Source organism: Akkermansia sp. KLE1798 (genome assembly GCF_001580195.1).
In the GTDB taxonomy this organism is placed as follows: Bacteria; Verrucomicrobiota; Verrucomicrobiia; order Verrucomicrobiales; family Akkermansiaceae; genus Akkermansia; species Akkermansia biwaensis.
In genome coordinates this window covers 32296-78274 of record NZ_KQ971095.1, presented here as the reverse complement: position 1 = coordinate 78274, position 45979 = coordinate 32296, and the positions used below count along the sequence as shown (strand labels likewise).

Sequence of the window (45979 nt, the reverse complement as noted above, 5' to 3'; positions counted from 1 at the left end):
CTGGGTGGACTGGGTGGACTGGGTGGACTGGGTGAGGTGCCCCTCCTATGATGGGTTACTTGTCCCGGCGCTTGCGCTGTTCCAGGCGGGCGCGGGTCATGCGTTCGCGAATGCCGCCGTTTTGCAGGAAATCCCGTTCCTGAGCCTGGATGAGTCTCGTGAGAAGGCCAAGAGCCACATTGATGAGGATAATCGCCGCATTGGCTCCAAAGTGGTCGGGCCGGAAATCCTTGTGTATTCCTACCCAGCGGATGACTTCCTGTGCTGAAGAAAATCTGGCTTTAATCAGTTCCTGTGCATAAGGACTGTTGTTTTTCCATTGTTCCAGGCCCCGCTGGCGCATGTAGGAACTATAGTCTTCTCTTAATTCCTGAAGGCTTCCTTTAGCGATTCCGGTGAGTTTCAATTCAGATGCTTTGCTGACGCCCGAATCCACGCTTCCTTCCGCGATGTTCTGCATGCCGGAACGTGCCGCCTGAACCATCTGGTCATACGTTCGTCCCTGATTTTTTACGTACTTGTTACAGAACCGGAAGGTGAAATCATAAATGACCTCTGCAATCCGGTAAACAACCAGATTTTTGTAACCTCCGTGTTTGGGAATAAATCCGTTGTCCATCCTTGTCCCTTCCGTCCATTAAGTCCATTAAGTCCATTAAGTCCATTAAGTCCATTAAAGCCGCCGCTCCCTCTCACCCCTCCAGCGCCCGTTTCAGCATTTCCCGGTATTCCCGGGCCGGCACCTCATACGTCCCGAATTTCAGCAAATGCGGCGTTGTCCACTGGGTGTCCAGGAAAAGGAACTGGTGCGCCCGCAGGTACTGTACCAGCGCCACCAGCGCTACCTTGCTGGCGTCCGTTTTCCGGTGGAACATGCTTTCCCCGAAAAACGCCTTTCCCAGGGAAATCCCGTACAGGCCGCCTTGCAGCCCTTCTCCGTCCCAGCATTCCACGCTGTGCGCAAATCCCATTTCATGGAGTTTGCCGTACACTTCCTCAATCTGGCCGTCTATCCACTGTTCTTCGGGCCGGTCCGTCCGGGCGCACGCGTGGACGACTTCCTTAAAAGCCGTGTCCATCCGTATTTCAAAAGGTTTTTTGCGCAGGGTGCGGCGCAGGCCGTGGGGAATGTGGAAGCGCTCGTCCAGGGGAATCAGGGCTCGCGGGTCCGGTTCATAAAAGGAAATTTCCCCGGTGGACGGGTCCGCCATCGGGAAGCATCCCTGGCAGTAGGCGGAGAGAGTGAGTTCAGGTGTCAGCCCGGAAGTCATTTGATCTTGTCCAGCAGTTTTCCAAGTGCGGCAGAATTCAGGGCCTTGCGGTCCGGGGAGGCCATGGGCAGGTCGTGAACTTTTTCCAGCGGGATTAGTTCCTCCTCCGGCCTCAATGCGGGGGCATCCGTCACATGGTGGATATAACGGGTGACCCGGTAGCGGGTCACGCTGTAGGTCTGTTTCAGCAGATGAGGCAGGGAGAGCGTGTGGTCGTCGTCCCGCTGGGGGAAGCGGTACATGCCCGCGTGGCGTTCCCCTTCCTGACATTTGGACAGCAGGATGGATTTATTGCGGATGTAGAGGATGTCGTGGTGCTCCACCCGCGTGATTTCCGGCTTGGGATTTTTGACGGGCAGCGTTTCCGGCCGTTCCGCCGTACAGAAGGAGCGCACGGGGCAGAGCAGGCAGTCCGGCGCGCTGATCCGGCAATAGGTCTGCCCCAGTTCCATGATGGCGGAGTTGAATTCCCGCGCATGATCCGGGTCCACCAGTTCTTCCGCCCGCGCCCACAGGTATTTCAGTCCCTCCGTGGAGTCCACAGCCGTGGAATAGTTGTCTATGCGGGACAGCACGCGCGCCACGTTGGCGTCCACGATGGGGGCCGGCTTGTTGAAGGCGAAGGAGAGCAGGGCCCCGGACGTGTACGGGCCGATGCCGGGAAGCTTTTTCAGCCCTTCCTTGTCCGAGGGGAATGTTCCGCCGAACGAAGTGACGATTTCCCGCGCGATGGCCTGGAGGGAGCGCACGCGGCGGTAATACCCCAGCCCCTCCCAGGAACGCAGGGCCGTCTGTTCGTCCACGGCGGCCAGGTGGTGCGGAGTGGGGAAGCGGCGCATCCAGAGTTCATACCTGCCCAGCACCGTGGGGATGGTGGTCTGCTGGAGCATCAGCTCGGAGACGAGGATGTGCCACGGATCTTCCGTGCGCCGCCACGGGTAGTCTTTTCCCTCCCGCCTGAACCATTCTACCAGGGCGTTCCGGAAGGCCTGAATGTCGAAGGTAGGGGCGGTCTCAGGCATCTTTCCTTTCAAGGGCTTGGCGCATGGCGGCTACGTCCGGCTTGACGCCGAACCAGCGTTCAAAGGAGAGAGCGCCCTGGTGAATCAGCATGGAAAGGCCGTTGGCCGTTCTGGCCCCCTGGAAGCGGGCTTCCATCTGGAAGGCGTCGTTATGCGTCTGGAGGTCATATACCAGATGGTGCGCGGAAAACAGGGAGGACGACACGGGGGACGGGTCCGTAGGTTTCAGGCCAAGGGCCGTGGCGTTGACGATCAGGTCGGCATCCTCTAGGGCCGCATTGAAGCGCGGCGTGTTGTTCAGGTGGGCCGCCAGGCGGTCGGACGCCCCTTCCAGCCTGTTTTCGTCAATGAAGAAGGAGCTCAGCCTGTTCTTGAGGTCCCGGAGTTTGTCCTCCGACCTGCCGGCCAGCGTCAGCCGTTCGCAGCGCTGCATGGCGCAGGTGTAGGCCAGGGCCAGCCCGGCGCCTCCGCAGGCGCCCAGAAGAACGATTTTCAAATCCCTGAGGTCCACGGAGAATTCCTCCCGGATGGCGCGGGAAAAACCGGGCCCGTCCGTGTTGAATCCGGTGATGGAGCCGTCTTTCTGGAAGACGAGCGTGTTGACCGATCCCGTGGCGCGGGACAGGGCATCCGTATCGTCGCACAGCGCGCAGGCGGCCTGCTTGTGGGGAACGGTCACGTTGGCGCCGATGAATCCCTTATCCCTGATCAGGCGCACCACGTCCGCGAATTCTTCCGGAGACGCCTGAATGCGTATGTAGCGCGTCTTGATGCCCGCGGCATCCAGCGCGGCCTGCTGCATGGCCGGGGATTTGGAATGGGCGATGGGGAAGCCGATGACGGCCAGTCCGGCGGGAACGGATTCGCCGGCGTTAATCGGGTTTTCTTCATCCAGAAGATCGGCCAGGGTGTAATAGGGTTTCATGGAAAGATAGAGGAACGGAGGCTGGCGTTCAGGTTATATTATGGCGGAAACCCCGCCGGATTTCAAGGCAAACGCATATCATTGATTTTTTCCATTATGGAATTGACGCAGGGGACATGATTATGAGAATCTGATGGAGATTCCTACCAACTATTTTATGATAAATACTGAAGAACAAGAACCCGTTTCCTCGGACTGGGAGCGTATCCGCGCCGTTGTGGCATCCGTCCGGGAAGAAGCCGCCAAGGTGATCGTGGGGCAGGAGGATGTGGTGGATCAAATGCTCGTCTCTCTTTTGTGCCGCGGGCATTGCCTGATCGTGGGCGTTCCCGGTCTGGCGAAGACCCTGCTCGTCGGCACGCTGGGCCGGATTCTGGGGCTGGATTTCAAGCGCATCCAGTTTACGCCGGACCTGATGCCGCCGGATATTCTGGGCAGCGAGATTTTGCAGACTGCCGCAAACGGCAGCCGGGCGTTCGAGTATGTGCCGGGCCCGGTGTTTACGAACCTGCTGCTGGCGGACGAAATCAACCGCACTCCCCCCAAAACCCAGGCGGCCCTGCTGGAGGCCATGCAGGAAAAGCAGGTCACCGTGGCCGGAAAGACGCGGACGCTTGCGGAACCTTTTGTCGTGTATGCCACGCAGAACCCGCTGGAGCATGAAGGCACCTATCCCCTGCCGGAAGCCCAGCTGGACCGCTTTTTCTTCCAGATTCTGATCAAGTATCCCGATGCCGCGCAGGAAGTGGAAATCCTGCGACGCACCGGCGGCCTGGCCATGCCGGAGCCGGAAGTCCTGCTGGATGCGGAGCAGGTGATCGGCCTGCAGAATGCCGTCACGGAGATTCCGGTGCCCGACCACGTGTATGAGGCGATCGTGCGCCTGGTTCAGAGCACCAGGCCGGAATCCGCTTCCGCGCCGGATTACATCCGCTCCTATCTGGCGTGGGGCGCGGGTCCGCGCGCCTCCCAGTGCCTGCTGAGGGCGGCCAGGGCGCTGGCTCTGCTGCGCGGCCAGACCTCCGTCTCCGTGGAGGAAGTCAGGGAAGTGATGCGGCCCGTTCTGCGTCACCGTCTGATTCCCAATTACAACGCCACCGGGGAAGGAGTTTCCGTGGAGGACATTCTGGGCAGATTGCAGGAATCCCTGTAGTCTGCCGCAGCATCCCGCTTCCGCTCCTTTTTTCAATCCGGAAGACCGCTCATGAGCGAAACGAGCCACAAATATCTGCGTCCCGAAGACGTGCGGCGCCTGGCAAACTACCGTTTTGCCGCCAAAATGATGGTGGAAGGGTGGATGTCCGGCCGCCACCGCGCCAGGGGCAGGGGGGCTTCCAGCAACTTTCTGGAGTACCGCCAGTATGCCCAGGGGGACGACGTCCGCATGGTGGACTGGCGCGTTTATGCCCGTACGGACAGGCATTATCTGAAGACATTTGAACATGAGACTCATCTGGAATGCCATCTGCTGGTGGACAGCAGCGCGTCCATGGGCTTCCGGGACATCGGCCCCATGAGCAAGCTGGAGTACGCCTCCTTTTTTGCCGCCTGTTTCGCGTGGCTGGTAGTGCGGGGGCATGACATGGTTTCCCTCCAGTTGTTTGATGAGAAAATACGCAGTTTCATTCCTCCCGGTTCCTCCATGAAGCATCTGGACCAGATACTGAACCGTCTGGAACACAACGCGCCGGGCGGTCTCACCTCCGTCAGCGCCGCGCTGGAGCGTTCCCGCGGGCTTCTCCGCAGGAAGGGAACGCTGGTCGTCGTCTCCGATTTTCTGGACGAACCCGCCTCCATCTTCCACGCACTGAATCCCTACCTGCACCGGGGATTCAAGATCATCCTTATCCAGGTTCTCGACCCCGGCGAACTTTCCCTGAGGGACCAGGGCGCCGTCCGCTACCGGGACATGGAGACGGGGGACCGCCTGGTGCTGAACGCGGCCAGCGTGCGTGCGGACTACCAGCGCGATTTCATGCGCCACCGCCAGGCCCTGCGTTCCATGGCCGCTTCCAGGGGCGTGGCCTTCATGTCCGCAACCACCAGGGAGCCGTACTACGGCCTTTTCGACCAACTGGCAGGCTGATCTTTTCCTCTCCCGACTTCCTTTCCCCATGAACCTGTTTTTCTCCAACCCCCTGTTCTGGCTGATGGCCGCGGCGGCCGTTCCGCTGCTGGTGCATCTTTTTGCCCGTAGCAGGCCCAGGGACCGGGAATTCAGCTCCCTGATTTTCCTGCGCAGGGCGGTGAAGCGCCATGTGCGCCTGAGAAGGCCCAAGGACTGGCTTCTTCTGGCCGTCCGGACCCTGGCGGCGGCCTGCCTGGCGGCGGCGTTCCTGCTGCCCTACATGGCCGGGCGGAGCATGGAGGAGCAGGGCAGCCGCTCCGTCATTCTGGTGGTGGACCGTTCCGCTTCCATGTCCGCGGCGGACGGCCAGGAATCCCGCATTTCCAAGGCGGGTGTCTTTGCCGGACAAATCATGTCGGATCTGAAAAGGGGGGACCTGGTGAACCTCATCTGGGTGGATGCGGCCCCCGCCGCCCTGTTCCGGGAGCCCATGCCCTCCCATGACCTGGTGAACAGGGAGCTTCAGCGCATCCACAGCAGGCCGGAGGCGGCCAATACCGCCGCCGCGCTGGCCCTGGCCGTGGAGCAGGCGGCACGGACGGCTTCCACGCGCCCCACCTCCGTTTACATTCTTTCCGATTTCCAGTCGTCCAACTGGAGCGGAGTGGACTGGGAGAAGGCCTTTCCTCCGGACCTGGACGTGCGGTGCATTCAGGTGGCGGACCATGAACGCCTTCCCAATACGGCCGTGACTTCCCTGAAGGTGATGCGCGCCACGGTGCTTCCCGGGCAGTCCGTAACGGTGCAGGCCGTTCTTTCCAACTTCGGTTCCCAGCCCGTGCGCGTCACGGCCCATCTGGAGGCCGGTTCCCTGCGGGCCTCCCGTACGGCTGAAATTCCCGCGGGAGCCAAAGAAACGGTTTCCTTCCAGGCGCAAGTCCCCGCCTCCGTGGAGGAATGGCCCGTTTTCGTCACGCTGGACCACGATGCGTTCCCCGCGGACGATACCGCCGGAACGGTGGTCAGGGTGGGAGCTTCCCTGCAATGCGACGCCGTAACGCAGGACGAGGCGCAGCTCGGTTTCATGATGAAGGCCCTCCGGTTCATCCCGTTTCTGGATGTCCAGTCCGCCGGGGGACTGGGGAGGGAACAGCCGGATTTCGTCGTTTGGAACAAGCCGGAAAAAGAGGATTTGAAGAAGATGGAGGCGCTGGCGGAGGCCGGTTCCGTCATTGTGGCCGTGCCTGATTTTTCCGGGGATGCCGTGGCAAACGCCCTCATGGGCCTTCCGGACGACCCCAGGACCTTTTCCGAATACGAGAAGACGGGAAAAGGCTGGACTTTGAATGCCGCTCTGCCGGACGACCCCGTGTTCGATCTGTTCCGCGGAGGGGATGCGGCCTCCCCCCTGGATGCCCGCGTGTTCCGGCGCCTGAACGAAGGGCTGGCTCCGGATTCCTGGAATGATTTGGTCAGCGTTCTGGTCCGCTATGAAGACGGGGTTCCGGCCATTGCCAGAAGGGTGAAGGGGCGGGGTGCCCTTGTTTTGTGGAATGTTCCGGTCCAGTCCATGGATGCGGACTGGGGGAAATCCCCCCTCTTCCTCCCGTTCCTGGCGGAAGCCATGCTGAAATCCCGCCAGGAGGGGGTGGGGGAAGCCGCTCCGGAGCCGGGCAGGGACTTTCCTTCCTGGATTTTGCCGGATACGCTGGATGCAGCGGACGTGGTTCTGACCGGGCCGGACGGTGCGGAACTTCTGTGCAAGGAATCCCGCCTTTCTTCCGGCAAGCGCCTTCTTTCCTCCGTGGCTCCCGCCGTTCCCGGAACCTACGTGTGGAGCGGCCGCCATGCCGCCGGAATGCCCCTGCATACCCAGGTAGTCAACTTCCCGGTGGGGGAATCCAACCTGCAAACGCTGGCGGCGGGGAACCTGCCCGCGTCCGCGGCTGTCGTCACGGCTTCCGGAAAACTGGTGGAAGTAACGGGCAGAATACCTCTGTGGCCGTGGCTGCTGGGGGCGGCCGTTCTTCTTTTCGCCCTGGAACTCTGGCTTTCCTCCCTGCCTGTCCGGACGGTCCGTGATGGAAAGGAGGCGCAATCATGATCTTTGAACCCGTCATTCCCTGGGGCTGGCTGGGCGTCGTCGCCGCGGCCTGCCTGGTCCTGTTCTGTTTTCTTCTGGCGCGCGGCACGCGGAGTTTCCGCCCGCGCACCCGCATGCTCGTGTCCGCGGCCTACCTGGCCGGAATTGCCGGAATCCTGTTCCTGCTTGCCAATCCGGGCAGGAAGGAAACGCTGACGGTGCATTCCCATCCCGTCTGGATCGTCGCTCTGGACGCCTCTTCCTCCATGACTGCCCCCATGCAGTCCTCCGGTGCGGGAGGTTCCCGGCTGGATGCCGCGCGCAGGGACCTGAAATCCATCGCCGGCCTGGTGCCGGACGGCGTGGACGTGCGCTGGGTTTCTGTGAAAGATTCGTCTTCCATCCTGCCGGATGCGGGAGCGCTCGCCCGTGTGGAGGCGGACGGCAGTTCCTCCCCCCTGTCCCGCTCCCTGGCCGCCCTGCTGGAGGACGAACGCTCCGGAGGGCGCGCGCCTTCCGGCCTTATCCTTCTTTCCGACGGTAGGGACACGGAGCCCGCGCATCTGGGAAGGCTGGCACGGGAGGCCGGGAATCTGGGAGTTCCGGTTCATACCCTGTGCTACGGAGAGAAGTGGGAGGCCCCCCGCCTGACGCTGGAAGCGACCAAGACCATCATTCACTCCTTCCCCGGAAATACGGTTCAGGCGTCCGCGCGGGTGAGGAACAGGAAGCTGGGTGCCATCCAGACCGCCGTGTCCCTGCTGGATGTCGGGGGCAGGGTGTTGGACAGGAAGGTGGTCAATGTGGCCGACGATGCGGACGCCGTAGTGAATTTCACTCTGGAATGCCCGCCCAAATCGGCCCATTTTTCCTTGAAATGCGATGCCGTGCCCGGCGACGAATCCGGACCGGAAGGCCATGAAGCCCTTTTTTCCATACAAGCCATGAGATCGCGCATCCGCGTGTTCATGGCGGAGGGAGCTCCGTACTGGGACAGCAAATTCCTGGCCCAGTTCCTACGCCGCCAGCCTTCGTTCGACGTCCGCTCCATCCACATGCTGACCCAGGAGCGTTTTTACAGCATCAACACCGGGGAGGAAACCGGCGCGAAGGCGGACGGTGAGTCCATCCCCTCTTCCCTGGAGGATTTCCTGCGCTTTGACATGGTCATTCTGGGCAAGGGGGCGGAACGGATCATCACCCCGGCGCGCGCCGCTGCCCTGCATTCCTTTGTACGCGATTACGGCGGCCTGCTCGTTTTTGCGCGCGGCAAGTCGTACGCGGGCCGCTTTCCGGAGATGGAAGCCCTGGAACCCTTCGCCTGGAAGGCGCCGTTCCCGGGTGACCACCAGCTCACCCCGTCCCCGGAAGGGGTGAAGGACGGCCTGTTCGGCGTCGTGCTGCCGGGTTCCGGGGCCGACGTGTGGCGCTCCCTGCCGCCGCTTGAGGATTCCTGGGATGTGGAAAGAATTTTCCCCGGCACGCGGGTAGTGGCCCGGTCCCCGGACGGCCGCATTCCCCTGCTGGCCGTCAAAAGAGTGGGCATGGGCGCCGCGGGCATGATCAACGGCGACGGATTGTGGAAGTGGGACTTTTTCCCGGAGGCCCTCAGGCTGGGAAACTGGTATGAGGATTTCTGGGGGCAGTTCCTGCCGTGGATGCAGACGGCGGCCGAATTCCTCCCCGGCTATGACCTTTCCCTGCATGTGGAGCGCACTTCCGTGGAACCTGGCGTTCCCGTCTCCTTCTCCATGAGCTGGAGGGGCAGAGGGCGTCCGTCCGGATTGTCCGTTGAAGTGGCGGACATCAGGAATCCGGAAAAAACCATCTTTTCAGCCGCCGCGCGGCAGGATGCCTCCCGCGGGGGGCTGCCCCGCTGGAACGGCGTGTTTACTTCCCCCGGACCGGGCCGCTACATTCTCCGCGCGCGCATGGCGGGGAGCGGCGCTTCCCCCATGCCGGACGTCTGTCTGGATGTTCCCGAACCGCCGGGGGAACGGGACAATCTGGATGCGGACCCGGCTTTTCTGGCTTCCATGAGCGAATTGACCGGGGGCCGCCGCCTATCCCGTGAAGAACTGGACGGGACCCTGCCTGCCATGATGGAACCGCCGCCCGACTACACGAGCAGGGAGGAAGCTTTCTTCCCCCTCTGGAACCGCTGGTACGTCCTGCTAGTGCTGGCCCTGCTTCCGGCCCTGTACTGGTGGGTGCGCCGCCGCAACGGATTACTGTAAACGACCCCATGAAGGAAAAGGACTCCAACACTCCGGCTTCATCCGCCTCCCGGTCCGCTCCGGGATTCCGCGGACTGTTTTCCGCCGTTCTGCGCCGGGAGAGACGCCGGGCTCTGGCCGCCGCCTGCTCCCTGTGGGGGATGGCGGTCATTCTGGCATGCGGCCTGTATGTCCTGGCCGACGTTTATTCCCCCCTGGAGAATAAGACGCGGGAATGGGCCTCCCCCGTTCTGGCGCTCCTGCTGCTGGTTCTGCTGGCCGCACTGCTGGCGCATGCGTGGCGCAGGAATCCGGCGGACCTGGCGCGCAAGGCGGATTCCGCCAACCATGACGCCCGTCAAACCGTGCTTTCTTTCTGGGAAATGAGCCGGAGCCCTCTTGCGGCGGAGTCTTCCGGCCATTCCCTGGGAGCTTGGCTGATGGGGGAAACGGAGCGCGCCGCCCGTTCCCGGCTGGAGCAATACGCGCAGAACGACCGTCTGTGGCGCCTGTTGAAAAGAAAATCCGTATGGGGCCTGCTTTTGCTGCTGGCCCTGTGCGCGGCGCTGGCCTCATGGAACCGGGACGCGGCCGGAGTGCTGTACGGCAGGCTGTGCACTCCGTGGGAGGACATACCGCCCCTTTCCCCCTACCGTTTTGAACTGGTGGACTCCCCTTCTTCCGTCGTGTACGGTGAGGACGCCCTGATGCAGGTGCGCGTCACAGGGGCTCCGCTGACTTCTCCCGTGGAAATATGGGTCAGGCCGGACGGCCATCCTGTCCAGAAGCTGGCTGCGTTCCGCGACCAGTCCGGCATTTGGGCCAGAAGGCTGGAAAAACTGACGGCTCCGTGCCGGATCGCCTTCGCCACTGCCGGCGGAAAGGCCAGGAGCGAATGGTTTCCGCTGGAAATCAACTACCAGCCCAAGGTGGCGGGCGGCACCGTGATCGTGTCCCCGCCGGAATATACCGGTCTGCCGCCCGTGGAATATCCCCTGAACGGCCAGGATGTGACAGTGATTGACGGCGGCACGGCGGATTTCATTCTGGAAAGCAATCGTCCTCTGATGTCCGGGAAAGCCGTCTTTACGCCGGACAGGAAGGACCTGGAGCCGCAAACCGTGCAGGGAGTCCTTCTGCCGGACGGCCGCATTTCCTTCCCCCTCCGCGTGCGCCAGTCAGGGACGGCGTCCATCCAGATGACGGATTACCGGGGGACCGGGATGGCGCGGCCTCTGGAAAACCGCGTCAGGGTGAATGCGGACGCCCGTCCGTCCGTGGTTATTCATGCCCCCGCTCCGGTTTCCGTGGCCCTGGAAGACGTGGTGATTCCCTTCCATGCGGAGGTGCAGGACGACTACGGCGTCACCCGTGTGGCGTGGGTCAGGAGCGTGAGCGGCTCCCGCGCGCGTTCGCTTGAGATGCCTGTGCCGGAAGCGTCCAAAAAGTCCCTGTTCCTGGCGGAACAGCTTTCCCTGCCGGCGCTGGGGGCCAGGGCCGGGGATGTGCTCCAGTTGTCCGTGGAGGCCCGCGACGCCAATCCCTACCTGCTGAACATGACGGTTTCAGAACCTGTCACGGTGCATGTCATCAGTGAGGAACAGTACCGGGAAATGCTGCGCATCAGGACGGGCGTGGATGAGTTCGTCAACAAATACCGCCTTTTGGCCCAGTCCATTGACGATCTGGTCCGGGAATTGGACAGGGCGAAGAAAGCCAATCCGTCCGGACTGAGCCGGGAAGAAGCCGTCCAATTGAAGGAAAAGCATGCGGAAGTCAGAAAACTGGCGGAAAAGATGGCGAAGGATTTTCCTATTTTCGACACGGACGGTAAACTGTCGGAAACGGCTTCCTCCTTGGCCGGAATCATTGCGAAGAATGAGGAAGATCTTTCCGGGGAACTTCCCGGAACTCAGGAATCCACCCAGGAGTTTTTCCGGACCATGCGCGACAGGCTGCGCGCTCCGCAGGAGGAAACGGCCCGGCAGAGCGGAGAAGCGGAAATGGCCGCGAAAGTCATGCAGGGATACGGTCTGATCATGGAATTCCGCCGTCTGGCGGATTCCCAGAAGGAAACGGCGACCATGCTGGGGCGCTTTTTGTCCGAACGGAAGGAGGGCCGTCCCGTGACGCGGGAGCAGTTGAAGGCTCTGGGCGAGTCCCAGAAGGAAATACTGGCCCTGTACTGGCTCTGGCACAGCAGGGCTCCCGCCGTGATTTCCGCCATTCCGGAGGAAGCAGGGGAATTCAAGCGGGAGATGGCCGCCTTTATCCAGGCATGCCTTCAGGCGGGTATTGCGGAACTCATGGAAGAGAGCGCCTCCGCCTGTTACGCGGGCAAGCCCGCGGCAGCGGCGGACAGGGCGCAGAGAGCCTGGGAAATCATGATGAAGCTGCTGGGGGAAAACCCCGCCGCATCAGCAGGAGCATGCTCCGTAAGCGGCATGAGCCGGGAATGCGCCGGAGCCATGCAGCAGCTTTTGAATTCCATGCTGAGCAGAAGGCAGGGAAGAGGCGGATTTGGGGGCGGACGGGGGGATGGCGGGGACGGCCTGATGAATGGAGCCCCCATGTTCGGCCCCCAGAGGGAGAAGTTCCAGCAGTCCCGCCCGTCCCGGGAAGGAGCGGGCGAGGGTCCGCAGAAGGGGGAAGGCGGGGACGGGACCGCAACGAATGCCCGGCATTCCTCTTCCGGCCATAAGGATGAAGAAGCCGGGCGCAAGCAGGAAAAAACGCCGGGGGACGGCCTGGGCAGTCCGGCCATGCAGCAGGTGCCCGGCCTTTACCGGGATGCCGTCAGGCAATACTTTGAACAACACAGGCAAAACGAGCCAAAATAATGAAAACGACCCTTAAACGAATGATGACGGCGGTTCTTGCCGCGCTGTTCCTGTATCCGGCGGAAAGCCGGGGAAAGGAAGGCGTGGTTCAGTGCGGCAACCTGATTTATGCGGGTACGCAGACTTCCCGTTGCTTCAGTGACGAATTCCTGTCCACCGTCCAGCAGAAAACCAGCATTTCCACCAGCAGGCGGTTCCGGGCCGTACGGCTGGACAATGAGGAACTGTTCCGCTTTCCCTTTGTGGTGATGACCGGGGAAGGGGACTTCGTCCTTACGGCACGGGAACGGGAAAACCTGAAGAAATACGTCCAGTCGGGCGGCTTCCTGCTGGCTTCCGCCGGGTGCTCCAATGCCGCCTGGGACGCTTCCTTCCGCAGGGAGATGCGCACCATCTTCGGAGAAGCCGTTCTCAAGCCCGTGTCCATGCGCCATCCTGTTTTTTCAACCGTTTTCAATATCAAGCAGCTGGAAGCCGGGAAACAGGCCGCGAAAGGCCATTTGGAAGGCGTCACGCTGAATGACAAGCTGGTCATCATTTATTCCGCGGACGGCCTCAACGACAGCCGCCACTCCAAGGGATGCTGCTGCTGCGGGGGCAGCGAACTGGGAAACGCCCTTGAAATCAACGCCAATATTCTGGCTTACGCCCTTCTGCGCTGATGAAGCCCTTCCTGTTCCATTTCCTGTGCCTTTCCATGTTCCTTGGCCTGAACGCCGGGGGAACCGTTCTTACGGAAGAGCAGCTGATAGCGGCGGAACAGCCGTCCGCGCTGGTCAAGTTTCTGGAAAAGGAGGGGAAGGACCCGCGCCCGGACCTGGTGGCCATGCTGAAAAGCCAGCGTCTGGCCGTTCGGAGCAAGGCGCTGGACGCATTGGAGGACATGGCCGGGAACGATTTCGGCTTTGACCCCTGGACGGACCCGGACAAGGCCGACCCCGGCCCCCTTCTGTCCTGGGAAGCGTGGCTGAAACAGCCTTCCCGGGCCGATAACGGCGCGCAGGATGATACCCGCCTGTATTCCATGATTCTGACGGGAACGGAAAAGACAAGGGAAAGCGCGTGCCGGGCTCTTCTCTCCCGCAAGCGGAAGGCGCTGGAATTTCTGACGGGATATCTGGCAAAGCATCCGGAACTGGATGCGGATACGGAACGGGCCATCCGGCAGGCGCGTTTCCGGATACAACTGGATGAAGTAACGCCGGACGCCTCCCTGCTGGCGCGCAAACTGGCCGGCAGCCACCGGAACGACATCATCGACGCTCTGGAAGCTCTTCGAAAGAAACCCGTTTCCACCTTGCCCGTCATTCATGAATTCCTGGATCACCGCGATCCCCTCGTCCGGGAAGTGGCAGTGGACGTGTTCCTGCAAAACGGCAAAAAGAACGCCGTGGACCATATCGCTCCCCTCCTGGAACGGGAAACGGATGAAAATGTGCTGCAAATCGCGTTCCGGAGGGCCAGCGACAATGACGATGAGGAATCCCGGGCGGGACTGGAAAAGCTGCTGGTCAGGCATGCCTCTTCGGAGTCGGAAGACCTGTGCCTGGCCGCCTTGAAGTCCCTGTCGGAAATCGAAAAGCTCCAAACGGCCATTGATCCCGAACAGCTTTTGAAATTGTTCCGGCACCCTGAATGGAGAATCCGCCATCAGGCCCTGCTGTATGCCGGAAAACACAGGATCGTCCAGCCTCCCCTGGACGGGAAGCTGGGAGAAATACGCGCGGCGGCGGTCAGGAGTGGCGTTGTCCGGCCCTCTTCTGCGGAACTCCTGTATCCGCGCGTGGTGGAGATGTTCCGGGATGAAGACGAATCCGTGCGCGCAGCGGCGTTTCTGGTGGCGGCGCGGATGAAAAGTGCCGCACTGGCTCCGGCTCTGGAACAGCTTGCATTCGACATGCCGGACATGGCCCCCGTCATCCTGTATGCCATGATGGCCGGAAACGCGGAGCTGAGTCCCGCCATGCAGGCCATGCTCAAGAGAATGCCCGCGGAAAAGGTGAACGTGCTGGTCCGTCAGGAAGACCAGTGGGAAAACATGCTGACGGCTTCCGATCCCAATGATACGGCCAAACTCGTCATCCGGTGTCTGCTGGAACATCCGGACCCGGAGGTGAAAAGCATTCTGGCTGTCATGGAGGCGGGCCGCCTGGATGAAGATTCTTCCCCTGAGGCCTGGAGATTTGTGCTGGACCGGCTGAAAGATTCCTCCGTTCCCCTTGAAACAAAGGAGAAAATGGTTTCTGCCATGTCCCTCACCTACGGGGAAATCAGCAAATTGTGCAAACTGGCCATTCTCGGTGATATCAAGGTTGATCCCAATGACTCCTGGGAGACTCAAAAAATCAAAAAACTTAAAAAAATACAGTCTTTCGGAGTGGAACTGGTGAATATACTGAGAAAATTTTCCACGCTGGAGGATGAGGAATATTCCGGATTGAAGAACAAATGTATCCGGAGCCTGCTGCAATACGGGGATGAGGAAGCGTTCCGCAGTGTTTTGTCTTCCTACCGCACTCTGTCCCAGGAGATGCGGTTTGAAATTGCCTACAGGATAAATAATGAAAAGGATTTCCTGTTCAGGAACCTGCCTCTCGTGAAGCTGGTGGCGCAGGATGAGGACCCGGAAGTCCGCGAACGCATGAAGTCATTTTTTGAAAAGGTCTGTGAATATTATTCTTCCAGCAAAAGGGAAGAATCCAGAGGAAGGAAGCTCACCATCCTGAATAATTCCCGGAGGAACGCGGAGATGCAGGCATTTCTGGACGAAGTGTTCACGCAAAAGTACGGCGACCAGTACTGGACGTATTTCCTCAGGAATTTCCTGGGCAGTTACGAGATTTCCAGGCTGTTTGAAAGGATTCCGCCGGACAGGTATTCCATCTTTTTCCCGCGGAAGTACATACGCGGCGTGGCGGATGATCCCGCCCGTTCTCCATGGCAGCGGGCTTCCGCGGAATTCGCCCTGTTCCTGCAGGAGTATCCCCATGCCGTTTTCCCTCCCGCCGGAGTTGATGAAAACCCGGTTCTCGCGTCCCTCAGGACTTTTCCGCAGGGTATCCGGGAGATTCCGGAATGGATCGTTCAGACCCTTTCCTCTCCCGACCCCATGGTCAGATGCAACGCCATCACCCTGCTGATGCCGTTAAGCGGGATCAAAATGGCGCTCAGGTCGCCTGAGGGGGAACTTCTGGAAGGGGATTTCCCCGCGCTGAGGCGGCTTTACGAGAAATCCTACCTGGGCGGCAGGAAGGCGGAAAAGTCATCCCTCCTTCCGGATGTGCTGGCCTCCCTTTCCCGGCTGGCCGTCAAGGACCCGGATCTTCGCGTGCGGGTTTACGCCTCCTTGGCACAACTGGTGGCTTCGCGCAAGTGCGATGTGGACGCCTTTTGTGCGATACTGGGGGAGGTTTCCCGGAAGAATGAGGAATTGGAGGAACAGGGCCGGTATAACAATGAATGGGACAAGCTTCTCGATTATTTCCAGAATGTGTTTACGGACCGTTTACAGAGTCGCGAATATGAAATGTACGAGAACTTTAGCGGCGGAGGCACCATGTTTGCCTTTGAACCGCCGGATCCTCTCCCTGGCAAGGGCAAGCTGACGGAAGAGGAACGCCGGTTGTTCGTCCGCGTCTCCACCGAGGTGCTGAAGGACATGTACTGGTCTTCCTCCCTGACGCGCAAGTACGGAGCCGCGGCTGTTCCGGCGGTCATGAGCTTTGCGTCCATGATGCAGGGCTGGGAAAAAGCCGCACCGGCGGCGGAGACGGATTCCGTTGTGGTCCGGGAGGCGGCCGGGACACATCCCCCCGATCCGAATGCGCCGTTCCTGGTCGTTTTCTTTGAGAAAAGCGGCTGCGACGAATGCGCCAGAGTCATGCGGGACCTGGAAAGCCTGCGCCGGGAATATCCCGCCATGCAGTTGGAGACTTATTCCATCACGGATGACCGGGGAACGGAATTCAACGCGCTGCTGTCTTCACGGTTCAAGATTCCCCAGCGGGACAGGCTGATTGCCCCGTCCGTATTCGGCGCGGCGGGCGGCCTGATGCGCGACCGTCTGACCTCCGGCAACTTGAAGGCCCTGCTGGAAGATTCGAGAAGGCAGCCGGAAAGCGGCATCCGCCCGGACGGAACCCGGCCCGCGTGGGCCATGATGGACCGGGAAGCCATGAAACAGGCAGGGAAAGAGGTGCGGGACACGTATGAAAGCCTTTCCCTGGGCGTGGTGCTGCTGGGCGGCCTGATAGACGGCGTCAACCCGTGCGCGTTCGCCACTCTGATTTTCTTCCTGTCCTATCTGCAGATTGCGCGGCGCTCCCCGCGGGAGCTGCTGCTGACGGGGGGCAGCTTCGTCCTTTCCGTTTATCTGACGTACTTCGCCATCGGCCTGGCGTTTCATGAACTCATCGGGCAGTTGCAGGCGTGGTCTTCCCTGAAAATGGTCATGGACGTCCTGTTCTCCCTGCTGGCCCTGCTTGCGGCCGTCCTTTCCTTCCGGGATGCGTGGCTGGCCCGCAGGGGACGGCTGGCGGACATGTCGCTGACTTTGCCGGATTTTCTGAAGAAGCGCATCCGCCGGACGGCCAGGGAGCAGAGCAAGTCCACCCGCTTCATCGTGGCGGCGTTCGCTGCCGGGATCGTCATTTCCGCGCTGGAACTGGCCTGCACCGGGCAGGTGTACGCTCCCATCATTTACCAGATCAGGCAGGGGAGTTCGTCCGCCGTGGGTATGCTGGCCCTGTACAACCTGGCATTCATCCTGCCCCTGCTGCTCATTTTCTTCCTGGCCTACCGGGGGATGAAGGCGGAGGCCCTGATCCGCTACCAGCAGAAGCACGCCTTTCTGGTGAAAATGCTGCTGGGCGTCCTTTTCCTGTGCCTGGCTGCCATCATCGTCTGGGGTGCGGTACGCTGACGCGGTTCTTCTTTAACCGCGTGGAGCGCCGCCTGCCATGCGGCCATCTGGGCCGGCGCCGCAGGACGCTCTTTCCTGGCCTGTTGCTGGCTCCCGTTCCCGTCCGCGCTGGGGAGGGATTTAAAGACCGATTTGCGGGTGTTCCATGATTTTCAGCGCCTCAAGGGCATGCGGCATTTCCCGAACATGGATAGTCGGCTCGTGCCATACGGTATAAGGGCATGAGGAAGGCGGACCCGGAAAGTCCGGATTCCGCCTGATGAACGGATGGAACGGGAGCGTTCCTGGGCTTTATTCCCCGCAGCCGCCGTCCTTGTAGCCGCAGGAGCGGCAGGATTTGCACTTGCCGTCCTGGACGTAGGCCAGGGAATGGCACTGCGGGCAGAGGGAGGCTCCGTTGAGCATGGTGCCTTCCGGCGCTTTTCCGGCGGGAATTTCCGGCAGAACCGGATTCTGCTTGTGGGCCGGCGTACTAATGATGCGGGGAGGCAGGACGCTTACCGTGGTGTCCGGACTTTGTCCGGGCAGGCTGACGCTGGGGATGGAGAATACGTCCCGCAGGCGGTAGCCGTTGCTTTCCGGGAAGAGCCACGCCAGAATTTTGGCGATGAGGTCCACGACGGACGCGCAGGAGCGGATTTCCGTGCAGGTGTCCGCGTCCGTGTCGTCCCCCACGCGGCAGAAGCCGGAGGGCTCGAAGGAGTAGTTGCGGAAGCCCTTCACCACTTCCTTGAGGGGTACGCCGAACTGGAGCGCCGTGGAAAGGAGCTTGCAGTACGCTTCAAACATGCCGGAGGCGAAGGAGCCTACCTGGCCCAGACGCCCGAAGACTTCCCCGCAGGTGCCGTCCGCATAGACGCCCACCGTCAGGTAGCCCGTGAGCTGGCCGCCCACGGAGAATTTTACGGTCTGGCCCAGGCGGCGGCCGGGCAGTTTGCGCTGGCGCGGCTTGGACGCTTCCGCGATGATTTCGTCAATCGCTTCCGATCCGGCCCCTACGAGCTGTTCCCAGACGTGGTTGGCCTTGAACATGCGCGTTTCCGGCGTGTCCACTACGTACACGGCGTTTGCCTTGGATCCGGCCCGGAAGATGGCGATGCACTTGACGCCGAGTTCGTGGGACATGATCAGGGAGTCGTAAATATCCTGCACGGTGGCGGAGACGGGCATGTTCACCGTCTTGGAGCACGCGCCGGAGATGAAGGGCTGAAGGGCGCCCAGCATCAGTACGTGCCCGGCGGGGGTAATGGAGCGCACGCCGTTGCCGTTGGTGGCGGCGCAGTCGAAGACGGCCAAATCCTTCTTGTCCAGCCACGGGATGGATTCGATGTGGGCCGCGCCGTTCACGACGGTGAGTTCGTCCGCGGTCAGCACGGACATGTTGGCCGGGTTGCTGATGTAGGCCACCTTTTCCTGAATTTCGCTGCGGGATTCCGTGCCGGAGAGGAGGCGGCGCCACGCCAGGCGCACGGGGCCCGCCTGGTCGTTGCAGGGGTCGATGATGAGCTGGTTGACGACGGAGTCCATGTTCCCCTGAAAGGCGGAAATCAGGCCGTCCAGGCCGGCCACTTCCAGAGCGGCCTCATTGACGAAGTCTTCCGGATAGCCCAGGGAGCGCAGGCCCTCCAAGGCCAGGCGGTTGAACATTTTCAGGGAGCCGCCGCCCGCAAGCTGCTTCCATTTCACCAGCGTGTAGTCCGGCTCGATGGAGGTGGTGCCTTCGTCATAACAGCCCAGCGGGGCGGAAATAGTGCCCGTGGGGGCCATGACGGAAACGAAGGCGTTGCGGTGCGCGGTGGCCTTGGCCGCCCTGGCCCACATGGCGGAGGCGGCTTCCGCCAGTTTGGCGGCGGGGGCGATGCGCTCCTTGTTCATCTGGGTGGGCGCCTTGAAGCTCTTGAGGTAGGCATGCAGGGCGTAGGAGGCGGTCAGCCCCTGCGCCTCCGGCAGGACGCCTCCGGCATTGGCGATGATGTTGTCGATCATGTCGTCCAGGGCCTTGGCGTCCTTCTGGGCGGGCAGGGCGACGGCCAGCTTCTGGGCCGCATGGTGCAGGCGCAGCACGGCCAGCAGGTCCTTCTTGCTGGCGGGGTACTCCACATAGGAGCCCAGTTCCGCGCCCATTTCCGCGGAAGCCGTCCAGCAGGCCGCCGTCAGCGCGCTGCAAAGCTGGGAGGCGATCCAGCGGCCTTCGTCGGAGTCGTACGGTACGCCCAGGGCCATCAGGGAGCCGCCCACGTTGGCGAAGCCGATGCCGGTAGTGCGGTACTTGTACGTGCCTTCCGCGATTTCTTCAATCGGGAAGCCGCCCCGTTCCACGTTCAGGTCCGCGCAGACCATCGCCAGGCGCGCGGCGTGGGTCAGGGCGTCCGCATCGAAGACGGGCTTCCCGTCCTCACCCTTCGTCAGGAAGCGGTAGGCGTTGAAGGAGGAAAGGTTGCAGCTCGTGTTGTTCAGGAAGACGTATTCGGAGCAGGGGTTGGACGTGGTGATGGAGCCGATGGATTTGACCGGGTTCCAGAGGTTGATTACGTCGTTGTTGTGCACGCCGGGTTCCCCGTTTTCCCAGATGGATTTGGCCATGGCTTCCAGCAGTTCCTGAGCCCGGAAGGTCTGTTCGATGTGGGCGGGGTTCGTGACCCAGCGCGTGTAGGTGTTGCCGTTGTTGGCCAGCGCCTGCCAGAAGTCCCCCTTTACGGAAACGGAGTGGTTCGCGTTCTGGTGGGAAAGCGTTTCCCCGTACAGCAGGGCGTCCATGTGGGGGTCAAAGCTGTTTTTGGTAGCCAGGGGCAGGGAAAGGATGACGCGGGCCGCGGCCTTTTCCGCAGGGGTGCCGGCCACCAGCTTGGTTTCCGCAATTTGCTTGAGTTCCACATGCACGTTGTGTTCCCGCAGGATCACCTTGGCGATGTCTTCCTGGCGGTTTTTCGTGTTGATGAATTCGAAAATGTCCGGGTGGTCGCTGAACATCAGCACCATGCGGGCGGCGCGGCGCGTCTTGCCCCCGGATTTGATGGCGCCTGCCATGCGGTCCCAGCCGCGGTCAAAGGAGATGGGGCCGGAGGAACGGCCCTTGCCGCTGATGGGTTCCTTGGAGGAGCGGAGAGTGGAAAGGTTGATGCCCACGCCGGAACCGGACGCAAAGATGCGGCCTTCCGTGGTCAGGTGGTCCAGAATGTCCTCCATGCTGTCCCCCACTTCCGTCAGGAAGCAGGCGGAGCACTGCGGATATTCATAGGTGGACTGCACCGTGTAGGTTTTCAGATTATTCTTGGAGCCCTTGGCGTGGTAGGCCTTGTTGCCGTGGCCGGTATAGTTTTCCCGCAGGTCCGGGCGCCCCCAGCGCCACTGCTCCCAGTGGCCGATGTTGAACCAGACGGGGGAGTTGGGGGCCCAGATTTGCTGGACGAGCATGGCCTTGATTTCCTCATTGAAGATTTCCGCGTCCTCCAGCGTGGCGAAGTAGCCTTCCTCCCAGCCCCAGACGGTGTAGGTGTTGGAAATGCGGTCATAGATGTTGCGGAAGCTGTCTTCGTATTCCAGGGAGCCCGGCTCGCTGCCGAAGAGGTATTTGTCCGCCGTGATCTTTACGGCGTTGTCGTCCCAGTGGGCCGGGGCTTCCAGGCCCAGGCGCTCGTAAATGGTTTTTCCGGTTTTCCAGTCCATGATGCGGACGTCGCGCCGCGCCCAGTCCACTTCATCATAGGGATGAACCTCGTTATGGGAAAATCTTCTGGTGAATTTCAGGCCGCCCAGCAGGTCCTTCCTGGGGGGGAGGATGATTTCCTGTCCGGTGCGTAATTTGAGCGTAATTTGCGAGTTGTCAGTAGTCATGGTTTGCGAAGTGAAAGGTACTGAGGGCGTTGCTTCGTCGCGGTGTTGGGGGCGGCGCGTAACGTTTGCATTATCTACTGAAAAAAAATCGCGATGAAAAGGAAATATTGTACGGATATTTTTAATGCATACCACATATGGTAGTATTGGCGTTGTTTCCAAGGGATTTCCGTCCGGTCTTGCGGACATTTTTTTTGTCTTCCGAATTCAACTTTTTTTGCTTGACGGGAATGCTCTTCCGGGGACGTTTTTTCTTCTTTTCCCCTGCTTCCTTTCATCATGAAAGAGCTATGAAACGGCAGCGGTTCCGGACGGCGGAATTTCCGGCGGACGGCTGGCGGGAATGCTTGTTTACGTGGAAGGCGGATGAGGGGGCGCCGGTCCGCCTCCGGAGAAGGAAGATTATTCCTTGAATGTTATTAATGAGATGGATATAGTGTTATCTAACATGAACTACCCTGTAATTTTTCTCCTGTTCTGCTGGGGAGCCGCCGATTCCGGCGTTGCTCTGCCGGAACCCTTTCCCGAAGTCCGCGGTCCTGTTTACGGGTGTGGCGTCACTCCTCAGGGAAGGAGCCGCGGGACGCGGCTTTCGCGGGAATGGAAAAATCCTGGCCGGCTCGGAACCGGAACGGCGGAAGGAAAAGAGGGCGGCCAATGGCTTCAGGACCCTTTTTCCCGGGATTCCGACATGGGGCGCGTCCGGTATCAATGGAGCTACAGGAACGGCCGCCTGATGAAGGTTCCCCATGCACTTGCAGTTCCGGATTTTTGTTTTTCCGGCAGATTGCCCTGTGCGGTGGATCGTGAAGAGTTGGAAGACGCCCTGGAAGATACGCTCATCGTTGCGGAAAATCCTCTTCCGGAGGAAGGACGTCCCCCTATTTTTCTTTACCGGGGGAAGGTTTGCCATTCCCTGGATGAGGTCGGGAAAAATGCCGGAGTCTTGTCCATCCTGTATGTTGTTTTCTCTCCGGATGTGGCCGAAGAGGAACAGGCTTCCGTTCGGGCGGCATTTTTTGGGGCAACGGATTTTTATGTGATGAAAGACATGTTCAGCGCCGGCCGGCGGCGGGCTCAGGGGGAAGACATTTTCCTTTCCGGTGCCCGCCAGGAAGAGACCGTTGTGTTCATGGAAGGATTGGGGGCTGTTCCCGTCTCCTTGTTCATGACGCCGGATTGGGCGGTCGGCGAAGTCCGGAACAGGGAGAAGTTTTTCCAGCCTCCGGCCCGGGGAATTGCTCATGATTCCCTGTCGAAGGTTCGTTCCCGTTCCGTTATTCCGGATTGAAAGAGGGGCGGAGGCAAGCGGACGGACTCCGGCGGTCCGGAAAATGAACCTTGATGAACGGATGGAGAGGCATTATTTTAACGGCATGAGACTGGCTTCTCTCATTTGTCTGGCTGGCGCCGTGGGCTGTGCGCCGTGCATGGCCGCCGCGCCGCCGCCTCAGGAACAGCCCGCTGCGGAAAAGACCCGGCAGGATGCCCCGCGCCATGTCGCGGTCCAGAGCATAGCCCCGGTGCCCGGGTTGCCGGTTCCCATGGATTTGACGCAGGCGGACGGCATCCGCCTGGATGCCCTGGACCTGACCGTTGCCCTGAAGCAGCATCAGGCTTTCCTGATTTACACCTGTGCCCTGGACATTCCCAAAGGCATCAAGGGGAAGACCATTCCCGTGGGCGTTCCGTTCCGGTACAGTCCCCCTGACGAACGGGCCAACGCCGCCAGTCCGGAGCCCATACGCAATCTTCCCTTCACCAAGGCGGTGCTGGATTCCGTGGCATCCGTGGACGATTTGAAGTGCGATTCCTCCCTTACCGAGGGACGCCACCAGCAGGCGGACGCGCCCACCATGGCTCCCGTGGCCGGCATTGCCCACTGGCTGGTGGCCCAGGTTCCCAACAAGCCGGGAACGCACGTGCTGACTTTTCAGTTTTCCGTGCCTTACACGCAGGATATCAGCATCACCCCAGGAACGGAAGTCAGGATGGGTGAACCGCGCCTGACGCTGCTCACTTCTTCCGTCATGACCTGGACGGGCGGAACGCCCAGGGCGGTGGTGAACGTGTACAGCTCCGAGATGACCAACCAGTCCGTGAAGCTGGACCCTTCCGCCGATGCCAAGTCCATCGTCACGACGCCCAAGGGCGTTTATACCTGGTCCCTGCTGGGGGCGGACGGCCGTCCGTACGCGCCCTCCGTGGTGCTGACTCCCGGCCCAGGCTGGACGCTGGACAAGAATGGCCATGTCACCATCCGCGGGGAGAAGGGTTCCCTGACGGACCAGTACGACATTACGGCCAGTTCCACCCTGGAAAAGGACCCTTACGGCAATCCCTGCTTCCCGGACAATCTGAAACACGGCCAGGGATACTGGGCGGAGGGCGTTTCCGGAGACGGGCAGGGGGAAACCCTGGAGGTGAAGCTTAAGAATCCGGGCCGTTTGCTGGGAATCATGCTGGAATCAGGTATTTCCCCGGTAACGCTGCCGGAAAACGATACGGAGGCTCGCCGTCATCCGAATATTGCGTATTCCATGTTCGGCCGTCCCAAAAGCGTCCAGGTAACGCTGAACGGGGAGTACACTTTTGACGCCACTCTGCGCGACGACTGGACGCCGCAGATTGTCATTCCCCCGTATTACAAGGCTCCCGTGCATACCATCAAGATCAGGATAGATTCCATTTATCCCGGGACGGCCACGGCGGATACCTATCTGGGCGTGCTCAAGCCGATCGTGAGATAGGGTAGATAGGGTAGATAGGGTAGATAGGGTAGATAGGGTGAGTGGCGCCGCTCTGGGGAGATTTTCCCTTATTTATTCATCCCGGTCCGGGACGGATGAAGGGAGCCTTTTTCCGGGGATGATGGAAGGGCTTTAACGGGAGGGGGCTGTTTTGTCCACGGAGAGGACCGTCAGCAGAATTCCCGTATCCGTGTAATGGATGCGCAGGGAGGCTTTTCCGGCGAGCGAGTTTTTCAACGGGGAATCACGGTATATTTCAGCGTCAAAAACGCGGCCTTCCGGCAGGTTGAAAAAAGTTCCCCCCGCAGTCTTTTTAAGGCTGTCCGCCAGGATAATCCGGTCGCCCGGTTCCGGGACATAGAAAAATTCGGGGTGCAGGAAAACGTTTTTCTCCAGTTCCAGCCCTCCCTCCGCCTTTATTTTGGGAGACGCATTTTTGCCGTCCAGATGAACGGCAAGACGGGAATTCCGGCGGAAAACGGTTTTGCCGGAGATGGACAGGCTCCCGGAAGGGCCGAGAGCTACTTGCCCTTTCACGTCCATTCCCCCCTGGAGGGTGACGGGGGCGTTGAAGAGAAACGTGGAGCTGACGAGTGTTCCGCTACCGCAGCGGAGGATCAGGCTGCCTTTTCCGTGTACGGGGCCGTTGGCGCACAAGGTGGAACAGGGTTCAAACAGAGTCCAGGCGACATCGCCGCCTTCAAGCGCCATTTTCGTGTCAAAGACCATATCCATTCTTTCCAGCGCGGCGATTCCGCTCCGTATGGCCAGCGTTTTATCTCTGCCTTCCAGGTGGAAGAATTTTCCTTTCCCGACGGTGAGGGAGTCCACGACGGCGTCTCGGTCCAGAAGCAGGCTGCTTGTCCTTTCCCTGTTGAACCAGACGTTGGCTCCGTCCGGGGGCGCCAGCCGGGCGATTTTCCTGCCGGAAGGCAGGACGGTTTCCCATTGGCGGTCGCTCCATTTTCCGTCGGGCGCGGTCCGGTAGGAATCAGGCAGGGAGTAAACCCGCACATAGTCCACGTTCATGGCCGTTGGGCTTTTGTCCCTGCTGCCGTAGCCGTTTGCGGGGATGTCGCCTGCCCAGTTTTTATCCCGGATTTCCGAACTCAGGATGATGTATTCCGGAATGCAGGACAGGGCTTCCTGCGTTTTCCAGACTTCCTTTCCGTCCATATAGAACGTGCAGCCTCCGGCCGTCCGGAGCACGCCGTAGGTGTGATAGCCTTCCAGAAGTCCGGTTTTGTGTTGTTTTGCCGTTGATTTGTGGTGTTCCCCGTAGCCGTGGTAGTGGATGGCCTGGTTGGTTTCGTGTCCGTTGGCGGGGTTGGGCCTGTATTCCACAATGTCTATTTCCGTGCCGTATTTTCCCGTGTTGCCCACGGTGGAAATGCTGTCGCTCTGGAGCCAGAAGGCGGACCACATGCCGGAGGAGGCATTCCTGTCTCCGGTGAACTCAATGGAAGCCTCGTAAAAGCCGTATGCCCGGTCCAGGCTTTTCTTTTTTGTGGCAATCATTCCGGTATGATGTTTGCCGTTTTCCGTATAGGTGCGGATGCTCAGAATTCCGTTGTCCACGGAGACGGCCTCCGGGGTGTTCACGGCGTCGTGGCGCGGTCCGGTCTGGCGGTAGGACCATTTTTCCATGTCAAGGGACGCGCCTCCGAATTCGTCATTCCAGGAAAGGGCATACCCGGAGGGGAGGGGGGCGGAAGGCGGCGCCGCAGGTGGATGGGGAGGAGTAGCCGGGAAGAGGTGAAGAAGGAAGGAAAAGACCGTCCCGGCGGGGAGAAACAGGTAGAGATATGGAAACATGGAAGGATGATAGTGCAGGATGGCAGGGATGTTTTTCTGCGTAAGTTTTTCAATTCCGGAACAGGGAACTGCCCGTACGGCCCTTGGGATAATGGCGGAAGGGCAGTGTGAGCAGGTACATCAGGATCAGGGCCGGAATTTGCATCCACAGCAGGTACCAGGGCCACGCCCCCAACAGGTCCAGCACGGATCCGGAGGCGGGCGTGGAGACCGTAAAGCCGTAATTGGTGCCGAGGAATTTGTTGACGGGATGCACTGCGGCCAGATACAGGTTGGCGAAGAGGAGGGCCCACAGGAAGTCCCACCGCGCCGGCTTCCATTGCAGGGCCAGGGGCAGGTAGAGAGCCGCAATGACCGTAATGCCGTGGGAGAAGAAGAAGGCGAAGTACGTCCATGACGGGAAGTCGTGGGCCACGGAAGGCGTCACCAGCCCCTGAAGAGTGGCGCACAGCACACAGTAGTACACGATGGAGCGCAGAATGCGGGAAGGTATCCACAGGCTCAGGGCGCAGGCCACCTGCATCACGGAGCAGAAGTGCACGGGCAGCATCCATTCCCAGGGTTTGTCAGGTTCGTCGAAAAGCAGGGCGATCATGTCCGGAACCAGGCTCAACAGGCACGCGGTGCCCAGCCAGAGCGTCGTGCGGTTTCTGACGGATTTTTTGTAGGATTGTCCCAGTTCAACAATGCACAGGCCCGCCGCCAGCAGAACGGCCAGGGCCGCCCAATGGGACATTCCTCCAAATTCCAGTGGCGGCACGCTGTTCATTCAGTGACTACCATAACAGAGACGGGACGGTCAAGGCAACCGCGAAAACGCGGAATCCGGATGGAAAGGTTCAGTCTTGCAAATTCGCCTTTCGCGGGCATACTTGCCTCCGTGATGAGGCAGGGAGCGTTTATAGTGATCAGCGGGCTGCTGCTGGCCGCACTGGCCGGCTGCGACGATTCCAATGACCGGCGTTCCCGCTATGCGGAGAAGAAGCCCGCTCCGCGCCCGCTGGAGCGGAATTTTGACCCTCCCAGACAGGTATTGCCGCCTTCCGCCCCCAAAAAGAAGGAGCCCGCATGGATGGATTACCGGGGGGAGGACATGCGGCAGTTGACGGAACTTTCCGGGCGCAGGGTGCTGGTCGTTTTTTACGCCCCGTGGAGTTCCCAGGCCATGCAGTACGTCCAGGCGGTCAAATCCTATGCCGAGGCGCAGGACGGGAAGGTCTTTGCCGTGTTGATTGACGCGGACGCGCATCCGGAGCTGGCCCGCAAGTATGATCTGGAAGCGGTTCCGCTGACGGTCCTGTATCTGGAGGGAATGAAGCTCCGTGAGATGGTGGGCGGCGTTTCCGCGGCCCGTCTGGACCAGTTGATTGAACAGACCGTGCGGGTGGAATAAATGCATTCCCCGGTTTCCTGCACGGAGCAGGCGGGATTTGGAAGAAACGCAGGTTTTGCGCCGCTTTCCTCAGGAGGATGGTCCCCTTTTACCGTTTATTCTGTGGACAGGGAACGGAAGCTTTACCTGTGTTAAGGCAGGAGGGATTAAAAGGTGATGTTGACGCTGTCCCCCGCTTTCATGACCACATCTTTTTTCCTGCCCTGGTGCATGAAACGGAATTTCCCGGGACGGGAGGCTTTGGCCGTGGCCTTGATGCCGCCGTCCTTCCAGGACAGGTCGACCGTAAGGCCCCCGCGGGTGCGGAGTCCCGTGGCCGAACCCTCCGTCCATGAGTCGGCCAGCGCCGGGGCGAGCATGATGACGCGGTAGCCTTGCTGCTCAATCTGGCTCTGGATCAGGCATTGGGCCAGGCCGGACGCCATGCCGAAGTTGCCGTCGATCTGGTAGGGGGGATGCATGTCGAAGAGGTTGGGGTTGATGTATTTTTTCAACTGCGTGTAAATGCGTTCCTCCGCATCGTTGCCGCAGCCGAGCGTGGCGTACATGTTGATCAGCCACGCGGTGCTCCAGCCGGTGCATATGCCGCTTTTTCCGGTAAAGTCGCGGCGGTAGTCCACGGATTTTTTGACGGCGGCGGCGTATTCCGGGGTGTTCAGCACATCCCATTCGTTTCCCGGAAACAGGCCGTACAGGTGGCTGATGTGGCGGTGGCCCTTCTGGACTTCCTCAAAGGGTTCCTGCCATTCCTGGATGCGGCCGTCCTCCCCGATGGCGGGCTGGGGAATGCGCGGCAGGAACTGGCGGGCTTTTGCCAGGACGGGCGTATTGATTCCGAGTTCCCGGCACGCGACAATGTAGTTGCGCAGGGCTTCCCTGCCGAGCAGGAGGTCATGGGAACAGCCGTTGGAGACGGAGAGGTTGAATTTTTTTCCTGTCTTGTCCTGGACTCTGAAAACGTTTTCAGGAGAAGTCCCCGGGCCGGAGACATAGCGCCCTTTCTTGTCCTTCTGGAACCAGGACATGATGAACCGGGCGTTGGATTCCAGGATGGGAAGGGATTTTTTCAGGAACGCCTTGTCCCCCGTAAAGCGGTAGCTGTCCAGCAGGTGGGCGCAGGCCCACGCTCCATTCATCAGGCTGGCCGAGAATTCGGGTTCGCTCCCGGCATAGTAGGTTTCCTTCCAGCAGTCCACATTGTGGGCAAAACAAAAGCCGTCAAGTTTCAGGAAACGGGCGAATTTTTCACCGCCGGGCTGAAGGCTGACCACGAATTCAAGGAAGGGGCGGTGGTATTCCCCCAGTCCGGTGACGTCGGCCGGCCACTGGTTCATCTGGCAGTTGATGTTCAGGAAGAAACATCCTCTCCAGGCGGCGTTGAGGTCCGGATTCCACAGTCCCTGCAGGCCGCAGGGCAGCGCACCGGGGCGCGTGTTGGCAATGATGCAGTAGCGGCCGAACTGGAAGAGCTGTTCAATCAGATCCGGGTCCTTGCCTCCCTGCCTGACCAGCTCAATGCGTTCGGGGGTCGTTTTTTGGGCAATTCCGGCGGGCGTGTCTCCAATGTCCACCTGGCAGCGCATCATGCGTTCCGAAAAGTATTTGGCCGTTTCCTGTTCCAGCTTTTTCCATCCTGCCCTGGAAGCGGCGTCCAGAATGTTCCGGTTGAGGACTCCCAGGTCGTTTTTCAGCGGACTGTCCGGTTTCCGGCTGTTGTAGTCGGTTTTCGTGGAGGAGAGGACAAGCAGTTCCTTGCAGTTGTCTATTTTGAGAACGCCGTTGTCCATGGAAGCGTGTCCGTCGATGACCTGCGCCCTGACGGCGTTTTCAAACCGGGTGCCTCCGTTGTGGCCCTGTCCCTGGAGAGTCCATCCGTCCCTGGCCGGAGTGATGACGGATTTTTTGTCCGGATGGCGCAGGGAGAGGGTGAGGGAGCAACCCTTGGGGAGGGAGCAGGTCATGCGGTAGGCGATGCAGTCGGTGGACGGGGCGGCGACGAGTTCCGTCTTCAGCGCCCCGTCCGCAAAATGGACGTCCATTTGGGCTTTCCCGTGTTTCATGTCCAGCTTTCTGGAGAAAGATGTGGAAGGGGGGAGGCCCTGCCACTGGACGTCCAGCAGGCCGCCCTGCTGGTAACTGCCGGAGGATGATTTGTTCGACTGGACTTTCCTGCGGAAGGTTTCGTCAGCCTTTTTATAATCTCCGCTGGCGCACAGTTCCCTGACTTCTTTCAGGCCTTCCGCCGCGCCCTCCCTGGGGACGATGTCTGATTTGGCAAAGATGCTTTCTTCATTGAGGACGAGAATTTCCCTGGAGAATTCTCCGTAGGAGAGGGCTCCCAGCCTGCCGTTGCCGACTCCGTAGCCCTGCGTCCAGATTTTCGCGGGCTCCTGGGCGGTCACTTCCATGGGGGCCGGGACTGCCTGGGCGTGGAGGGCAGCCGATGCCAGGATGAGAGTGAGGATGGGAGTCCGTTTCATAGTACAGGATATCCTAGTTGGAGCAGACCAGAATGCAAGATGAAAAGACCAGCATGGTGTTTCGGAAATTAGGAAAACCCCTGGCCGTTTTTTCTGCGTTACGTGCTGATTTTCAGATTTTATTTATTTTTCAGAAAAGGAATGGAATTCACAAGTGCCGGAAAAGAAAAAGGACGGAGCGGGCAAGCCGCTCCGTCCGGATGGGAAGTTCCCGGAGGCTCCATCAACCGGCCTTCCCGGAGAACAGGCTCTTCACCCATTCCCGGTAGCGCTGGAACATGGAGTACAGGGCCGGAATGAACAGGATGCCCACGATGGTGGCCAGGATCATCCCGTAAAAGGTGGTGATGCCGATGGCCTTGCGGCTTTCCGCTCCCGCCCCGGAGGCGATCACCATCGGGAACACCCCGATGATGAAGGAGATGGCCGTCATCATCACGGCGCGGAAACGCTGCCGGGCGCCTTCCAGGGCCGCCTGCTGGATGGGAATGCCGTGTTCGCGCTCCGCCTTGGAGAATTCCACCATCAGGATGGCGTTCTTCCCGGCCAGTCCCACGAGCATGACCAAGCCGAGCTGGGCGTAAATGCTCAGGGGCGTGCTGCAGATCAGCAGGCCGAGCAGGGCGCCCAGAAGAGCCACGGATACGGAGACGATTACGGAAATGGGGACCGTCCAGCTTTCATACTGGGCCACCAGGAACAGGTAGCCGAAGAGCAGGGCCATGCCCATCAGCAGGACGATCTTGCCGTCGTTCTGGCGTTCCTGGTAGCTCATGTCCGTCCAGGTGATGGAGTAGTTTTCCGGCAGCGGGATGGCCTCGATCTGGTTCATCAGGTCGCCGCTGCTGGTTCCCGGCCTGGTCTGCACGGTCACTTCCGCGGACATGAGCTGGTTGAACCGCGCGATCTGGCGGGGACCCACCATGTACGACAGGGTGGCCACGGAGCTGAGCGGCACCATTTGGCCCTGGTCGTTCTGGATGTAGGTGTTCATGATGTCGTTAATGGTGGTGCGGTCCTCCGGGGCGGACTGCATTTTCACCTTGAACGTGTAGCCGATGAGGTTGAAGTCATTGATGTACATGGAGGCCAGCTTGCTCTGAAGCGTGGTGAAAATGCGGTTGACGGGCACGTGCATGCTCTGCGCCTTTTCACGGTCGATGTTCAGGAAGAGCTGGGGCGTGTTCGCCTCATAGGAACTGCGCGGGAACAGCGCTCCCGGGAGTTTTTCAATCTGGTCGATCAGTTTTTCCAGCTCGCGTTCCAGATCCTTGGGTGTTTCATCCCCGGTGGCCTGGAGCATGAAGGAGACGCCCCCGGTCAGGCCCAGGCCCATGATGGCCGGAGGGCTGAAGACGGTGGCCTTGGCCGCGGGAATCTCGTCGCACAGGTTGGAGGCCTGATGGATGATGGAATCCACGGAGAGTTCCGGAGTCTTGCGGTCGTTCCAGGAATCAAGCTGGGCGATGCACATGCCCAGGTTTTCCCCGTTGCCGCCCATGAAGCTGAAGCCGGAGGTGGAGGAAACCTGGCGCACCCCGGGAATGCCCATGAGCTTTTGTTCCGCACTGCGCAGGGCCTGTTCCGTTCGGCCCAGGGTGGCGCCTGGGGCAAGCTGGATGTCGCAGAAGACGGTGCCCTTGTCTTCCTTGGGCAGGAAGGATTTGGGAACGGTTTCAAACAGCTTCCAGTTGGCGGCGAAGACCGCGGCCAGAAGAATCAGGGTGAGCCACGCGCGGCGCACCATGACGCCGGCGCACTTGATGTAGCTCCGGCGCGCCCATTCCAGGGAGGCGTTGAAGGGCCGGAAGAGGCTGAACCTTTTCTGCTTCTTCTCCTTCCTGTTCTTCAGCAGCAGCACGCACAGGGCGGGGCTGAGCGTCAGGGAGTTCACGGCGGAAAGGCAGAGCGCCACGCACATGGTTACGGAGAATTGCATGTAGATGTTGCCCACCATGCCGCCGAAGAAGGCGATGGGAACGTAAATGGCTACTGTCACCAGCGTGGTGGCGATGATGGCCCCCGTGATCTGGTGCATGCTCTTCTTGGTGGCCTCTTCCGGAGTCAGGTCCTCCGTTTCCAGAATGCGCATGGTATTTTCCACCACGATGATGCCGTCGTCCACCAGGGAGCCGATCACCAGGATCAGGCCGAACATGGTCAGCACGTTGATGGAAAAGCCCAGCGGGTACAGGATGGCGAAGGTGCCGATCAGGGAGACGGGAATGGCCAGGGCCGGAATGAGAGTGGCGCGCCAGTCCTGCAGGAAGATGTAGGTAATGCCCACCACCAGGATGAGGGCGATGATGAGCGTTTCCACGATTTCCGCCATGGTGGCGGAAATGTACTGCGTGGGGTCGTAGCTCACCTCATAGGAGACGCCGGGGGGGAAGCGCTTGGAAAGCTCCTGCAGGGCGTCCTTCACCCCGGTCATGGCTTCCATGGCATTGGCGTCGTCCAGGCGGTATACGGCCATGTTCACGGAGTCTTCCCCGTTGTTGCGGCTGCTGCCCGAGTAGGTTTCCGCGCCCAGTTCGATTCTGGCGATGTCGTCCAGGCGGGTGACGTGGCCGTCCTGGCCCGTGCGGACGATGATCTTGCTGAATTCCTCCACCGTCTTCAGGCGGCCGGTGACGTTCACCTTGTACTGGATGAAGTTGTTTTCCCCTTCGGAACCGATAGAACCGGCGGCGGCCTGGACGTTCTGCGCCTTGATGGCGTTGGAGACGTCATCCGGCGTGATGTTCAGGGCGGACATGCGCAGGGCGTCCAGCCAGATGCGCATGCTGTAGTTTTTTTCCGGCATCAGGTTGATGGCGGAAATGCCCGGCACGCGGGCGATCTCGTCCTTCACCCTGGATTTGACGAAGTTGTTCAGCTCCAGGGAACTCATGTTGGTGGAGCGGAAGGCGAAGAAGCCCAGGATGTCCGAGGAACGCTTCCTGATCTTGATGCCCTGGTCCGTCACTTCCTTGGGCAGCTTGTATTCCACCCGCTTGAGCGCGTTCTGGACGTTCACCATGTTGATGTCCGAGTCCGTGCCGCTCTTGAACGTCAGGGACAGGGAATAGCCGCCGGTGTTGTCCGACTTGGAGGAGAAGTAGATCAGGTTTTCCAGGCCGTTGAGTTCTTCCTCAATGGGGGAGGCCAGGGTCTCCATCACCACCTGGGCGCTGGCCCCCGTATAGGTGGCCTGCACGTTGATGCTGGTGGGGGCGATTTCCGGATATTCCGCCACGGGCAGCTTTTCCAGGCAAAGCAGCCCGGCCAGCACCATCAGGATGGCGATGACGATGGCGAATTTGGGACGTTTGATAAACAGGTCCGCAATCATGGAAACATCAGTTTTGAGTGGAATATACGGGGTTCACCTTGGCGCCTGGACGCACCTTGTGCATGCCGTCGATGACGATGACTTCCCCTTCCTTGACGCCGGAGCTGAAGCACTGCTCGTTGTTGACCGTGTTGCCCAGCGTGACGTCCCGGCGTTCCACTACGCCCTGGTCGTTCACGACGTAAACATAGCTCTTGTAGGCGTCATGCATGACGGAGGAGATGTTCACGGCGGGGAAGCGGTCCACATTCTTCTTGGAAAGGTTGACGGTCACTACGCCGCCGGGCGTCAGCACGTCCTCCTGGTTGGGGAATTTGGCCCAGACGTTCAGCGTGTCCGTGGTGGTCTGGACGGTGTTGTCTGTCATGAACACCTTGCCCGGATGGGTGTAGGCCTTGCCGTTGGCCAGGGTCAGGGTGACGATGGCCTCCTTCTTCATGTTGTCCTGGGTGCCGAACAGGGAAAGGAAGTCGCGTTCGCTGATGGGAAACTTTACATACACCTCTTCAATGCCCGTGATGGTCACCAGGGAGCCGGAAGTGGGGGTGATGTAGTTGCCCGTGGAAAAGGTGACCCTCCCGGTGCGGCCCGTGATGGGGGCCGTGATTCTGGTATAATTCAGGTCATCCTTCGCCACGATGATGGAGGCGTCCGCGGACTGTATTTCCGCTTCCAGCGCGTGCATGGTGCTCTTGGCGTTTTCCACCGTGTCCATGGAGACGGATTTGGAGGCGAGCAGCTTGTTGTAGCGTTCAAAGCTGTTTTTGGCATAGAGAAGCTTGGCTTCCAGTTGCGCCTTCTTGGCTTCCGCCTCCTCCACGGTAGCCTTGTAGCGCGTGTCTTCTATTTCAAAAAGGAGGTCGCCCTGTTTGACCACGTTCCCTTCCCGGAACCTGGTGGCCACAATGTTGCCGGAAACGCGGGGCTGCACGGTGACGCGGTCGATGGATTCCACCTGGCCTATGTACTTTTTGTTTACCGCGCTGTCGATCGTGCTGGCCTTCTGGACGAGTACGGTGCTGGGTTTGGCGGGGGCCCCCGGCATTCCCTGGGAGTAGCCCGGCATCATGAGGCTGAAAAGCAGGCCGGAACCGGCCAGCAGGCGGAGCGGAATCTTCCGTTCATGAGTATGTATGTTCATATGGTATTACTTGGTATAGACGTGGTTGTAAAGGGTGTCCACAATGCGGCAGAAATTTTCCTGGTCCTGCTCGGAAAGGATGCCGAACAGGGAATCCAGACGCTTTTTCATGCCGTTGTAAAGCATTTGGAATCTGGATTCTCCCTCCTCGGAAAGGCGGATGCAGAGGGAACGCCTGTCGCGCGGGTTCTCCTTGCGGTCAAACAGGCCCTTCTTCACCATGCTGTCCACCAGCAGGGACGTGGAGGGGACGCTCATGCGGAGGTGGTGGGCCAGCGTCTTCAGAGGAATGCCCTCATGGCGGTTGGTCATCAGCCTGTTGAGGGCGCCCAGAGCGTTCATCTGGCGGACGGAGAGCGCCATGATTTTCTGGTAGTGGTTCTCGTCCACTTCATTCAGGTTGTCCCGTTTAAACTGGTAGAGAATGGTTTCAAACTTGTGGACGGAGGTGGTAATATCTACGGCAGGTTGGATCATGCGGCTGTTATGTCAAATGGTGTGAATAGTTGTCAAACTAAAATAAATAATGCAGGGAAGTTGTTATCGTTTTGAAATAAATAGAGAGTTAAAACGATAAATGTCTTTAATGATAAACACCGGCGTCCGTTTCCGGTTGCAAAAATAAACTTTTTTTCTTGTCAGAATCTTTTCGGGCGTATATAAACCTCACGTCCTCGCCGCAAGGCAGGGGACGGCAGCCAAGGTCATGGAGCGGTAGCTCAGTTCGGTTAGAGCGCCAGCCTGTCACGCTGGAGGTCGCGGGTTCGAGCCCCGTCCGCTTCGCCACCTTGCCTTGCAGAAACAACCGCCTCCGGGCGGTTTTTTTGTGCCCGGCTGCCGCGTTCCGGCATGTTCGGTATGGAATGCTCCTGCGGCAGCTGCTCCTGATTTTATGGGAAAGGAAAGGTACCGGGCCGTTCCTGCATTTCTCTGCGGAAATACCGTTTCCTGCCGCTTCTTTCCCGCGGGCGGGGGACCATGCTTGATTTCGGGAGTTCCTTCCGGCATGATGCCCGCATGATTCTGGAACTGCACTCTCCGTTGGACATGCATCTTCATTTGAGGGACGGCGACATGCTGAAACTGGTCGCCCCCCTGAGTTCAGCCTCCTTCGCCGGGGCGGTCGTCATGCCCAACCTGGTTCCCCCCGTGGCGGATGCGGAGGCGGTGCAAGCCTACCGCGGCCACATTATGGACGCCTGCGGCGGCGATGTATTCAAGCCTTACATGACGGCGTTTTTCCGCTCCTACACGGAAAAGGAGCTGGAGCGGCTCAAGGACCTGGTCTTCGGGATCAAGCTCTATCCGGCGGGGGCCACCACGAACAGCGAAGGCGGCGTGAAGGCCATGAAGGACGCGGAAGCCACCATGGCCATGATGCAGGAAATGGGCATTCCCCTGCTGGTGCACGGTGAAACCCACGGATTCGTGATGGACCGGGAAGCGGAATTCCTGGACATCTACCGGAACCTTGCGGAACAATTCCCCCGGCTGACCATTTGCATGGAGCATATCACCACGGCCGCTGCCGTCCGGCTGCTGGACGAATTTGAAAATCTGGCGGCCACCGTCACCCTTCAGCATCTCCTCATCACGCTGGACGACGTGGCGGGCGGCATGCTGCGCCCCCACCTGTTCTGCAAGCCCATCGCGAAAAGGCCGGAAGACCGGGAAGCGCTGCTGAAAGCCGCCCTGTCCGGCCATCCCCGCCTCATGTTCGGCAGTGACTCCGCGCCCCATCCCGTCCATGCCAAGGAAGCCTGCGGCTGCGCCGCCGGCGTGTTTACCGCGCCCATCGCCCTGCCGCGCCTGGCCGCCCTGTTTGAAGAACACGATGCGCTGGACCGCCTGCAGGGATTTGTTTCCGGCCATGCGTGCGCGCTGTACGGACTCACGCCGCCCGCCAAGACGGTGCGCCTGGAAAGGCGGGAAATGCTGGTGCCGGACGCTTATGAAGGATACGGGCAGAAGGTGGTGCCCATGGAAGCCGGGTGCGTCATTCCGTGGAGCCTGATGCAGGGCGGCTTTACAAAAATGACATAAAGCGGGTTGCATGCCCTGTCTTTGTACTGGATATCCCCGCCGATTCCATTACAATCCCTCCCCATGGATCGGATTCGTGTTTATACGGGCGGAGTAGCTTCCTGTAATGGTTATCTTTTCAAGACAAAGGATAACACTTATGTGGCGGTGGACGCTCCCTCCGGATTCGCGGACTGGATTTACTCCAAAAAACCCGACATCATCATCACGGACCTGCTGATCACCCACCAGCACTTTGACCATGTGGAGGATGCCTGCCGGATGCGCCAGATCTTCGACTGCCGCATTCATGCCGGCCAGCCGTACAATGAGAACCTGACACTTGAAAAAATGGCCCGCGACGCGTGGGGGCTCCCCCTCAACGTCCAGCCCTTTGTAGTGGATGAGGTGCTCACGTCCGACATCCATACGGCCAACTGGGGCGGTTTGCTCTGGCACCTGCACCAGGTGCCCGGCCATTCTCCGGACAGCATCATGTACGATCTTCCGGACGAGGGGATCATGTTCACCGGGGACGTCATCTTTGCCGGTTCCATCGGCAGGACGGACCTTCCCGGAGGCAATCTGCGCCTGCTGAAGCAGGGCATAGAAACAAAAGTGCTCAACCAGCCGGCCACCACCATGATCTTCCCGGGCCACGGACCGTACACCACCGTGAAAAACGAATTGCTGACCAATCCGTTTATTTCCTGACCCCGCCTGCCTCGCCGTCCGGCGCCGCGTTGGGAGTCTTGCGTTTATCAAACATACAAAATCAATGTTATTTTCAGAATTAGGCCTATCGGAACCCGTCTTGAAGGCGGTGGAAAAATGCGGTTATGAACATCCCACCCCCATTCAGGAGCAGGCCATCCCCATCATCCTGGAGGGCAGGGACCTGATCGGAGCGTCCCAGACGGGAACAGGCAAGACCGCGGCCTTCGCCCTGCCGCTGCTGACCAAAATACAGCCGATGGGCAAGCCCCAGATACTGGTGCTGGAACCCACCCGCGAACTGGCGGACCAGGTGGCGGAAGCCTTTGCCGAATACGGCGAATTCACCGGGCTGAAGGTGGCCCTGCTGTACGGCGGCCTGGGCTACGGCAAGCAGACGGAAGAACTGAACAAGGGGGCGGACATCGTCGTCGCCACGCCCGGACGCCTGGTGGACCACTTCTACCGCGGCACCATGCGCTTCGGGGAAATCAAGGCGCTGGTACTGGATGAAGTGGACCGCATGCTGGACATGGGCTTCCTGCCCATCGTCCGTAAAATTGTCAATCTGTGCCCGTGGGAGGGCAGGCAGACCCTCTTCTTCTCCGCCACCATGCCTCCGGTCATCGCCGGATTTGCCAAATGGTGCCTGACGGATCCCGCGGAAGTGACCATCGCCCGCCGGGAAGTGGCCGCCACCATCAACCACGCCATCTATCCGGTGGCCCTGGACCAGCGCGACGAACTGCTGCTGGCCCTGCTCAAGGGAACGGACTTCCACTCCGTCATGATCTTTACCCGCACCCGCAAGGAGGCGGACGCCGTGTGCGGCATGCTCAAGCAGCACGGCTACCGCGGCGAAGTGGCCGTCATGCACTCCGACATTCCTCAGAAGGAACGCATGGAGGCGCTCAAGGGATTCAAGGCCGGCAAATACGACATTCTGGTAGCTACGGACGTGGCCGCGCGCGGCATCGACATCAGCGGGGTCACCCACGTCATCAACTACCGCGTTCCGGAAAACGCGGAAGACTACGTGCACCGCATTGGCCGTACGGGCCGTGCCGAAGCCACGGGGGACGCCTTCACGATCATGACGGCGGATGAGGTGGACTTCGCCACCGCCGTGGAAAACTTCATCGGCAAGCCCATTGCCCGCAAAAAGCTGGAAGGCTTCAACTACACTTACTCCGCCCTTCTGGAAGACGAGCCCGTGCGCTCCGTCCGCAAGCCCAAGCACGCGGCTCCCAAGCGCCGCAGGCGCTAGGAATCACAAGGAACGGCGGGGAAGAAACCCTGTCCCATGCGTATTCTTGCCATAGACCCAGCCATCCGCAATACGGGATACGCCGTGGTGGAAGGCGACCACCGCCGGGCACATGCCCTGGACTACGGCACGCTGTCCATTCCCCGGACCGTGTCCCAGTCCGGCTGTCTGCTCGCCATCAAGCAGCATCTGGGCAACCTCATTGACAAATGGGAGCCGGATGAAATGGCGGTGGAACGCATCATCTACGTCCAGTCCCACCAGACCGCCATCACGATGGGGGCGGCCAAGGCGGCCGTGGTCATTGCCGCGGCGGAAGCCGGACTGCGCATCATGGAATACTCCCCCAAAAGCGTCAAACTCTCCGTCGTGGGGCGGGGCGGGGCGCAAAAGGCGCAAGTCGCCTTCATGGTGCGCGCCCTGCTGGAACTCCGGGAAACGCCGGAATCCGATGCCGCGGATGCCCTGGCCATCGGCCTCACCCACCTCTTCGCCGCGGACCCCTTGAAGGCTCACATGATAGAGCGGAAATATATTTGAGATCGAGGCCTCAAATACGAAAGACAAAAGATCAAAGACCAAAAAACGAATGCCCCGACATTCCGTCCCTGGACCTCAACAACTTTAGTCTTTAATCTTTAGTATTCAGTCTTTCTTTCCACCTTTACGGCTTGAAAGTCCTCCCCTTTCCGTCCTGCCACGCTTTCAGGAGGGAGGCGTACATCTTGTTGAGCTGTTCCAGCGTAGCCACGCGGAACTCGACCGTATTCGTATTCGGATACGCCTTGACGACGGTCGTATCCGGGTCGATGCCCCCTCCGGTTGCCCGGTTGACGGCGCCGGAACCGAGTTCCTTCGCCCGCTCGGTCACATTCTTGATGGCGTTGATGCCGGAACCCTGTCCCAGCGTTTCCAGGTAATAAAACTTGGTGGGCGTATTCCCCATGGTGATGAGGGTCACTTCATGCACCATGCAGGCATTGTCCAGAATATACCTGTGCTGGGCCACGGCCACAATGCGGCTGAGATGCACCACATACTGCCCCTCCGGAAAATTGCCGATCCAGAACTGGCTCTGGTTGTAATCGTCCGTGGACTGAACGGGAGCCCCCGTCCTGGACTGAGCTGAAAGAGGAGCAGCGGCACAAACGCAAAGTGCCAGCATAGAAAAGAAAAACCGTTTCATGCCACTATTTAATATCAGCTAGGCGGGAGAGGGAAGGAAAATTCTCCGAAATGCTTAATACGCTCTAGTATAGCCCCACTTGAAAAAGCTATAATTGCTCTATTCCGTCGGTTATTCTCGGTCATTATTCTTAATCATCAGGGAGGATTCGAATCTTTTTCTATTCGTTGCTATTTTTATGTAATATGATTATATAAGGATATTATAGTTGTGTTATTTACAGGAGTGTGAAAAAAATGGAGAAAATCTATAAATGCAATAACATTCCTCGAAAAGAGTTTTTTAATGTATCAAAATATTCTTCAGATCTATTGACTTCATGAGCAAATAAAATATCGACAAGTTGTTGATCTTTTCCAAAAATAATTATAGAAGTAACTTCTTGCTTTAAATTTTTCATGCTTATCGGAGTCATATGAATAAAGGTGTTTCTAATTTTTTGAAAATTGCTGATATGATTTTTGTATTGTCCTAATAATGACGATAAATATTGTATTTTATTAATATCTACAAATCTAGAAAATTTTTTTATTAAATCATATGCTATTTTTTCAATACATTCGGGGGAACCCCATGTAGGTTCTTCATAGAATTTGTATGAACCTGAATTTGATTTCTTAGATTTTACTATTCTACAAACAAAGTTCTTTGCGTCTTCATTATTAGATAATTTTAAATATCTGTTTTTGTAGTATTTCCCTTCTAAATCTATTCCTTCTTTTAAGATAACAATCCAGTAAGATCTCCAGAAAAAGCACCATTGGCTCCATAAATAATTCAATACTCCTGATATTATAATTATTTTTTCTTTTTTTTCTAATCCATTAGATACTATTTCCGTGGTTGCTAAATTATATAAAATATTTAATCTTTGTTTTCTAAGATTAATCATGATAATTGAATTAGTTTTAATAATTCAACAAAACGCGTTCGTCTACTTTTTACAGAATGTGTACTAGATGCACAAGCTTTTACCATAACAGAGTATTTACCATTTTCATTTTTATCGTTAATTTCAGTAAACATTTGGAGTAATTGATCGGCGACATATTCTGGATTTTCGCAAAAAACTCCTTTTTTTTCAATATAGGAATCAACAGGAAAATTTGATAAAAATCCATATTTATTGTAAATTAATGCTCCCATTAACGAATAAAAGTTATAAGGTTTTACATAATAATATTCAAAAATATTATAAAAATTATCTTTTAAAAAATCAAAAGTTCCCATAATTATTTGAAACAAAATGTCTTTTTCTGGAAAAAATATATCATTCTCTTTGTACAATAAGTCAAGTTTTTTTGTAGAACGGGCTACAATTCCTTTTAAATATTGCTGACAACACTCTGTTAGTAAATCATCATCTAGCATTCTAGAAATATCTCTATCCCCTAAAACTTTTGTTTTACTTAAGAAAGGGGTTATCCTTTCAGTTAGTTCATTAATAAACCATTTGAATTCGCCTTGGTATGTTGCAAATCTTTGTTCTTGATTATTAAGAGGTAGTGTATATGAATTAATTCGTTTAAATATTTCTAAAATTTCTTCGTTTGATCCAGACGTAATTATATCTAAAGAGACTTCATATGTAAGCAGCATTTCTTTTGTTTTATCATCTAAATCATCAAAAAATTTATTACTATATTTTTTACTTACATATGATAATTTAAATTTATTATTAATATAATCTCTGATTGTTGTTAATCGTTGCTGACCATCAATTATTTCGGAAGTTGTTTTCTGGGAATAGATATCAATTTTTTGCCATAAAACAATTTTTGGAAAAGGATATTCATTTAATATGGTATCTATAAAATATGAACGTGAATTGTTTGGCCATAACCCAGGTGATCTTTGATATTCTTTATTAATAATAATATCTCCAGATTTCATACCATTATATAAATCTGAAATTGGCTTAGTGTTACGTATAATTTTCATGTAGAAAATTGTTTTTAATGTCCCTTTTGTATAACTCTAAAATCCTTTTATTACAAGAATTTTTAGATTTCAATTCTAATTTTTTTCTGAAAAAAAGCAATTATTATCTTTCATGTTAAGGAATTTATCGTGAAAAAAATGTTCGCCAAATACCTTTCTATTCTTTTTTCGGTTCATTTTTCATAACTGATCAAATTTGGTCGTTTTATCTGAATTATTGCTCTGAATACGCCCAAACTTTTTTCTGTAGCTTTATTCGCATTGCATCCAATATCCTAAACAATTATTATTCTATTCTGAATGTTTTCAGAATAGGACAATGATCTAAGAAAAAATCTGAAAAGTTTGGCGTACACATCATAACGTTGAGAAACTGAATTGCATGTTTTTAATATTTTTTCAAATATTTTCGAAACAGTCAATTAAGTGAATGACTATCATTAAAATATTATATATCATCCTAGCAGGATTCCATTTATAAACGCACGGCCTTTTAAAAACTAAGAAATATCTCTACCCGAATTTATTATGTCAGAAACACAACTCTCTACGGCTACGCTTCCCAACACAAAACCGCATTATCATATTCTCGACGGGTTGCGTGGGGTTGCGGCCATCATAGTGGTATGGTTCCATATTTTTGAGGCTTATGCGACCAGCCATCTGGATCAGAATATCAACCATGGTTATCTGGCGGTCGATTTTTTCTTTATCCTGTCCGGGTTCGTGATCGGGTATGCTTATGACGACCGCTGGGGGAAGATGGGTATCAAGGAGTTCATCAAGCGCCGGGTGATACGCCTGCATCCGATGGTGGTGATGGGGGCCGTTATCGGGGGGATCATGTTTTATTTTCAAGGATGTTCCGTTTGGGATGTGTCCACGGTGACTGTCCTGGCTCTGTTTATCGCCACGTTCATCAACGCGTTGTTGATTCCGGCCACGCCGGGAACGGAAGTCCGGGGGCTGGGGGAGATGTATCCTTTGAATGGTCCCAGCTGGTCCTTGTTTTTCGAGTATATCGGAAACGTTCTTTATGCCTTGTTCATCCACAAGTTTTCCACCAGAGCCCTTGCGTTGCTGGTTTTTGCCGCCGGCTGCGGCCTGGCCGCATTTGCCATTCTGGGGCCTTACGGTGATATTTGTGCCGGATTTTCCCTCACCGGGACAGAGTTTACCGCGGGATTCCTGCGGCTGATGTTTTCCTTTTCCGCAGGATTGCTCCTTTTCCGCATGTTCAAACCCGCCCGGGTGAAGGGTGCTTTTTGGATATGCAGCCTGTCGATCGTCGTTCTTCTGTCCGTGCCGCGTCTGGGCGGGGCAGAGAATTTATGGATGAACGGTTTGTACGATACGGTCTGTTTCGCCCTGTTTTTCCCTCTTCTCGTCTATCTTGGGGCCTCCGGCAAGACGACCGACAAGTACACGACGCGTATCTGCAATTTCCTGGGAGACATTTCCTACCCCCTGTACATGGTCCATTATCCGTTCATTTACCTGTATTATGCCTGGGTCAAGAATGAGGAGCTTACCTTTTGGGAGTCGTTTCCCGTTGCGCTGGGTGTGGTCGCCGGGAGCATTGTCTTGGCCTATGTCTGCTTGAGATGGTATGATATACCCGTACGGAAGTACCTGATCGGCCGATTTTTAAAGCCCAGGAACAGTGTGAAGGGGTAGGGGCACTTTCTTCGTCCGCATTGGGAAAGGCCCCCGGCACATTGTTTCACCTCATGCTGTGCAGGAGGGCATGCCATTTTTCTTTTGGATGCTCTGCCGGTTTCCGATTGCCTGATTACAGATGATGTAGCCGGTTGAGGAACCGAACATGGCGGAAAAGAGGGAATAAGATAGTTATTTCATGTTTTTCCAGGAATGGCAGGTGAAGCGTGATTAGTATGAGAAGCGTGCATGATTTTTTCCTGCTGTTGCTTTCCTCCATTTTTCCCATTCCTTTTTCTTCCACGAGCCGTTTCCCGTGTTTCATTGCTGGACGCGCTGTTCATGTTTATCCTCTATATTCTCCCAATTCATCAGATCATTCGTTGCGAGATTAAAGGACGGAAATTTTTTGAGGTCGGTTCTTTTCCTCCAAGAGATGGGGCATAACCAGTAGTCCTTTTTTACCGTTTTTTCCGTCGCTCCGGATTTCCGTAGTGTTGTTCAGCCTGTTTTCCGTTGCCGTTTCCTTGCATCCTGAACAATTTTTTACAAGGCCGCATTTTCCCGTTGGGAGGCGGGAATTGATGGGAGTCCGGAGATTTTTTCACGTTTCATGCCTCATAACAGTATCTTTATTACAGGAACATGTCTGGAAATGCCGGAGATGCTGTGCTAGGACGGAGGGCATGGAAAGATTGTATCGTCCCAATGTGGCGGGGCTGATGGTCCGGCAGGACGGAAAGCTGTTGATTTGCGAGCGTTCCAGGGAACCCGGAGCCTGGCAGTTCCCCCAGGGGGGAATTGATCCGGGAGAGACGGCCCTGGAGGCCGTGCACCGGGAGGTCTGCGAGGAGGTCGGTTTTCTGCCTTCCCAGTATTCCATTGAAGAGTCCCGCGGCGGGTATCGTTATGATTATCCGCCGGAAGTGCTGGATTACGTCCGGAAGAAGAGGGATCAGCCTTTCGTGGGGCAGGAGCAGGAGTATTTCCTGTGCCGCCTGCATGCGGATGCTCCGGAACCCACGCTGGATTACCGGGAGTTCTGCGCCTTCCGGTGGATAGACCCGCGGGAGTTCAGGCTGGAATGGCTGCCGGATTTCAAGAAGGAGGTGTACGCCAGGGTTCTGTCGGATTTCTTCAATGTCCGGGCAGAGGATAGGTGAAGTGGCTCAGCAGGTCGTGGGCGGCGGAGACGGGGTCCATTTTGTCTGCCGCCACCATGTTTTCCAGAATGGGCATGCGTTCCGCCACGGCGGGGTGCTGTTCAAAGGAGGTGAGGAGCGCCTCGTGCACCAGCGCCTGCACCCATGAGAGGGACTGGTTCCGCCGGCGGTTGTACCAGAAGCCGGATTCCTTCATGCTGTCCCGGAAGCGGAAGAGCGTTTCTTCAATGGTGTCCAGCCCGCGCCCTTCCAGGGAAGAGCAGGTGAGGACGGAGGGCGTCCAGCCGGGCGTGGGGCTTTGCAAGTAGTGGAGCACCATTTTCAATTCCTGGCAGTGGGCGGCGGCGCGCTGGCGGTTGTCGCCGTCGTCCTTCGTGACGACGAGGATGTCCGCCAGTTCCATGATGCCGCGCTTGATGCCCTGCAGGTCGTCCCCAGCCCCCGTGATGAGCAGGAGCATGAAGATGTCCACCATGGAGCGCACTGTGGTTTCCGACTGGCCCACGCCGACGGTTTCAATGAGGATGACGTCGAAGCCCGCGGCTTCGCACGCGATCATGGTTTCACGCGTTTTCCGCGCCACGCCGCCCAGGGAGCCTCCGGACGGGGAAGGGCGGATGAAGGCGTTTTCCTCCCCGGAGAGTTCTTCCATACGGGTTTTGTCCCCCATGATGGAGCCTCTGGAGACGGAGGAGGAGGGGTCGATGGCGAGGACGGCCACTTTGAAGCCTTTTCTGCACAGGTAGGTGCCGAAGGCCTCGATGAAGGAGGATTTGCCCGCTCCCGGAACGCCCGTGATGCCGATACGGACGGCATTGCCGGAGTGGGGAAGGAGTTTGGAGATGAGTTCCCGGGAGGCTTCCTGGTCCCTGGCGGCGTTGCTTTCTATCAGGGTGATGGCCCTGCCCAGCAGGGCCCTGTTTCCGGAGATGACCCCCTGGACGAGTTCTTCCACGGAGGGGCGGTGGGGGCGTACTATTTTGATGCTGCTCATGAGAAAGGGATACGGAGTGTTTATTTGAAAGGAGGCTCGTTTTCCTTCGTGCGTTCCAGATCGTAGTTGAAGCGTTTGAGGACGAAAGCGCGATGATCCGCCACCTTGCGCCGGAAGTTGTCCCAGGAGCGGACGTCCATCGGTGACCATCCCGCTTCCGCAATGGCCATGGCCCGCGGATAAGTGCGGTAAAGGAGGTGGTTCAGCGTGGGGAGCTGTTCCGCCCACATGGTGGCCTGCACGCCGATGATGTGGTCCGTTTCCTTTTCCGGCCTGCCGTAGGCGGGGTCCAGCTTGTAGCTTTGTTCCAGCGTGGTGGTGGGCATCCAGCCGCGGTTGTCCTGGCCTGGGATTTGCGGGTAGTCCAGGTAGCAGTGTTCCCCGGCGGCGATGATGAGGGGAAGCCCCTGTTTTTTGGTTTCCGTGATGGTGGAGGGCGTCAGCCCCATGCGCCACGTGAAGACGGTGTCCCCCTTGCGGTAGATTCCGGCTTCCGCCCACGGCTTTTCATACCAGAGTTGGGGGCGTTTGCCGCGCGCGGCGAGCATGGAGGCCATTTTCCCTTCAAATTCCTTCAGTTCCTCGTGAACATCCTTCATGCCCTTTTTCTGGCGGTACTTGACGCTGAGGGGGCATTTTTCCCAGGTTTTTTCCAGAGGAGCCTCGTCACCGCCCAGATGGACGATTTTGGACGGGAAGATGTCCTTGAGGACATCAAAAACGGCGGCATAGAATTTCCAGATTTCCGGCTTGTGGGGGCAGACCAGGTGCAGGCTGACGCCTCCGGTGGTGCGCACTTTCGTGCCGGGGTCCGGGAAGCAGAAGAATTCAGGATAGGCCGCGGCCAGGGCCTGGTTGTGGCCCGGAAGGTCGATTTCCGGAATCACTTCGATGCCGCATTCCGCACAGTAGGCCACCAGTTCTTTCAATTCCTCCCGGG

General features: G+C 58.0%; 32 protein-coding genes and 1 tRNA gene. 17 read left to right on the top strand and 16 right to left on the bottom strand.

From position 1 onward, the window contains the following. Window positions 1-55 precede the first annotated feature (55 nt). The 4 genes from HMPREF3039_RS11665 to aroE all read right to left on the bottom strand — a co-directional run bounded on the left by HMPREF3039_RS11665 (window position 56) and on the right by aroE (window position 3218). Window positions 56-619, bottom strand: a complete 564-nt coding sequence (locus tag HMPREF3039_RS11665) for a four helix bundle suffix domain-containing protein (RefSeq protein WP_067571831.1) — start codon at window positions 617-619, stop codon at window positions 56-58. Between the two features lie 73 nt (window positions 620-692). Beyond that, on the bottom strand, window positions 693-1271 hold the full coding sequence (aat, locus tag HMPREF3039_RS11660) for a leucyl/phenylalanyl-tRNA--protein transferase (RefSeq protein WP_067571833.1): 579 nt from the start codon (window positions 1269-1271) through the stop codon (window positions 693-695). Next, on the bottom strand, window positions 1268-2293 hold the full coding sequence (locus HMPREF3039_RS11655; RefSeq protein ID WP_067571835.1) for an A/G-specific adenine glycosylase: 1026 nt from the start codon (window positions 2291-2293) through the stop codon (window positions 1268-1270). The genes aat and HMPREF3039_RS11655 overlap by 4 nt, the downstream gene beginning before the upstream one ends. Continuing rightward, window positions 2286-3218 (bottom strand): shikimate dehydrogenase, encoded by a 933-nt coding sequence (gene aroE / locus HMPREF3039_RS11650; RefSeq protein WP_067571837.1) that lies wholly within the window; start codon window positions 3216-3218, stop codon window positions 2286-2288. Before aroE ends, HMPREF3039_RS11655 begins: the two co-directional genes overlap by 8 nt. Before the next feature lie 157 nt (window positions 3219-3375). Between aroE and HMPREF3039_RS11645 the strand changes: the two genes are divergently transcribed. From HMPREF3039_RS11645 to HMPREF3039_RS11615, 7 genes are read left to right on the top strand one after another with little or no spacing between them, the layout of a single operon-like run. Then, a complete protein-coding gene (locus HMPREF3039_RS11645) occupies window positions 3376-4371 on the top strand; it encodes an AAA family ATPase (protein ID WP_067571839.1) in 996 nt (331 codons plus the stop codon). A gap of 51 nt (window positions 4372-4422) precedes the next feature. Continuing rightward, a complete protein-coding gene (locus tag HMPREF3039_RS11640) occupies window positions 4423-5304 on the top strand; it encodes a DUF58 domain-containing protein (protein WP_067571841.1) in 882 nt (293 codons plus the stop codon). Between the two features lie 28 nt (window positions 5305-5332). After that, the gene (locus HMPREF3039_RS11635) at window positions 5333-7390 is read left to right on the top strand and encodes a vWA domain-containing protein (protein WP_067571843.1); all 2058 of its coding nucleotides are present in this window, start codon (window positions 5333-5335) and stop codon (window positions 7388-7390) included. Next, window positions 7387-9606, top strand: a complete 2220-nt coding sequence (locus HMPREF3039_RS11630) for a vWA domain-containing protein (protein ID WP_067571845.1) — start codon at window positions 7387-7389, stop codon at window positions 9604-9606. Before HMPREF3039_RS11635 ends, HMPREF3039_RS11630 begins: the two co-directional genes overlap by 4 nt. Before the next feature lie 8 nt (window positions 9607-9614). Next, a complete protein-coding gene (locus HMPREF3039_RS11625) occupies window positions 9615-12425 on the top strand; it encodes a hypothetical protein (RefSeq protein WP_067571847.1) in 2811 nt (936 codons plus the stop codon). Continuing rightward, on the top strand, window positions 12425-13087 hold the full coding sequence (locus HMPREF3039_RS11620) for a DUF4159 domain-containing protein (protein WP_067571849.1): 663 nt from the start codon (window positions 12425-12427) through the stop codon (window positions 13085-13087). The genes HMPREF3039_RS11625 and HMPREF3039_RS11620 overlap by 1 nt, the downstream gene beginning before the upstream one ends. Next, the gene (locus HMPREF3039_RS11615; RefSeq protein ID WP_067571851.1) at window positions 13087-17346 is read left to right on the top strand and encodes a cytochrome c biogenesis protein CcdA; all 4260 of its coding nucleotides are present in this window, start codon (window positions 13087-13089) and stop codon (window positions 17344-17346) included. The genes HMPREF3039_RS11620 and HMPREF3039_RS11615 overlap by 1 nt, the downstream gene beginning before the upstream one ends. Window positions 17347-17637: 291 nt before the next feature. Here HMPREF3039_RS11615 and HMPREF3039_RS11610 read toward each other — a convergent pair whose 3' ends face one another. Further along, a complete protein-coding gene (locus tag HMPREF3039_RS11610; protein WP_067571853.1) occupies window positions 17638-21180 on the bottom strand; it encodes an adenosylcobalamin-dependent ribonucleoside-diphosphate reductase in 3543 nt (1180 codons plus the stop codon). A gap of 448 nt (window positions 21181-21628) precedes the next feature. Here HMPREF3039_RS11610 and HMPREF3039_RS11600 point away from each other — a divergent pair, with 448 nt between their 5' ends. After that, window positions 21629-22471: a hypothetical protein gene (locus HMPREF3039_RS11600; protein ID WP_067571857.1), complete on the top strand. Its 843-nt coding sequence runs from the start codon at window positions 21629-21631 to the stop codon at window positions 22469-22471. Between the two features lie 85 nt (window positions 22472-22556). Further along, window positions 22557-23930: an NADase-type glycan-binding domain-containing protein gene (locus tag HMPREF3039_RS11595; protein ID WP_147550101.1), complete on the top strand. Its 1374-nt coding sequence runs from the start codon at window positions 22557-22559 to the stop codon at window positions 23928-23930. A 132-nt stretch (window positions 23931-24062) separates the two neighbouring features. Here the strand turns inward: HMPREF3039_RS11595 and HMPREF3039_RS11590 are convergent, their stop codons facing one another. Together HMPREF3039_RS11590 and HMPREF3039_RS11585 are read right to left on the bottom strand one after the other, a co-directional pair. After that, entirely contained in the window at window positions 24063-25745 is a 1683-nt protein-coding gene (locus HMPREF3039_RS11590; RefSeq protein ID WP_067571861.1) for a glycoside hydrolase family 16 protein, read from the bottom strand. Between the two features lie 49 nt (window positions 25746-25794). After that, the gene (locus HMPREF3039_RS11585; protein WP_067982663.1) at window positions 25795-26481 is read right to left on the bottom strand and encodes a YwaF family protein; all 687 of its coding nucleotides are present in this window, start codon (window positions 26479-26481) and stop codon (window positions 25795-25797) included. Window positions 26482-26628: 147 nt separating this feature from the next. Between HMPREF3039_RS11585 and HMPREF3039_RS11580 the strand changes: the two genes are divergently transcribed. Further along, window positions 26629-27138: a thioredoxin family protein gene (locus HMPREF3039_RS11580; protein WP_067571865.1), complete on the top strand. Its 510-nt coding sequence runs from the start codon at window positions 26629-26631 to the stop codon at window positions 27136-27138. 146 nt (window positions 27139-27284) lie between these two features. On the opposite strand, the gene HMPREF3039_RS11575 is transcribed toward HMPREF3039_RS11580, so the two are convergent. The 4 genes from HMPREF3039_RS11575 to HMPREF3039_RS11560 form a co-directional block, all read right to left on the bottom strand. After that, on the bottom strand, window positions 27285-29618 hold the full coding sequence (locus tag HMPREF3039_RS11575) for a glycosyl hydrolase family 95 catalytic domain-containing protein (RefSeq protein WP_067571867.1): 2334 nt from the start codon (window positions 29616-29618) through the stop codon (window positions 27285-27287). Window positions 29619-29841: 223 nt separating this feature from the next. Next, a complete protein-coding gene (locus tag HMPREF3039_RS11570) occupies window positions 29842-32952 on the bottom strand; it encodes an efflux RND transporter permease subunit (protein ID WP_067571870.1) in 3111 nt (1036 codons plus the stop codon). A gap of 7 nt (window positions 32953-32959) precedes the next feature. Beyond that, window positions 32960-34093: an efflux RND transporter periplasmic adaptor subunit gene (locus tag HMPREF3039_RS11565; protein ID WP_067571872.1), complete on the bottom strand. Its 1134-nt coding sequence runs from the start codon at window positions 34091-34093 to the stop codon at window positions 32960-32962. Between the two features lie 6 nt (window positions 34094-34099). Beyond that, entirely contained in the window at window positions 34100-34570 is a 471-nt protein-coding gene (locus HMPREF3039_RS11560; RefSeq protein WP_067571874.1) for a MarR family winged helix-turn-helix transcriptional regulator, read from the bottom strand. A gap of 231 nt (window positions 34571-34801) precedes the next feature. Between HMPREF3039_RS11560 and HMPREF3039_RS11555 the strand changes: the two genes are divergently transcribed. From HMPREF3039_RS11555 to ruvC, 5 genes are all read left to right on the top strand, one after another. Then, window positions 34802-34879: transfer RNA gene (locus tag HMPREF3039_RS11555), tRNA-Asp, on the top strand. A 231-nt stretch (window positions 34880-35110) separates the two neighbouring features. Next, window positions 35111-36136, top strand: a complete 1026-nt coding sequence (pyrC, locus tag HMPREF3039_RS11550; protein WP_067572141.1) for a dihydroorotase — start codon at window positions 35111-35113, stop codon at window positions 36134-36136. Window positions 36137-36199: 63 nt separating this feature from the next. After that, window positions 36200-36829: an MBL fold metallo-hydrolase gene (locus tag HMPREF3039_RS11545; RefSeq protein WP_082770252.1), complete on the top strand. Its 630-nt coding sequence runs from the start codon at window positions 36200-36202 to the stop codon at window positions 36827-36829. A gap of 109 nt (window positions 36830-36938) precedes the next feature. Continuing rightward, on the top strand, window positions 36939-38096 hold the full coding sequence (locus tag HMPREF3039_RS11540; RefSeq protein WP_231863925.1) for a DEAD/DEAH box helicase: 1158 nt from the start codon (window positions 36939-36941) through the stop codon (window positions 38094-38096). A 36-nt stretch (window positions 38097-38132) separates the two neighbouring features. Further along, entirely contained in the window at window positions 38133-38636 is a 504-nt protein-coding gene (gene ruvC / locus HMPREF3039_RS11535; RefSeq protein WP_067571880.1) for a crossover junction endodeoxyribonuclease RuvC, read from the top strand. 124 nt (window positions 38637-38760) lie between these two features. Here the strand turns inward: ruvC and HMPREF3039_RS11530 are convergent, their stop codons facing one another. The 3 genes from HMPREF3039_RS11530 to HMPREF3039_RS13400 form a co-directional block, all read right to left on the bottom strand. Continuing rightward, window positions 38761-39261, bottom strand: coding sequence for a Rossmann-fold NAD(P)-binding domain-containing protein (locus tag HMPREF3039_RS11530; protein WP_067982659.1), 501 nt, complete (start codon window positions 39259-39261; stop codon window positions 38761-38763). A gap of 268 nt (window positions 39262-39529) precedes the next feature. Then, on the bottom strand, window positions 39530-40174 hold the full coding sequence (locus HMPREF3039_RS13910) for a hypothetical protein (RefSeq protein WP_147550098.1): 645 nt from the start codon (window positions 40172-40174) through the stop codon (window positions 39530-39532). Then, window positions 40171-41223, bottom strand: a complete 1053-nt coding sequence (locus tag HMPREF3039_RS13400; protein ID WP_082770251.1) for a DUF262 domain-containing protein — start codon at window positions 41221-41223, stop codon at window positions 40171-40173. Before HMPREF3039_RS13400 ends, HMPREF3039_RS13910 begins: the two co-directional genes overlap by 4 nt. 528 nt (window positions 41224-41751) lie before the next feature. Between HMPREF3039_RS13400 and HMPREF3039_RS11525 the strand changes: the two genes are divergently transcribed. Next, window positions 41752-42900 (top strand): acyltransferase family protein, encoded by a 1149-nt coding sequence (locus HMPREF3039_RS11525; protein ID WP_067571884.1) that lies wholly within the window; start codon window positions 41752-41754, stop codon window positions 42898-42900. Between the two features lie 668 nt (window positions 42901-43568). Continuing rightward, the gene (locus HMPREF3039_RS11520; protein WP_067571889.1) at window positions 43569-44045 is read left to right on the top strand and encodes an NUDIX domain-containing protein; all 477 of its coding nucleotides are present in this window, start codon (window positions 43569-43571) and stop codon (window positions 44043-44045) included. Here the strand turns inward: HMPREF3039_RS11520 and meaB are convergent. Together meaB and HMPREF3039_RS11510 are read right to left on the bottom strand one after the other, a co-directional pair. Continuing rightward, window positions 44020-45039, bottom strand: coding sequence for a methylmalonyl Co-A mutase-associated GTPase MeaB (gene meaB / locus HMPREF3039_RS11515; protein WP_067571891.1), 1020 nt, complete (start codon window positions 45037-45039; stop codon window positions 44020-44022). The genes HMPREF3039_RS11520 and meaB overlap by 26 nt on opposite strands. Before the next feature lie 20 nt (window positions 45040-45059). Then, window positions 45060-45979: family 20 glycosylhydrolase (locus tag HMPREF3039_RS11510; protein ID WP_147550174.1), on the bottom strand; the 920-nt coding region annotated here is incomplete at its 5' end.

What these genes read in the sequence shown, in the direction of transcription:
- HMPREF3039_RS11665 (WP_067571831.1), bottom strand. Translation starts at nt 619, where the DNA reads ATGGACAACGGATTTATTCCCAAACACGGAGGTTACAAAAATCTGGTT.
- aat (WP_067571833.1), bottom strand. Translation starts at nt 1,271, where the DNA reads ATGACTTCCGGGCTGACACCTGAACTCACTCTCTCCGCCTACTGCCAG.
- HMPREF3039_RS11655 (WP_067571835.1), bottom strand. Translation starts at nt 2,293, where the DNA reads ATGCCTGAGACCGCCCCTACCTTCGACATTCAGGCCTTCCGGAACGCC.
- aroE (WP_067571837.1), bottom strand. Translation starts at nt 3,218, where the DNA reads ATGAAACCCTATTACACCCTGGCCGATCTTCTGGATGAAGAAAACCCG.
- HMPREF3039_RS11645 (WP_067571839.1), top strand. Translation starts at nt 3,376, where the DNA reads ATGATAAATACTGAAGAACAAGAACCCGTTTCCTCGGACTGGGAGCGT.
- HMPREF3039_RS11640 (WP_067571841.1), top strand. Translation starts at nt 4,423, where the DNA reads ATGAGCGAAACGAGCCACAAATATCTGCGTCCCGAAGACGTGCGGCGC.
- HMPREF3039_RS11635 (WP_067571843.1), top strand. Translation starts at nt 5,333, where the DNA reads ATGAACCTGTTTTTCTCCAACCCCCTGTTCTGGCTGATGGCCGCGGCG.
- HMPREF3039_RS11630 (WP_067571845.1), top strand. Translation starts at nt 7,387, where the DNA reads ATGATCTTTGAACCCGTCATTCCCTGGGGCTGGCTGGGCGTCGTCGCC.
- HMPREF3039_RS11625 (WP_067571847.1), top strand. Translation starts at nt 9,615, where the DNA reads ATGAAGGAAAAGGACTCCAACACTCCGGCTTCATCCGCCTCCCGGTCC.
- HMPREF3039_RS11620 (WP_067571849.1), top strand. Translation starts at nt 12,425, where the DNA reads ATGAAAACGACCCTTAAACGAATGATGACGGCGGTTCTTGCCGCGCTG.
- HMPREF3039_RS11615 (WP_067571851.1), top strand. Translation starts at nt 13,087, where the DNA reads ATGAAGCCCTTCCTGTTCCATTTCCTGTGCCTTTCCATGTTCCTTGGC.
- HMPREF3039_RS11610 (WP_067571853.1), bottom strand. Translation starts at nt 21,180, where the DNA reads ATGACTACTGACAACTCGCAAATTACGCTCAAATTACGCACCGGACAG.
- HMPREF3039_RS11600 (WP_067571857.1), top strand. Translation starts at nt 21,629, where the DNA reads ATGAACTACCCTGTAATTTTTCTCCTGTTCTGCTGGGGAGCCGCCGAT.
- HMPREF3039_RS11595 (WP_147550101.1), top strand. Translation starts at nt 22,557, where the DNA reads ATGAGACTGGCTTCTCTCATTTGTCTGGCTGGCGCCGTGGGCTGTGCG.
- HMPREF3039_RS11590 (WP_067571861.1), bottom strand. Translation starts at nt 25,745, where the DNA reads ATGTTTCCATATCTCTACCTGTTTCTCCCCGCCGGGACGGTCTTTTCC.
- HMPREF3039_RS11585 (WP_067982663.1), bottom strand. Translation starts at nt 26,481, where the DNA reads ATGTCCCATTGGGCGGCCCTGGCCGTTCTGCTGGCGGCGGGCCTGTGC.
- HMPREF3039_RS11580 (WP_067571865.1), top strand. Translation starts at nt 26,629, where the DNA reads ATGAGGCAGGGAGCGTTTATAGTGATCAGCGGGCTGCTGCTGGCCGCA.
- HMPREF3039_RS11575 (WP_067571867.1), bottom strand. Translation starts at nt 29,618, where the DNA reads ATGAAACGGACTCCCATCCTCACTCTCATCCTGGCATCGGCTGCCCTC.
- HMPREF3039_RS11570 (WP_067571870.1), bottom strand. Translation starts at nt 32,952, where the DNA reads ATGATTGCGGACCTGTTTATCAAACGTCCCAAATTCGCCATCGTCATC.
- HMPREF3039_RS11565 (WP_067571872.1), bottom strand. Translation starts at nt 34,093, where the DNA reads ATGAACATACATACTCATGAACGGAAGATTCCGCTCCGCCTGCTGGCC.
- HMPREF3039_RS11560 (WP_067571874.1), bottom strand. Translation starts at nt 34,570, where the DNA reads ATGATCCAACCTGCCGTAGATATTACCACCTCCGTCCACAAGTTTGAA.
- pyrC (WP_067572141.1), top strand. Translation starts at nt 35,111, where the DNA reads ATGATTCTGGAACTGCACTCTCCGTTGGACATGCATCTTCATTTGAGG.
- HMPREF3039_RS11545 (WP_082770252.1), top strand. Translation starts at nt 36,200, where the DNA reads ATGGATCGGATTCGTGTTTATACGGGCGGAGTAGCTTCCTGTAATGGT.
- ruvC (WP_067571880.1), top strand. Translation starts at nt 38,133, where the DNA reads ATGCGTATTCTTGCCATAGACCCAGCCATCCGCAATACGGGATACGCC.
- HMPREF3039_RS11530 (WP_067982659.1), bottom strand. Translation starts at nt 39,261, where the DNA reads ATGCTGGCACTTTGCGTTTGTGCCGCTGCTCCTCTTTCAGCTCAGTCC.
- HMPREF3039_RS13910 (WP_147550098.1), bottom strand. Translation starts at nt 40,174, where the DNA reads ATGATTAATCTTAGAAAACAAAGATTAAATATTTTATATAATTTAGCA.
- HMPREF3039_RS13400 (WP_082770251.1), bottom strand. Translation starts at nt 41,223, where the DNA reads ATGAAAATTATACGTAACACTAAGCCAATTTCAGATTTATATAATGGT.
- HMPREF3039_RS11525 (WP_067571884.1), top strand. Translation starts at nt 41,752, where the DNA reads ATGTCAGAAACACAACTCTCTACGGCTACGCTTCCCAACACAAAACCG.
- HMPREF3039_RS11520 (WP_067571889.1), top strand. Translation starts at nt 43,569, where the DNA reads ATGGAAAGATTGTATCGTCCCAATGTGGCGGGGCTGATGGTCCGGCAG.
- meaB (WP_067571891.1), bottom strand. Translation starts at nt 45,039, where the DNA reads ATGAGCAGCATCAAAATAGTACGCCCCCACCGCCCCTCCGTGGAAGAA.